Genomic DNA, 51139 nt, shown 5'->3' on the forward strand with positions numbered 1-51139 from the left:
GTTTTTTGATAGACACTACCGCCGCTTTGATGAAGGGTATTTATCACAATAGAGCCGGGAGCTTCTTGTATGACTAGCTGGCTATCGGCTCTGTTTTGGTTGAGTGTTTGGATTGTTAGGGAGCTATTAGCATTTGTAGTAAGGCTTAGGCGATCAGCAGCGTTGTTGATAGTATCAATATTGCTGTTGCCGCCTAGCTTTACTTCAAACATTACATCACCGATGACATCAAGGGTTGTAACATTGAGATTGTTGCTATCAACCAAATTGAGCCAAGGAGAATCCCCCTCGCCAACCTTTTTAAGATTGAACACAAGGTGATCCACTCGTGCGTCGTTTGCAAACCAGAATCGTTTGCCACTAAAGCCTCCGGGACGATAGGCAACAGCTACGCTTGCGTAAGTGTAATGCGATACATCTCCATAGACACTTGCATTACCAAAATTCCAATTACCAAGCATCGAACTATTTGTGGCACCTTGTTTATTAGTAGTCTGCCACATAATGTTATAGCAGTTGTTGTAGTGACCACCTGCGCTATGGCGACAGGTTTGTTGATTGAGGCTTTCAACAAGATTATTTGGATCATTTGCAGGTATGGTAGGCGTGCTTGCCGCTGCCATAGAGCTAAGGGCAAAAAAGCATATTAAACTTAATCGTGTAGCCTTGGACTTAGCTAGTTTTTGAGAATCTGTAGGATTTACAGCATTTAGAGAGAGATTATTCCCCCCCCCCCCCCGTTTTTATGAGTATTTAGAGGGCTATTTGTGTTAAGTGTTTCCATAAAAACTCCTTAAAGCAAGAAATCAAAGCCGCGATTATAGCAAAATCAAAAAAAAAAACGGCTTTTTATAATTAGACTAAATATTTACTCTTTGTTTGCGAAAGTTTGTAAAGGGCGTGTAAAAAATATGTCGTGCTTGTAAATGTATCGTAAAAACAACAAGAGATATTTCGCCTAAAGGCTCAATATGACAAGAAAAAGCGTTTTTCAAAAAGTGGATTCTATGGGGATTGGTAGGATTGTGTGCTAGAATCCACTTTTGAAAAACAAAGAACACAAAATACAAAACGAGGATTCTAAGGGCATAAAATATGGAGTTTCTCGCATATCTCACAGAGGGCAATGTCATTGTGTTTTTGCTGCTTTTGCTGCGGTTTAGCGCGATTTTGACATTTTTCCCATTTTTTGACTCTCAGCTTGTGCCTATCTCGGTGCGTGGGGCTATGGCGGTTTTTTTGACCATTGCATTTCTGCCTTTGGCGCATTCAAGCGCGACTATCGCCACTTTGCCTGATTTGCTGCTAGCGGCGTTTATGGAGGTAGCCCTTGGCTTTATGGCATCGCTTGCGCTGCAAATCGTCTTTAACGCGCTGTTTATCGCAGGCGATAGCATAAGCTTCTCTATGGGTATGACTATGGCAAGTGCCTATGATCCATCAAGCGGCAATACCAAGCCCATTATCGTGCAGGTGATTATGCTAAGTGCGCTTGTGCTAGCCCTAATGCTTAATTTTCATCATCTAATTTTGCGCTTTGTGGCTTTCACGCTAGAGATGCTCCCCATAGGGCAGGTAAGCTTCTCGCCAAATCTTGCAAACTACCTTATCCGCGCGTTTGGGAGTATGTTTGCGCTGGGCTTTGCTATGGCGTTTCCGGTGCTTGGGGTGATCTTGCTTGCGGATATTGTCTTTGGTATGATTATGAAGACCCACTCGCAATTTAATCTCTTCTCCTTTGGATTTCCACTCAAAATTGGCATAGCATTTATCGTTGTTATTTTAATCATACCTGGGATTTTGTATCATTTCAAAACAGATTTATATGAAGCGTTTAAGGCGTTAAGCATTGTCTTTTCACGCCATTAGCCTTTGCCATTTACTTACAAGGAAGCACAATGAAACCAAACATAACACTACTACACTATACGCCACTAGAAGTATGCTCACACGCTATACGCACTTGCTGGAGTAGCTTTGATAAAGGTGATTGTGGTGGGGAGAAAGATAGAGAGCTTATCAATCGCGTGGGGAATATATTCAACCACAAATCTACACTAGAACACTTGCAATACACATTTTTCATACAAGGAATATCTCGTGCGTGCCTCCAAGAGCTAGCCCGCCACCGCATAGCTAGCTACTCTGTAAAGTCTAGTAGATACACACTAGCAGAGCTAAAAAGGGCGGATATATCCACACTAGAGAAAGCAAGCAAGTTTATCAAGCTTACAAGCAATGACAAGGTAAATCAAGCGAGCCACAAGGCATTGCAGAATCTAAAGGAGTTGCTACTAGACTCTAGCACCACAAATGATGTAGCTAAATATGCTATGCCAGAGTGCTACTTGACTGAGCTTACTTGGACTATCAATGCAAGAAGCTTGCAAAACTTCCTAACACTACGCACGAGTAAGCACGCCTTATGGGAGATACAAGAGCTAGCATTGTGTATATATGAAGCATTACCACAAGAGCATAAGTATTTGTTTGAGAAGTGTGTGGAGAGTAGCAAAGGAGATGGCGATGTGTAAAAGCTCTATTATAATCCTAGCGGCAGGGGTTGGCAGCAGGATGAAATCAAATAAGCCCAAAGTGCTGCATAGCATTTGTGGCAAGTCGATGATCGCGCGCATCACTGAAGCGGCATTGCAAGTAAGCGATGATGTGCATATCGTGCTACACCACCAAAAAGAAGCCATAGAGGCGCATTTGCGCGAGTATTTTGGAGAGAATGCTTCTATCACAATCCACACGCAAGATTGCCAAAATTTCCCCGGCACAGGCGGCGCGCTAATGCAAGGGTGCGTGAGTGATGAGAAGCTAGAATCTAGCAAAGCCTCTAGCCACCCTAGCCCCAAAGCCCAGATAGATTCTAGTAAGCAGATGTTTGCTGTCAAATATCCGCGCACCTTAGTGCTAAATGGAGATATGCCACTTATCAGCGCAGAATCTATGCGAGCGATTATCTTGATTGATGCTCCCATTGTCCTTAGTGTCTTGGATCTTGAGAATCCCAGCGGCTATGGGCGCGTGGTGCTAGAATCCACATTTGCACACACGCCAAAGGTGCTAAAAATCATCGAAGAAAAAGATTGCGATGAAGCGCAAAAAGCCATAACACTTGTCAATGCTGGGATCTATGCCTTTGATACAGAGCTGCTAGAGCGTAGCCTGCCTAGACTTAGCAATGATAATGCGCAGAGAGAATATTATCTAACCGACATTATCGCGCTAGCTAGAGAACAATGGGATTCAGCTTTGCGCGATAAATCTTTGATTGCATCGCGCGCGCGGCGGTTACATACGCCAAGTATGCGCCCTTGCGCGCGCTCGCAAAGCAAAGATTTCTCATCGCAAATCCTAGAATCCTGCCCCGAGATGGATAAACAAACAAGCGCAATTCCTAGAATCCTAGAAGAAGACAAACAGGCTGGGCGTGAAAAATCCTGCCGCGAGCAACTTCAACTAGAATCCACTTTTGACACCGCCACACTACACGAGCCAGCAAAGGATTCTAGGAGCTTCGCCCAAAATGCTCAAAATGTAGCCACGCCGCAGGCGGAAGGATTTGAGATGAGAAATTGTGGCTTTCAAGGCGGGGGCGAAGGGATTTACCTAGCGGAGAGCCAAGCCCCCGCCGCAGAATCCACGATTTATCGCTCAAAGCCAACGCCCAACACACTAATCGCGCCCTTTTATGGCAATGCGCGCGAGTTTATGGGCGTCAATTCTAAGAGCGAGCTAGCTCAAGCAGAAGCTATCCGCCTACAAGCTCTTAGGCAAAGGGCTATGGATCAAGGCGTGATTATGCGGCTGCCAGAGAGTATTTATCTAGAAGAGTGGGTGGAGTTTGAAGGAGAGTGCGAGGTAGAAAATAATGTCCGCATTTGTGGCAAAAGTGTCATTAAGCATTCCCATATCAAAGCAGGTAGCGTGATAGAAGATAGTGTGATAGAGCATAGCGACATCGGTCCTATGGCGCATATCCGTCCCAAAAGCCATATCTCTCACACACATATAGGCAATTTTGTAGAGACTAAGTCCGCACAGCTAAATGGCGTGAAAGCAGGGCATTTAAGCTATCTTGGGGATTGCGAGATAGGCTCTGGGAGCAATGTAGGGGCTGGGGTAATCACTTGTAATTATGATGGCAAGAAAAAGCATCGCACCATTATCGGGCAAAATGTCTTCATCGGCAGCGATACCCAGCTAGTCGCCCCTGTGGAGATAGAATCTAGCTCAATCATCGGCGCAGGCTCTACAATCACCACAAATGTCAAAAGTGGCGAGCTAGCTCTCTCACGCACCAAGCAAAGCAACATCGCAGGCTTTTTCCACCGCTTTTTTGCCAAGTCTTAGGCTAGTGCTAAGTCGTAGCTAAGTCAAAATCAGCTATCCTAATCGTGCATAAGGGGATATAAGGAGTGCTGATGTTAAAGACTTTCCGTGCGAAGATGATTTTTACATTGATTGTGTTTTTTGTCGTGGGGGTGCTTGGGCTAATCGCCCTGCTGCAAAGCAACTTCAACAAACTTGCCAAAAAAGAATCCACTCACACAGTAAGTATGCTTAGTAAATCTATCTTCTACACAATCCGCGCGGGTATGAATATCGGCTCAAGAGAAGCCATTGAAGCTAGCGTGCAGGACTCTAAATCTATCCCAGGTATCGAAGATGTCAAGATCTATCAAGCTCCAAGCGTGGTGGAGCTCTTTGCCATACAGGAGCCGCTTATCCCCACAGAAGTCGTGCGCAAGGTCTTTGATGGCAAGGAGTCAGTGCTAGAATCTAGCGGAGAGTTTGCTCTGCTCTATGAGCCGCTTATAGCCCAAGATAGTTGCCTTATGTGCCACGCCAATGCGCAAAAAGATGAAGTCCTAGGCGTTATGGAGCTGAAAATCTCGCTCAAAGAGCTGCACGAAGGGATTGTAGAGAGTATGTATTGGGTCATTGGCACAACGGCTGTGGCGTGTCTAATGGCATTGGGCGGGCTGTGGGTGTTTTTTGAAAGGGAGCTTATCGCTCCACTAGGATTTTTACGCGCTATGGCACAGGATCTCACCAGCACCAAAGAGGGCGATCTCACCAAACGCATAGCCATAAAGAGGCAAGATGAAGTAGGGATCACTTCATCATTTTTCAATCGCTTTATAGAAAAAATCCAAAACACCATAAAAATCGCTAAAAATGTCTCCACGGAAAATCTCCAGACTATAAACAATCTCAATGAAATCTCCCTAGAGCTATCCAAAAACTCCTCCATACAAGTAGCACATATCGATACGGTTGGTGTGTTTGCCAAAGATATAGCCCAGCAGACTCAGCAGACTAAAGATGATATTGCCAAAATGGTAGAAAATGTCTCAAACACGCAAAATGCGCTTGATGAGTTTATACAAGATCTAGAATCTGTCGCAAGCAAAATGCAGCAATCAAGCCAAGATCATCAGCAGATTTTTGAAAGTGCGAAAGTCCTTGTAGAAAATGCCGACCAAACGCGCCAAACACTCTCTTTCATAGCAGATATTGCTGATCAAACCAATCTCCTAGCCTTAAATGCCGCCATTGAAGCCGCTAGAGCAGGGGAGCACGGCAGGGGCTTTGCTGTGGTGGCAGATGAGGTAAGAAAGCTAGCGGAGCGCACGCAAAAATCCTTAAACGAAATCTCTGCGATGACAAATGCGAGTGTGCAGAGCATACAAGAAGTAGGAGAAGAGATCCAATCCACCGCGCAAGAAGCCCAGCAAGTCGCAGACCAAGCCCAAGATCTCATCAATAACGCCCACCGCACCAAAGAGCTTCTAGACCAGAGCTTGCAGGCATCTGGCAATATCGCTAAGAAAAATGAAGAAATCTTTGCCAAGACTCTTAGCCTAAGCCAGCAAATGGAAGAAATCATCAAGCTCTCATCGCGCACCAAAGAGCTAGGCAAGCAGGTAGAATCTATCGTGAAAAGCACCGAGCAAAAGACCAAAGAGCTAGATGGCGGGATCTCTGCGTTTAAGACTTAGTGAGTCCTAAGCCCTCCATTTAAAGCCCTCAAGAAAGCTGGCAAAGATATATGGAACATCTCCATAGCTGGTGGTAAGCCTAGATCCGCGCTTGTCGTTGCGAGCGAGCCAAACACCACAGCCCCACCGCAAAGCGAAGTTTCTTTAGAAAACAAGGGATACCGCTTAGGCTGTGCCGATGTTTCTTTAGAAAACAAGTAAAACGCTCGGCGCAAGCCGATGTTTCTTTAGAAAATCCTTAGAATCCCAAAATGACAATAAAAAGTGGATTCTAGGGGGTTTAGGCTTGTTTCATCACTGCTTTGGGATTCTAGCTGCGCAAGCTGAATCCTTGTCAAAAAGTGGATTCTAGTATAAAGCTTCTGCGGCTATAAGTGTGAGATAAGTTTGTGTGGGTGTGGTGGCTTGTGGGGTTCTAGGATAGGGGCTAGAATCTAGGATCTACAAGCTTATCAATGCCTAGCAGTAGCGATCTGCTAGGCACTCTAGGCGCGATATTTGCGTGGGCTTGTCAAGCTCTGTTATCTGCCAAGCAGTGTTGCAAACTGCTTGATTTCATCTTCTTGAGTGGCGATGATTTCTTTAGCGATTTTTGTAATAGTGGCATTATTTGTAATGCTTAGTATCTGCTTTGCTGCATCAATCGCGCCTTGATGATGGGCGATCATAGCTTTCATATACGCGCGCTCTAGCGTTTCATTGCTATCAAGCTTTACCATCTCTTGCATCATTACTTCCATATCGCTTTTGGCTTGTTTGACAAACTGCTGGTATTGCTCTTGCGGTAGTGTCTGCTTAAGCTGCTTTTCATCGCGCAAAAGCTTAGTAAAGTATAGGATCTCTTTTTCTTGTGCTGTGATGATGTTTTGGGCGAGTTGTTTAAGTGTGGGGTTTAGATCCTTGCTTGCGATGAGCTTCTTTGATGAGAGGATCGCGCCTTGGTGGTGAGGGATCATATTTTTGATGAAATCCACATTTACCTCCCCACTCTCTACAAACTCTGTCTCTAGCATTGGGGCGTGCATCGCATCTAGGACTTCTTGTGTGCTGGATTCTAGGGCTTGGGCTGTATGTGTGTGGCTTGGAGTATGTGTGCTGTGATTGGCAGGGTCTGCCATAGATAGCTGGATAAGCATACTAGCGGCTATGCAGGATATGGCTATTTTCTTCATATAAGCTCCTTGTGGTTAAATGGGAGTTGCATTCTAATATCACTTGGCTAATCAATCGCCACGCACGCCTTGCCCCCTAGTCAAAAGATAGAATCTACACTATATTTATCTTGTTGATATTACTAATATAAATAACTTAATACCATAGTAAGAAATAATAAACTATAATCATACCTTGATCGCACAATCAAACGATAGAGCAAAGGATAGTAATGACACATAAAGCGACCCTAGCCACCGCGCTTGTAGCAAGCATAGCTACGCAAGTTTCAGCCACCGCGCAAGAGCCACAAACCCCCCAAGAGACAAAGAGCTTGCAGCCTGTTACTACAATCGCTGCCAAAATCCCCACACCCATAGAGCAAGCCCCAGGCAATACCAGCATAATCAACAAGCACGATATTGCTATCCGCCCTAATTATCGCTTCACCGATACTTTGCGCGGACACGAGGGCGTGCTTCAGCCTAAGGGCAGAGGTATGGAGACCTTTGATGGCGCGATGATTCGCGGGATCAATAATGGTGCGCTGCTAATGGTAGATGGCGTGGTGCTAAATGACATCAATAACAACACCAAAATGCTAACCACAATGCGCGCGCACGACTTAGAGCGCGTGGAAATCACGCGTGGGGCAAGCTCGGCTCTGTATGGTTCAGGCGCGCTTAGTGGGGCTATCAACTTCATCACCGCTATGCCTGATTCGCTCTCTGTGTATGGTAGCCTAGGCTATGGGAATCCATTTAGCCAAAATGGCGCACCAGAGAATTTAACAAACTGGTATCTAAGCATAGGCGATAGCTTTTTTAACAAATCCTTGCGCGTGAAAGCCACTTATGGTGGAAGCTTCTCTAGCGGCTATGCTGCGGATAATGCGTGGGTCAATGCTAGCGGCGATAATGGCATAAGTGGCTTAAGCGGTAGCGTGCCATCGCACAAAACCGATGGCACACCGATTGTGCTTGTGGGCGATATGGGACGCCAGCGATATGCCACACACGATGCAAAAATCAAAGCCCAAGCAGATATTGGCAGTAGTGGCGTGCTAGATGCGTGGGTGCAATACTCTAACTACAACTATATCCACCACCGCCAGCAAAGCTATTTACGCGATGAAAATGGCAATGTCGCGTGGGGTAATGCCACAAGCCCAAACAGCGCACAAGGCAGCGCACCTTATGCGTTTGTCGGCGGTATGGGCAATGAAATCTACAATCAAGTTATCTCCGCACTAAGCTATACACACTACTTTGGCAGCAATGAGTGGCGCACAAGCCTAAATCACACCTATGGCAATGATATTTGGGCTGGTCCTAGCGGCGGGGCTTCGCCCTTTGGCGGAGCTGGGAGCAAGCAAGATCACCACTACAATACACTCAATGTTGAAAGCACTTTTACCCTGCGTTTGTCCCAAGCCCATAGTCTGCTTTTTGGCGTGCAGGAGCGATATAGCGGCTATAAGCAAAATGCCTATAATCTTAGCGATTGGCGCGATTTTGCCTCTAGCACCGCACTTAGCAAGACAATCACCGGGGCGCATAATTTCCTAGGCGTATTTGTGCATTATCAAGCTGCGTGGAGCAAATATTTTAGCACCGGGCTTAGCGGGCGGTGGGATTTATGGCAGGGCTTTAACTACACAGACACCACCAAGCCCAATGCCCCAAATGCTACGCATAATCAATTCTCCCCAAAGCTTTCGCTAAATTTCACGCCCTTTTCTAGCGACTATGCCACGACAATCATCAAGGCTTCAGGGGGTAGCTCATTTCGCGCCCCTACTTTCAACCAAAAATTCCGCGACTATATCCGCAACGATGGCGTCCAGACTTCGGGCAATCCACACCTAAAGCCAGAAGAGCTCTATAGCTATGATATAGGGCTAGAGCAGTCTTTATATCCAAAATCCACTTTTGCCGCGCAGGTAAAAATCTACTACTTTGATAGCTTTTTCACCAATGCCATAACCACCATAGGCAAAAATTTAGAAAACGCCCAAAAAGCCCGCATAAACGGCATAGAGCTATCATATAGGCAAAAGCTTTTTGGCTATGGGGGGCTGTTTGCTAGCTACACACTCTACAATGCCAAACTTACCCAAGATCTCATATCAGGCAGCCAAGTAATAGCAGCGGGCAATCGCCTAGCCGGAGTCCCGGAGCATTCAGGCTATGTGCAGCTCTACTATGATGATGGCAGGCTCTTTGGATCGCTTTCTTGTGAGATGGCAAGCAAGCGGTATAAAGACTTAGATAATGCAAGCCAAAAGGTGTGGGGCGTGTATTCTAGCAGTGATGCTTACTATTTGCTTGATATGCGGCTAGGGTATAGATTCCAGCACCTTGAGCTAAGTGCTAATTTTACCAACTTGCTTGACTACAAATATTACGCCTACTATCGCGCCCCGGGCAGGGCATTTTACCTAGAAGTAGCAAGTAGATTCTAGTGAGTAGCTAGGTGCAATGAGCTTTATGGGGAGTTTGAGAGAGATGATAATAACTACTTCAAATCCCCATATCACGCTAATGTTATCTCTAAGACCAAATCTCTTGCTAGTCCCTTTGTGCCATAAGGGCTAGAATCCCCTCTCTACACGGCTTGCCATTTAGGATTTGCACCACTTCATTGACAATGGGCGTGTAGATGTCTTTGCGCGTGGCGATTGTGTGGATAGCGCGTGCGGTGCGCACTCCTTCAGCTACCTCGCCTATTTCTTCTAGCACGCTTTGCAGCGACTTACCTTGCGCAAGCCCTAGCCCCACGCGGTAGTTGCGCGAGAGTGTAGAGCCAGCTGTCAAAAACAAATCCCCCGAGCCAGAGAGACCTAAAAATGTCTCCGTCTTTGCCCCAAACACTCGCCCAAATCGCTCCATCTCCACAAGCCCACGAGCGAGCAAGGCGGCTTTAGCATTATTGCCAAGCCCTAAGCCATCGCTTATCCCGCCGGCAATGGCTATGACATTTTTGTATGCTCCTGCGATTTCCGCGCCTACTAAATCATCGCCTACATACATTTTCATAAAGCTAGGAAATGCTGTGCTAAAGCTCTGTGCTATGCGCGGATCTTGCGCGTGGATAGCCACGGCACAGGGCAGGCACTGGCGCACTTCTTTGGCGAAGCTTGGACCACTAAGCGCGCAAATATTCTTAGGATCCATAAATTCCGCCGCGATTTGATGCACAAATGCCCCACTTTGCTCCTCTATGCCCTTTGAGGCAAAGAGATAGCGTGCGCGTGGGTTTTTGGGCATTGTGGCAAGGAACTCACGCAGATACGCCACGCTAATGGCGATCACTATAAGCTCCGCTTCGCACGCTTCTTCTAGGCTCACTTGCCTAATGCCAAAGGGTGTCCCCCACTTATCATCTAGCTTGCGCCGTGAAAAGATCCGCACCTCTTGCTTATGCGCTAGAGCAAATGCCAGCGCGCTGCCCCACGCTCCACCACCACATACACTAATCATCATTCCACCTATGTATTGTTTGCTTATATTATAGACAAATTCTAGCGTTTGTGTGATACCTAGCATAGCCGCCTTTACACTAGAATCCACTTTTGTGCTGCGGATCGCCACGCAAGCACTACCGCACTTGCTCGCGATGACAAATTTGGGCTTTTTCTTAGAATCCACTTTTTTGAAAAAGTGGATTCTAGCTTTTGCTCTGTGTTTGCCTGCCCTCCTAAAACTAAGCAGTATTTTAGTGATTTTCAAGTATATTTAACCCTTTTAGCTGAAGACACAAGCCCCAATAGCATAGGAAGCAAAGCCCATAAGGATAAAAGGATTAGGAAGTATGCGACATTTTCTCACACTCAAAGATTTTAGCAAAGCGGAGTTGTATGAGATCATCACGCTAGCTTTTGTGCATAAGCACGCCAAGTCTCATTATAGAGACTTTGTGCCGCCACATTTGCACACAGCTAGCTTGCGCGATAAAAATGTCGCCTTAATTTTTGAGAAGCCCTCTACTCGCACGCGCGTGAGCTTTGAAGCAGGGATCAATCAGCTAGGGGGCAGGGCGATCGTGCTTATGGGCAAAGATACGCAAATCGGGCGAGGAGAGCCGATCAGCGATACAGCAAGAGTGCTTAGCGGTATGGTAGATATGGTGATGGTGCGGACATTTTGCCAAGAGACTTTAGAAGAGCTAGCGCGCTTTAGCACGATCCCTGTGATCAATGGACTCACAGACTCCTACCACCCAGCCCAAGTGCTAGCAGATGTGCTGACAATGCTAGAATGTGGATTCTACCTTGATGACTTTGCTCCCTATTATGCGGAATTTACAGGACATAATCCCAACGCCCCCAAGCCCCCTGCTCGCGTAGGATCCCCCATAGTCGCCTATATCGGTGATGGCAATAATATGGCGCATTCGTGGCTTAATTGCGCGGCGATTTTGGGGCTAGAGTTTCGGCTTGCCACGCCTAAGGGCTATGAAGCTAAAGAGCATATTTGTGCATCTGCCGTAGAGCTTGCCAAGCACTCACAAGCTACAATCACCTATGCCAACGACCCTATTGCAGCAGTTAGAAATGCGCATATCATCATCACCGATACTTGGGTATCAATGGGGCAAGAGGAGCAAAAGCAGCGTAAATTGCGCGATTTTGCAGGCTTTTGTGTTGATAGCACGCTTATGGGCTATGCGGATTCTAAGGCGATATTCTTGCACTGCTTGCCAGCCTATCGCGGCTATGAGGTGAGTGAAGAAGTCATCGAGAGTGCGCAGAGCAAAGTGTGGCTAGAAGCGCACAATCGACTTTATATCCAACAAGGAATTATGCTATGGCTACTAGCTCAAAGCAACTAAACGCAGCGCAGATTTTCCACTCCAATAATCTTGCTAAAGCAAGCAAAATTTCTAGCACACAGATATTGCTTAATTTAGAAAAAGGTGAGTTTAATCCGCAAGAAGCGTGGTTTATCGAAGATGATGAGGGGCAAGAATATGTCGTAATGCCGCAAAATATCTTAAAGCATATTATCGGCATTATCCGCACCGCCCACGAAGAAAAGCTCTACCTAGAGCTATCCCGCGATATTAGTCAAAATATCCCCATAGATTTTGATGATGTGATGGCAGTAGCCCTAGAAAATATAGAGTCCAAACGCCTGCCCGATGGCTCTCTGCCTAAAATCAACACCAAATCCCTAGTAAAGACGATCAAAAAGCAGTATCCAAATCTTTTCTTAACACTGCCAGAGCGATTTCTCTCAAAAGGTATGCGATGAAAGTGGATTCTAGCACTGCCATAGACTTTGCATTTTTGGCACGCTACTCGACCCAAGCCCCACGCTACACAAGCTACCCAACAGCCGTAGAATTTACCCAAGACTTCAGCTATGAAGATTTAAAGCAAGCCTTTCAGCGCAGCGATCAAAGGGCAAAAGTGGATTCTACTCCGCTCTCACTCTATGTGCATTTGCCATTTTGCCGCAGTGCTTGCTACTTTTGCGGCTGCAATGTCATCTACACAAGCAAAGAAGACAAAAAAGACCGCTACATAGCGTATCTACAAAAGGAGCTAGCGATTATATCAAGCCTGCTAGATACGACAAGAGAGGTGGTGCAGCTGCACTTTGGTGGGGGGACGCCGAGCTTTTTTGATGAGAAGCAATTAGCACGAGTGATAGAGCTTGTGCGCAAAAGCTTCCCCAATTTTGCGAGCAATGCAGAGGTGAGCTGTGAGATTGACCCGCGCTATTTCACGCCTAAGCAAATGCAAGCATTGCGTGCAGGTGGGTTTAATCGCCTAAGCTTTGGCGTGCAAGACTTTGATGAAGCAGTGCAAGAAGCGGTGCATAGATTCCAGAGTGTAGAGCTTGTGCAAAGGGCTGTAACAATCGCTAGAAATGCCGGCATTAGCTCGATCAATTTTGATCTTATCTATGGCTTGCCTAATCAAAGTGTGAAAAGCTTTATGCAAACGCTAGAAAAGGTGGTAAGCCTAGATCCAGATCGCCTAGCGATTTTCAACTACGCCCATATCCCGTGGATGAAAAAAACTATGCGCAAAATCGATGAAAACGCCCTGCCAAGTCCAGAAAGCAAGCTTGAGATACTACAATCCACGATTGATTTTCTCACGCAAAAAGGCTTTATGATGATTGGTATGGATCACTTTGCCAAAAAGAGCGATGAGCTCTACCACGCGCTAGAGTCCCACTCTTTGCGCCGCAATTTTCAAGGCTACACGACTCGTGGATTTTCACAGACGATTGGCATAGGGCTGACTTCTATCGGCGAGGGCTATGACTATTACGCGCAAAATACCAAAGACCTAGCCGAGTATGAAAAAGCCATTGATGAAGGCAGGCTGCCGCTAGAGAGAGGCATTAGCCTAAGCCAAGAAGACATACTGCGCAAAAGTGTCATTATGGAGCTTATGAATAATCTATGCATAGAGTTCGCGCCTTTTGCGCAGCAGTGGGGGCGTGATTTTAGGGCGTATTTTGCCAAAGAGCTAGCGCGCCTACAAGAATACATCGAGCTAGGCATTTTGATCCATAATGAAAAGGGGCTTTACACCACGCCCACGGGAGCTATGCTTATCCGCAATATCGCTATGGTCTTTGATACCTACCTAGAGAAATCCCACAAACGCGCCTTTAGTAAGACAATATGATAGATTTTAAAGCAGTTTCTCAAGCGTGTGTGAAATGCGGCAAATGTATCCCTAGCTGCACGATTTATCAAATCCATAGAGAAGAGGTAACTTCACCTAGGGGGTATTTGGATCTCGTAGGGGCGTATGCTAGGGGGGAGCTGCAGCTTGATAAGCTTGCAAAAGAGTATTTTGAGTCCTGCTTTTTATGCACCACTTGCGTGCAGGCTTGTCCATCAAATCTTGGCGTTGATGTAGCCATTGAGCAAATCCGCATAGACATAGCCAAGCAGTATGGGATCGCGTGGTATAAAAGGGCGTATTTTTTCTTGCTAAAACACCGCAAGCTTATGGATATGGTCTTTCGCATAGTAGCCTTTATCTCGCCCTGTGTGTTTAAGCAAGGCAAGCAGGGCAATACTCTGCCCTTTAGCAAGCGCGTGATCTTTCCCTTTGGCAAAAAAAGCTTCCTTAACACTTATAGCGGGCTTATCCCAGCTAGTGCGCCTAAATCCCAGAATCTAGCGCATAATAAAGTGGCGATTTTTATCGGCTGCTTGGCAAACTATAACTACCAAAATGTCGGCATAAGCTTGCTAAAAATCCTAGATAAGCTAGGGATTGACGCGCTTGTGCCAAGCCAAGAGTGCTGCGGTGCGCCGGCGTTTTTCACCGGCGATATTGCAAGTGTGCTAACGCTCATTAAGCGTAATATCGAGTATTTTGAGAGCTTTATTGATGAGGTAGATGCGATCTTAATCCCAGAGGCGACTTGCGCGGCTATGCTTATGCACGATTGGGAAAACGCCCTAAAGCGCGATGAGCAAGCACACACGCTGATCCCGCGTCTGCGCAAGCTTACAAGCAAAATGGCTATGGCAAGCCAGTGGCTCTACCACCACACTACTCTTGCTACCCTGCTAGAATCCTTGAGGGATTCGGCTTGTGGGCTAGAATCCCGCAGCCCCACCATCACCTACCACGACCCCTGCCACGCCAAAAAGGTGCTAAAAATCCACCGCGAGCCGCGAGCCCTGCTAGCAAAATCGCACCGCATTATCGAGATGAGCGAGCCAGATAGATGCTGTGGCTTTGGCGGGGTGAGTATGCAAAGTGATCGCTACAAGCTCACGCTACAAGCCGGCGCACCAAAGGCACAGATGATAGCTAGCACGCAAGCCCACATTGTCAGCGCAGAGTGCAGCGCGTGTAGAATGCAGCTTACCAACTCCCTAGCCCAAGCGCAAGTAAAAGCAAAGTTTATGCACCCCCTAGAGCTAATCGCTAGCGATTTAGACTCTTGCACTTCAGCCCCCCAGCTCTAGCTCCAAAGAGCCGACCCACACCAAAGGACCCCAATGTATCCCCTAAATCTCCCAGAAGAAGAGCTTAAAAACAAATAGGGCGGATTGATTTTTGTATGAAAGTTTTACCATTCAAAATTGATTTCACTTATAAATTAAGTTTATAATGCCTACAATGATAGAATTTGACATAAGATAAAAAATAAAAAGGATAATTTTGACACAAAAAATCAATCAATGCAATTTATTTATTCCTTATGACTCAACAAAAAGGGATATGTTTCTACATAAACTCAAGGGCAAAAATTTAGCCTATAAACGCTATACAAAAAGCCCCTTGCGTTATGGTGGGGGTAAATCTTTGGCTGTGGGGTTAATTTTAGAACAGATTCCTAGTGATACAAAAAGACTTATTAGCCCATTTATCGGCGGTGGGAGCGTGGAAGTAGCAGCAGCTTTAGAGCTTAATATTGAAGTTTTAGCTTTTGATATATTTGATATTTTGGTGAATTTTTGGCAAATTTTATGTAAAGATTCTAACGCACTTTATAATGAGCTTGTAAAGCTTAAACCCACAAAAGAAAATTACGCAAAAATCAAAAATGAGCTAGGTTTATTTTGGAATGAAAGACATAAAAACCCTAACAATAAACCTAAGATAGAGCTAGATTCTCTAACCCTTGCAAGAGATTATTATTTTAATTTTAATCTAAGTTATGGACCCGGATTTTTAGGTTGGATGAGCAAAATCTATGAAGACAAAAATCGCTATTTAAAAGCCTTAGAAAAAATTAGAGATTTTAAAACGCATAATCTTAAAGTAGAAATGGCGAGTTTTGAAGCGGTGTTTGAAAAATATCCTACTGATTTTTTCTATTGCGACCCACCATATTTTTTAGAGGGAGATTCTAAAATGTTTAAAGGAATCTATCCTATGCGAAATTTCCCTATTCATCACAATAGCTTTAATCACGAGCTTTTGGCAAAATGTCTTAAAAACCATAAAGGCAAGTTTGTTTTAAGTTATAATGATTGTGAGTTTGTGCGAGAAGCTTATAAGGATTTTAAAATCTTAAAACCAAAATGGCAATATACAATGGGACAAGGCGAAACAAGAATAGGTAAAAATCGCATTGAAAGGGGCGATATAGACAACACCAAGCAAAGCCACGAGCTTTTGATTATAAAGGAGTGAAATGAAAATAGAACAAGTAAAAACTGCATTTAAAATCGCTGATGTGGAATTTGTAAGTGATAGCACAAAGCTTAATTTTAATTACTTAAAAGATTTAAAAGATGAAAATGGCAAGGTGCTATCACAAAAAATTTTAAGAGAAAATGTAGCTAGAGTGTATCTCATTGTGGTAGATGGTGAGATTAAAAAAATCGGTGGAAGCCAAGCAACAGGTGGAATCAAAAGCACTTTAGAAATTTACAGAGACGGTGGAGTAAATGGGCGACCAAGTATTAGAAGTTTTGGTGTTTGGTATTTTCTCTATCATACGATTTTACAGGGCAAGAAAATAGAATTTTATATGATTTACCAAGAGAATTTTGAAAAAGAAGTGAAAGGATTATTTGGCTTAAAAAAGGTCAAAAATGTTTCCATTTCTTATAAATTTATAGAGCAGTGTTGCGTGGAAGATTATTTAAGTGTGGAAAGCGAACACCCAGAGTGGAATGTGCAAGAGCAAGGAGCAGACTGGCCGCTTGAAATAAAAAACCAACACGCAGAACTTCAAGCCAACGCACAGAGTAGAGAAAAGAAAATTAAACGCAAGGAAGTGAGATTGGAAAGTTAATTTTATCGCTCCAGCCTACACCTTTGATAATGTCAAGGGAAACTTCCCCATAGGCTTTTTAGTATGGGATTTAAGTGGGGCGGAATAAGGCTTAAAAAATTTTTGCTAAAATTCAAGCAAAAAAAGGAGTAGCAAATGACTTTAATACTAGAAAATGTAGATTCTAAACTTTTGCAAGTGATTGAAAGCCTAAAGGGCTTAAAAAGTGATTTAAAGATTATCAAAGAGCTAGAATCTAAAAGCGATTTTGAAAGTGTAAGAGAGCAGTTACAAAGCAAACTACAAGACCCAGAGATTCGCTCAGTATTTGAAAGGCTAAAAGATAAATGAGATATTTAAGCTTACAAGAAGTGCAAAAAATCCACGATGATATGCTAGATGAAATAGGCGGACTAAAAGGGGCAAACCCTAAGCAAATCGCCCTTTTAGATTCTGCTTTAACACAAATCCAAAATGATGACTACTACCCAAGCTTTATAGACAAGCTTACGCATATAATGTTTGCCTGTGTGAAGTTCCACCCCTTTGCAGATGGCAACAAACGCACCGCATTACTTATAGGCGATGCGTTTATAATGCTAAATCACAAAGCCACACCAAAGGACTTTTACCAAAAGCTAGAAGATGTAATTGTAAGCGTAGCAAGTGATGAGATAAGCAAAGATGAGTTAAAACAGATTCTAAGCGATATGCTAAAAGGCGTTGAATGAAAAGCAGCATAACCCTAGATATTTTTGATGAAAATGGGGCGAGTTTAGGGAAAAAGAGATTTTATACAACGCTAGATAAACACAAATCCTTGAATCAATGGTGGGTTAATTTTAAAGATTCTGCAAATGAAATGCTAGGGTTAATTTCAAATTATCCAAGTGATTTTCAAAATCAGCAAAAAGTTTGTTTGCTATTAAAACCCCTAGCAAGATATTGTCTTAATATCACGCAAAATAATCTTATCCCATTTTCTGTCTATTTCTCTGTCCGTCATTGTATCAAAGCCACTTGGATAAATGATAGAGACCAGTTTCTAGCTCCAAATAACAAATGGGAAAAGGACACAGAGTTTCAAAATGACTGCCTTATTTTTATGCTTTTTCACGGACAAAATAGAATCACAAGCAAAGAGGGTATAAACCACTCTTTATCCCTTTTAGCGAAAAAGAGCTTGGTGCAGCCGAAGTCTTTGAATCTCACTTTATGCAAGACTTTTTGCAAGGCAAAATCAAGCAAGAGCAGTCATTGCGAGGCAGTGGCAACGCCACAACGAAGCAATCCAAAAATACAAGCATAGATTGCCACGCCGACAAGTCGGCTCGCAATGACAAAGTAAAATCTAAGCCCCTGCAAACAAGATTATTTAACGATGAGCTAGAATCCTCGTTTATCCCCACAAAGCCACTAGGGTTTAGCGATGAAGCAAAAGAAGTGCTACAAGCAGGAAAAGAACTTTTCAAACACTACCACAAACAAGCAAAAGATGAGAAAAGCTACAATCCAAACGCCGCACTCTATGACATCAAAGCCCACTTTCAAGGCTTTAATGATAAAGGCAAAATGAATCCATCACAAAAAGCTCAAGATGAAGCCTACAAAGAAAGATTAGGCACACTCAACTATGCCCTAAAAAATCTAGCCAAAAAGATAGAAATAAAGGTGTATGAATATGAATTTTTACTGCCATAAACACAAATAGCATTACACCACCACAAAGCGCATATTTGTTTCATACTCTAAAGAATATTCATTTGCTAGTCCTTCTTCTGCGCTAAGATGAAAAGTCCTGCCTTGATAGAAATCTGCTTGACTTTGATGTGTCCATAGCTCTATGCCATTGCCGCTTCTAGCGATACACACATCATTGCTACCAAGTGTAAAATCCTTTTTCGCATAGCATAAGGGCACGGAGCCATCGCAGCAGCCAAAACTTTGATAAAACAAAACCGCTCCGTGCAAGGATTCTAGCTTATCAATGAGAGCTTGTGCTTTGTCATCGATCAACATTTCCATCATATCTCCTTTGATAAAAGCTTGTGATAGGGCTTGTGGTAATTGATAGGGTGGGGTAAGGCTAGGGGGTGTCCCCTAGCTTATGCGTGCAGGGCTTTTAATGCAGCATCATAATCTGGCTCATCGGCGATCTCTTTACAAATTTCTTGATACACCACCTTGCCTTCAGCATTTACGATAAGCACAGCGCGAGTAAGTAAGCCCTCAAACATTCCATCTGTCAGCAATAGCCCATACACCTTACCAAATAGATTATCTTTATAATCACTTAGCATAGAGATATTGCTAATGCCATCAGCTACGCAAAATCGATCTAGTGCAAAAGGTATATCCACCGATACGCACACTATCTCTACATTCGCAAGTGAAGATATCTTTTGATAAAAGGTGCGTGTTTGTGTTTGGCACACGCCTCCATCAATGCTTGGGATAACGCTAATAAGCTGATACTTACCAGTTGCTCCGCCAATTTTATGTGGCGCGAAATCTTTGCCTGTGAGATACACAATAGGAGCAAACTGCCCTACTTCAATAGGCTTGCCATAGAGACTTACCGCTTTTCCTTGTAGTGTTACCATACTAGCTCCTTTAGATAGCTTTGTGCCTGCGCGTCAAGCGCGCAAGCAGTCTTAGGCTCCCATATCAAGGACCATACGCCCTTCAATCTGCCCTTTTCTCATTTTGTCAAAGACTTCATTGACTTGCTCAAGCTTCACAGCTGCACTTACATGCGCTTTTACACGCCCTGTTTGTGCAAACTCAATCGCCTCTTGCAGATCAAGCCTTGTGCCGACAATCGAGCCACGCACGGTTACACCATTAAGGATCATTCCAAAAATTTCAAGAGGGAATTCTCCCGGTGGCAAGCCGTTCATCGCGACAGTTCCGCCTCTTCTAGCGATTTTCACCGCTTGTTCAAATGCTTTAGGCGATACCGCGGTAACTAAAACGCCGTGTGTCCCGCCTTTAGTCTCTTTTCTAATTTTTTCGACAACATCTTCTGTCTTTGCATTTGCTACGACTTCAGCACCATAGCGTTTTGCAAGCTCGAGCTTATCATCAGCGACATCAACTGCGGCAATTCTTAGCCCCATAGCCTTTGCATACTGCACGGCTAGGTGTCCAAGTCCGCCAATACCAGAGATTGTTACCCATTCACCGGGCTTTGCTTCTGTCATCTTAAGCCCCTTATACACTGTAACACCAGCACACAAAATAGGAGCTAGGTCAATGAGCTCTTTATGGCTAAGCTTGGGATCACACACGCCTACATAGTTCGCATCAGCGACTGCATATTCTGCAAAGCCACCATTGACAGAGTATCCACCATTTTTTTGACTCTCACAAAGTGTCTCCCAACCGCCAAAGCAATGCTCGCAATGCCCACAAGCACTATATAGCCAAGGGATCCCAACAATATCGCCAATTTTTAAATGCGTAACGCCATCGCCTAGCTCGACGATTTTGCCAATGCCCTCGTGTCCGGGGATAAGATTTGACTTGGGTTTGATGGGCCAGTCGCCATCGACTGCGTGCAAATCTGTATGGCACACACCACACGCTTCAATTTTGACAAGAACTTCCCCTGCTTTTGGGCGTGGGACTTCAACTTCTTCTATCACTAAAGGCTTGCCAAATTCTTTAGAAACCGCTGCTTTCATTGTTTTTGGAATACTCATAATATATCCTTTCATTTAAGTGTATGGATTAAAAAAATCCAAGTTTGTTGATAGAGTAGCTCACTAGCACATTTTTTGTTTGCTGATAATGCTCTAGCATCATCTTGTGTGTTTCTCTACCGATTCCAGACTGCTTATATCCACCAAAGGCTGCGTGTGCGGGGTATGCGTGGTAGCAATTTGTCCATACACGCCCTGCTTGTATGCCTCTGCCAAAGCGATAGGCTCTGTTAATATCCCTTGTCCAAACCGCACTGCCCAAGCCATAAATCGTGTCATTAGCGATTTCTAGGGCTTCGCGATCGTCTTTAAAGGTTGTTACCGCTAGCACAGGACCAAAGATTTCTTCTTGGAAGATTTTCATCTTATTGTGCCCTTTAAAGATAGTGGGCTTAATGTAGCAGCCATTTGCTAGCTCGCCTCCTAGGTTATTCCTCTCCCCGCCGATGAGGCATTGCGCACCTTCTTGCTTCCCTGCTTCAATGTAGCTAAGGATTGTTTTGACTTGATTTTCATCAACTTGTGCGCCCATCATCGTATCAGCGTGCAAAGGATTGCCTATTTTTATGGCTTCCACGCGTTTTAAGACCTTTTCCATAAATTTGTCATAAATCTTTTCGTGGATTAAGGCGCGACTTGGGCAGGTGCAAACTTCTCCTTGATTAAAGGCAAATAGCACCAAGCCTTCAACGGCTTTATCCAAATACTCATCTTCGTGTTCAAACACATCTTCAAAGAAAATATTTGGCGATTTGCCGCCAAGCTCTAGTGTGCAGGGGATAATGTTTTCTGTGGCAAACTGCATAATTTGTCGCCCAACACCAGTAGAGCCTGTAAATGCAACTTTGGCGATGCGTGGATTAGTCGCAAGAGCTTTTCCAATCTTGCCTCCACTTCCATTGACGATATTTACAACTCCTTCAGGCAGCAAGTCCGCAATCACATCAAAAAGCACCAAAATGCTCGCTGGTGTGGGGCTTGCTGGCTTTAGCACGACACAATTTCCTGCTACTAAGGCTGGAGCTAGCTTCCACGCTGCCATTAGGATAGGAAAATTCCAAGGGATAATCTGCCCTACAACGCCCAAAGGCTCGTGAAAATGATATGCCACTGTGTCATTATCAATCTCACAAATGCTACCTTCTTGCGCTCTAATGCACCCTGCAAAATAGCGGAAATGATCCACTGCTAAGGGAATATCGGCATTTAGCGTTTCTCGAATAGCCTTGCCGTTATCCCAAGTTTCTGCATAGGCGATTTTCTCTAAATTTGCCTCAATCCTATCAGCGATTTTTAGCAAGATATTAGATCGCTCCGCCGGACTTGTCTCGCCCCATTTTTGCCTAGCCTTATGTGCGGCATCTAACGCTAGCTCTATATCCTCCTCGCTTGATAGCGGGACTTTACAAAGTGTCTTGCCATTGATAGGGCTTTTGTTGTCGCTATACGCGCCTTTCACAGGAGCAACCCATTTGCCGCCAATGAAGTTTTCATACTGCGGTTTAAACACATTGCTGATGTTTTCGTATTGACTCATTGTGCACCTCTCTGTTCAAAATTTCACCCTAGGGCTTAGTAACAGAGTAGTCTAAATAGGATATATATATAATAATAAATCAAAAAATATGGCAAAAAAGTAGATAAAAGTTACATTATTTGGCGATGACCAAAATCACAAACTATTGCAGCTGCACCCAAAATCCACAAGTGTGGTGCTTAGATTCTAATGCTGCCATTGCCGTGGATAAGGTATTTTGTCGTGGTTAAATGCACGGCTCCCATAGGTCCGCGTGCGTGGAGCTTTTGCGTGGAGATCCCCATTTCAGCACCTAGTCCTAGCTCGCCACCATCATTAAAACGACTAGAGGCATTCACAAACACAGCACTTGCATCAACGCGCCCGCAAAATAGCTCCGCAGCCTCTAAATCCTGCGTGATGATGATTTCACTATGTTTAGAGCCGTATTTATCGATATGCTCTAAAGCTTGCTCTATGGATTCTATGATTTTTAGCGCGATGATTTTGTCTCCAAACTCTGTGCCAAAGTCATTTGCACTAGCAAGCTCTAGCCCATCTTTGTCTCCAAGCAGTGTTAGCACTTCTTGCTGCGCTCGCACACACACGCCATTTGCTAGCAGTGTCGCTACCAAATCTGGCAAGATCTCCCCCACACAATCGCGGTGGATTAGAATGCACTCAATAGCATTGCAAGCACTTGGGCGTGAAGCTTTGGCATTTAGGCATATATCTAGTGTGTGCTGCTTTTTAGCAGAGCGATCAATATAGGCGTGGCATACGCCTTTGTCGTGGAAAATTACAGGGATTTTGCTATGGGTAGTTACAAACTCGATTAGCCCAGCTCCACCGCGCGGGATCACCACATCGATAAACTCGCGCTGCTGCAAGAGTGTAGCTAAGTCTTCTCTAGCAATAAGCCCAAGGGATTGCACGCATTCTTTTGGGATGGAGCTAGAATCTAGTGCGCGGTGGATACAAGCAAGCAAGGCGGTGTTTGAGTGGTGAGCTTCTTTACCGCCTTTTAGCAAGATCGCATTGCCTGATTTGATACATAAAGCCGCGGTATCAATCGTTACATTTGGGCGGGATTCATAGATGATACATACTACGCCTAGCGGGATTCTAACTTGCGCGATACTAATCCCACTAGGGCGCACGCCACCGCTGATAATCTCGCCTAGCACTTCTGGCTGGGATCTAATCTCTTTGACGGCTTGGATCATACTTGTAATCGCGCTATCATCAAGCCTTAAGCGATCAATCATCGCTGGTGAAAGTCCGTTTGCACGCGCATTTGCGAGATCTTTGGCATTCTCTTCTTGCAAAATAGCGCGGCTCTTTTCTAGCTCATTTGCTAGGGCTTCTAGCGCGTGGTTGCGCATTTTGGCACTGCTTTGGGCTAGAGTCTTACTTGCTTGCTGTAATGTTTGTAGCGTGTTTGCATACTCCATAAAAATCCTTTACTCCAAGATCGCCATATCATCGCGGTGGATTAGGCAGTCGCCATAGCTCTGCCCTAGAATTGTCGCAATATCTTTAGAATCTCTGCCGATGATCTGCGCACAATCATAGCTGCTATATCGTATTTTGCCTCGAGCAAACTCCGTGCCTGTCCTATCGCACACACTTACTACCCATCCTATCTCAAAGCTCCCTATCACTTCTAGCACACCTTTTGGCAAAAGTGATTTCCCCTCCTGCAAAGCAGCCTTTGCTCCAGAATCCACAATAAGCCTGCCCCTAGGGATCGCCACATAGCCGATATAAAATCGCCGCTTTTTTATCGCATTAGTCGGCAAGTGAAAGTAAGTGCCGACATCTTCGCCATTGAAAAACTTAGCGATATTATCCGCTTCTGTGCCTTTGATGATAGCGACATTGCAGCCTGCTTGCATAGCTGTTTTAGCAGCCTTTAGCTTGCTTGCCATACCGCCTGTGCCGACACTATTTTCTGCGCTTTGTTCTGCTAGGCTTGTGATTTGCTCGCTTATTTCTACCACTTCGCTAATGCGCGTGGCATTTGGATTGGTGGCGGGATTTGCGTTATAAAGCCCATCGACATCAGAGAGTATTAGCAGCAAATCCGCGCCAATCATACTTGCTACAAGCGCGGCTAGATTGTCATTATCCCCAAAGGTCTCGATATATTTTAGCTCATCAACTAGCACAGGATCATTTTCATTGATGATAGGGATAGTCCCTAGCTCTAGCAGGCGCGTGAGAGTCGCGCTTGCATAGAGATAGTGCTTGGGGTGTGAGAGATCATCTTTAGTGAGTAGAATCTGGGCGATATGCAAAGAGTGCTTGCTAAAGGCTTGCTCATAGTGCCACAGCAAGTGTGCTTGCCCCACTGCCGCGCAGGCTTGCTTGTCGATCATATCTTTGGGGCGGCTGGGGAAGCCTAGCAGGCTAAAGCCGCTTGCCACCGCCCCTGAAGAGACGATGAGTATGTCGCTAATGTCTTGCTTAAGGCGTGCGATTTGCGCACAAAGGGCATTAAGCCGCTCCACTTGCACGCAGGCTTTGTGCGATTCTCTCGCGCTAGAATCTAGAGGGTTTGTTAGGATAGAGCTGCCGATTTTTATCACAAGGCGTTTGCACTCTATGGATCGTGGGCTAGAGTGCGTGTGCTTACTCATTTAAACAGCCCTTTAAGCGCATCAATCGCCTTATCTTTATGCTTATCAATGTGCTTATCAAGCTCTTTTTGGATCGCTTGAGTAGCCTTCTTGCGTGCTAGCTCACTAAAATCCACTTCCACTCTAGGCGAGCCTATCGCACCTTGTAGAAGCACATCGACAGAGTCTTGCTTTATCGCGGTTTTTAGCTTGGCATTGATGGTGGATCGCTCTAGATCTATTAGGATATTATCCCCTTGCATAGAGAAATCCCCGCTTTTTGCCCCAAATTTTGCATTAAGCTTGGTGGAGTTATCGATTTGTGATTCAAATCCCACGCCATTAAAGAGCAAGCCTGTAATGTCTAAGCTTGTGTATTGCTGCAAGGATCTTGTGAAGTCATTTTTGGTGAAGTGTCCATTAGATAGCACAAGGCGCATAGTGCCATTTGCGCCATTTTCGCCCGAGATGACAGAGAGATCGCCATTTGCCTTGGCACTAAAGATCTGGGGATATTGGAGCATTTTTAGCAGTGAAATCGTATCCACATCGTGGAGCTTGGCACTAAGCTCCTTGCCTTTAAGCTTGGCATCAAGCTGCCCACCTAAGCTTTGTGTGTGGAAATCTGCTTGGATAGATTCTGCGATTTTTATCTTGCCATCGGCTTCAAGCTTGCCAGCAAGCTCGATCCCTGTTAGGAATTTTAGGGCTTTTAGGCTTGGGATTGTGATGGTGTAAGGCGTGGCGATTGTGGTGGAGCTAAGGTCAATGGCAATGGGATTTAGCGCGAGATTAGCCAAAGTGGATTCTAGGGTGAAGTCTGCCTCGCCTACGCCTTTTAGCAGCCGCACATTGCTCTTGTAGCTAAAGGGCGTATTTGGCATAGCTAGGTCAAACTCGCGCTTTATCACATCGCCCATTATCACACCCTTTAGGCTAGAGATCACTTGCGCACTTATGCCTTTATCTAAATCCCACACCTCTCCGCTTGCATCTTCTAGTCCGGTGGCGTATTTGGGGAGATAGAGCATAGAGAATAGCTGCTCGATTTTTAGGTGCTTTATATCAAAGCTGATTTTCTTAGGCGCAAAGGATTCTAGCAGGGCAGTATAAGTGGTGCTAGAGCCTGCTACATCACTTTTGCCAGAAATTTTCATCTGTGAAGAGCCGCCGATCATCTCGCCATTGGTGCGCAAAGCCCCGCGCACTTTTGTCCCCACAAGGGGCGTGAAAGCACTAATATCGCTAAGATCGATAGTATAAGTGCTTTTTGTAAGCAAGGGCGAGAGCTGCGTAATGCCACTTGAGATGATTTTGCCTACATTGGCATTAAAGGCGAGATTGTGCTTAATGCTATCCATATCAAAGATCGCGCTAAGGTTGGCATTCCAGCTTGTGCGGGGGATTGCTATATCAAAGTCTTTTTGTATCAGCTCTTGTGAGAATCCACCTTGTGTGATAGCTAGCGTGGCTTGTCCGCTGAAGTTTGGCTCTTTATCTTGTGTGCCGCTAATATCAGCTTGTAGCCCCAAAACTCCGCTGATATAGGGCTTTTGCCCAAGCATTGCTAAAAGCTCATTGATCCTTAGAGCAGTAATATCAGCAGTGATTTGTGTGGGCTTAAGGTCATAGAGGGTGGCACTAAGGCTGCTTTTTGAGCGTGCGATGTCGCTAGTGGCGTTGATGGCTAGGGTGTCAAATATCTTGCCTTGCGCCTTAGCACGCACTTCAAACGCTCCTGCTAGCTCTATGCCTGCAAGCTCCCCAAAAAGCGAAATATCATTAGCATCAACAAGCAGATCAAAATCCACTCCTAGTGTGAAGAGATTATAATCTCCGTGTAGATCGATAATGAGCTTTTGCCCATTTGTTAGCACGATTTGCGCACCTGTAAGCCCTAGGGAGAATCTCTCTAGCACAAGCGGCAGGGGCGAGTGCTTGTTGATTTGGGATTGGATAATGGGCTTAATGATCATATTGCCAATAGGACTAAAGACAAAGATATACACAAGCAGCACAAGTGCTGCTAGAATCCCACATAGCCAAAGCAAAAACTTTTTCACAAAAACTCCTTATAGTAAATTACAAATCACTAGGCAAAAGACTAGGCTGCGCATACGCGTGCAAGATCTTTAGCATATCGCTATGCTCTTTATAATGATGAGCGCGGATAATATCTGCGCCATTTTGCAAAGCTAGCAAATGCAGGCTCAAAGTCCCACTTAAGCGGTCGTGTGGATTTGGCGCATCGATGATCTCGCCTATGGTGCTTTTTTGACTAGCTCCTACAAGCAGCCTTTTGCCAAAGTGCTTGAAATGCGCTAAGTGCTGGATTAGGGCGAGATTTTGCGCGCTATTTTTGGCAAAGCCAAAGCCGATGTCTAAAATCACCTCGCCCACATTGTTGGATTCTAGTAGCTCAAGCTTACGGGCGAAAAACTCATCTACTTCGTTAATAAGGTGCGTATAGTGGGCTAGGCTTGCCATAGTCTCTGGCGTGCCTTTTGTGTGCATTAGGATAAAATCCGCGCCAAAGTCCCTTACCACTGCTGGCATATCGCTATCGCTTAGTGCGCGGACATCATTGACTATGGTAAATCCGGATTCTAGCGCGTAGGCGGCGGTTTTGGCATTGTAAGTATCGATAGAGAAGCGTGCTTTGCTGTTTAGATTTTCTCTTTTGATATAGGCGCATACTTCTTTAAGGCGTGCGATTTCTTCTTGTGCGGAGATGAGCGGGGAGCCCGGGCGAGAGCTTGCTGCGCCGATGTCAATGAGCCTAGCACCTTGTGCGAGTAGCTCTTGTATGGATTCTATGGCGCGTGTGGCTGTGTGGCGTGAGGGGGCGTAGAAGCTGTCGGGGGTTAGGTTGATAATCGCCATAATGGCTTTGTGTGATTTGGGCGATTCAGCTTTTAGACTAGAATCGGGGATTTCATCGCCGCTCGATAGACACCCAAGTCTTATCTCCTTGCGCGGCTTGCAAAGCCCCGATTTACTAAAGAAACTGCGGCTGTGCCCCGATTTCTCATCTACAATCCTAGAATCCTTTGTGGAGTCGCTTAGAGTTGAGGCGTTTTGGGCAGAAAAACTAGAATCCACTTGCGCGCCTTTATGGATCGCCACGACTTCCTTGCGGAAGTCTCGCGATGACGATAAAAAATATTCATTCCTAGAATCCTCGTTTTTACTTGCGGTGCTTTTTTCTGTCATTGCGAGCGGTGTTTGCACCGCGTGGCAATCCATAGTTTTTGTGGTAGCAAAAATGGGAGTATCACTAGAATCCGCTTTTTGCAATGTTTGTATTTCTTGTGCTGTTTTTTCAAAAGTGGATTCTAGGGGGTTGGTATATTTTTGTATGGATTGCCACGCTTTGCGGAGCAAAGCTCGCAATGACAGAAAATAAGCATTGCTGCTAGAATCCACTTTTTTATTTTCAGTCCGTTTTTCTTCTTCAAGGATTCTAGGAATTGCGGTGGGGCTGTGGGAGCTTTGGCGTTTTTTCGGAATGTTAGCGGACGCCCAGTCCGTGCCTTCCGCAAAAACGCCAACACTGCCGCATTGCCTACCCAAATCCGAATCCCCGTGCCCAGAATCCAAGTGAGCTTGTAAAGTGTGGCTTAAAATCTTCAACCCAAATGGCTGGACTCTACACTTAGCGATCACGCGCTCAAGCTGGGATCTTGTGGCGATAAGTAGGGCATTGTAGGGGGGATTTTGGCTAAGGATCGCATCTCTTGGCGTGGCGAGATCACCGCCTACACTTAGCAGCTCTTGCTTTAGGATATGGAGCTGTGGCACGGATAAATCGTGCAGAAAAAAGAGAAAAATCTCCCCCTTTTTGCGCATAATCTTCGCCCCAGCGCGATCAGCTCCTATGGATTCTAGTGTGCTTCTTAAAAACTCTGGCGCGATCCTAGTGCAGTGCATTAGCTACTCTCTTTTTGTGAGATGTGGCATAAATCATTAGCAAGAGATTTAGGCATACAAGGTGCTTGGGGCGGTAGTTTTCTAGCTGGGCTAATGCGCTATCAAACATCGCTAGCTCTTTTTCATCAAGCGTAATGCCCTCTGTGGCGACAGAGTGCAGCAGCGATGCGACAAGCTGCCTGCCGTGGATCTTGCTATCTTGCGTGTCTTTTGCCAGCGCGGTTGTGTAGGTGTAGATGGATTCTAGGCTTAGGGTGGAGAGTGTGAGAGAAAATGGCTTGCTTGGCTCTTTGACTCGCTTATCAGTAAGCAAGCAGCGCGAGCGGATCGTGGGGATAAAGGCGGTTTTGTTGCGCGAGATTAGGATAAATTGTATATGAGCTGGTGGCTCTTCTAGGATTTTTAGCAGAGCATTTTGGGCTTCTATGCGGAAAGAATGCCCCGCGATGATAAAGGTCGTTTTAGTATCGGTGGCTATGTGGGCTTGGGCTATGATGTCGTGGATATGCTTGATCTGGATTTCGCTCTCTTCATACACGCGCACATCGCTAGGATTTAGTGTCGAGGTGTAATGCTCTACTTCTTCTTCTATGGTATTGACCAAGATAATCTCTGCTATCAATTATAATCCCCTGCTATTCAATATCTAAGCGGTTTAAAATGCTTTCATACAAAGCCTTTTCAAATAAGCGCAGCATATCCATAAGCTTATAGTCCAAAAACTCATCATTAGCACGCAAGGGAAACGACCCCCTAATGCCCTGATCCATCACCCAAAACAGCCCATAGTCCTTGCTCCTGCACAAATCAGCGATAGGGTTATTGATCCTCCCGACATACCAAAACATATAATTTTCATACGCAATATCAAGCATATTGATGATGTTTTCTCGGCTAGAATCCTGCTGCAGTGAGACATCTGCGCCAAGCAGGCGATTAAGCGAAAAGATCGGTAGCAGCGGTCTGTTGATGGTGTTGTAGTAGAATCGAGAAAGCGCGTAGGTGCTAAACCACTCTCTATGCTCATCAGTAGCAAGCAGCAGTGTCCCACCGCTTACAATATGCTTAAGCGCACCTAGCATTGTATCAGCAAATAATGCGCGATCAATCTCTAGCCACTCTCGATCGCTCGCCCACTTATCATACTCAAGCCGCATAGTCTCCAAAAGCCACGAGCGAAAATCTGTATTTTTCATTTATCTAGCTCGTATGCATTATGTAGGGCGCGCACTGCAGTTTCTGCGCTTTTTAGGTTGATGACCATAGAAACTTTGATCTCACTTGTGCTAATCATCATAATATTGATATTTTCATTTGCCAATGCCTTAAACGCCACGCTTGCCACGCCAGAGTGAGATTTCATACCCACGCCCACGATAGAGACTTTGGCTATATCACAATCATAATCAATAGATTCTACATCAACTAAAAATGGCTCTAAAACGACTTTAGTTTGCTCGACATCAGTTTGCGGGATCGTGAAGTCTATGTCAGTTTTGCCATCGCGACCGATTGTTTGGACGATCATATCGACATTGATATTCCCGCTAGCTAATGCGCCAAAAATCTCCGCAGCAATGCCCGGGCGGTCGCGCACATCGGCTATGCTTACACGCGCTTGGTTTTTGTCTAATGCGATTCCACTTACAATAGGCTGCTCCATAATATCCTCCTCTGCTGTGATAAGTGTGCCTTCTTTTTGGGTAAAAGAGCTGCGCGTTACAAGCGTTACGCCCCATTTTTTTGCTAGCTCGACAGAGCGATTGAGCAGGACTTTTGCCCCCATTGATGCAAGCTCTAGCATTTCATCATAGCTGATTTTGTCGATTTTCTTAGCATTTTTCTCTATGCGTGGATCGGTTGTATAAACGCCATCGACATCGGTGTAAATCTCGCATAAATCCGCTTTCATAGCCCCAGCTAGAGCCACAGCGGAGAGATCGCTGCCACCTCGCCCTAAAGTAGTGATCTCGCCCCTAGAATCCACCCCTTGGAATCCAGCTACTACTACGATATAGCCTTGATCAAGCAGGGATTTTGTATAAGTGGAGTCAATGGAGAGAATCCGCGCTTTTGTGTGGGTAGAATCTGTGAGTATCCCAGCCATCTGCCCACTTAGTGAGATAGCCTTGTAGCCTTTAGATTCTAGGGCTATGGCAAGCAGAGCTGCGCTCACGCGCTCTCCTGCACTTAGAGCCATATCTACTTCGCGCAATTTTGGCAAGGGCGTGAAGTATTTGGTGTAGTTGATTAGCATATCTGTCTGCCCGCTCATCGCACTCACCACGACGACTAGCTGCGGATTGTTGTAGGAGTGTAGCGCGTCAATCACGCGGTTTGCGACATTTTCAATCCGCTCGCAATCCCCCATACTCGTGCCGCCATATTTTTGGACAATTAGCATAGATCTGTGCCTCCTTGTGATCGCGGTGATCGCGTGATTGGTGCTTGTGTGATTATGGGGAGGAAAAATTCAAAGACCTTGTGATACACGCCGCGCTTAAAGTGTGTAACGCGCTTAAATATCTCATCATACTCCACAAACTCATAGCGTGAAAACTCTGGCGTGTGGGCTGCTAGATTGATTGTAGCTTCTAGCAAGAGCTTAGCTAAGAAATATCGCTGCCTTTGCCCGATATATGGGCGCATTTTGGTGATGACAAATTCTGGGAAGTCATAGCTTATCCACTCTGGATACTCTGCTAGGATCTCTATTTTGCTTGTGCCTATTTCTTCTTCAAGCTCGCGCATAAGGGTGGATTCTGGGCTTTCATCAGCATCAATGCCACCTTGCGGGAATTGCCACACGCCTTGCATATCAATGCGCTCCGCTAGGAAAAATAAGTGCGTGCTAGGCTGCTCGGGGCAGTAGTCTGGGTGGAGCAAAATCGCAGCGACATTGGGGCGATACAGAGTAGAATCCATAACAACACTTTGTGAAAAAATAAGCGTGATTGTAGCTTAGAATGCTTAAATGCTAGCTTTAAGGCACGATGAGTTAGCTCATCGGCTCTTTGATCTAGCTTTTTGGTGTGTTGTCTTGCTCGTCCTCTTGCTTTAGTAGGAGATTTTCGTATTTGACAATGCAGTTTGCCGCTGTTACGATCTCTTTCAACGCTTCGGTGCTAAAGGCTATGTCATTAAGCAGCGAGGTGGCTTGGGCGGAGGTGATCGTGCGGTCTTTGATCAAATCTTGGATTGTGTTTATGGATTTGGCGTTAGTTTTTTTGAGATTTTTCTTGATCGTTTTTATGCCCTCTTGGATATTATCGCTTGCTTGCGTGCGCTCTTGTGGTGTTTGGGCTTTGGGGGAGTTTTGATCTTGGAGATGCTTTAGGTCATAGAGCGTATTTGCTAGTAGAATCCGTATTTGCGTGTATTGGTCTTTTAGCGCGGCATTGCTGCTATTGGCGTTTTTGATTAGGCTAGATTGGATTATTTTGAGATTTTTGGTAGCTTCGACAAGATTGCGCGAGGCTTTTTGGAGATTGCCTATTTCGGCGCAAAAGGCTTGGTCTTGGTGGTGGGCTGCGCGTAAATGTGTAGAAAAGTCAATGATAGAGTTAAAGATGTTTTTAATGGTTTTTTCATAGATATTTTCAAGCTTGTCTGCATCTATGCGTGTTTTGGAGTGCGTGAAGTAGTCCATATCTAGTCGCTGTGTGAAAAATCGCTGCTTGCTTGTGCCAATAACTGCGCTTAGGATTGTGATCGTATTGCCAAAGAGATGTAGCACTTCTTTTTGTAGGCATTCTTTGGCGGTGTTGGGGTAGGGGATTAGATCAAAGTCTATGTAGCGTGCGCGATCGGAATCATCTTTTGAAGTGGTGATAAACTTGCACAAAAAGGCTTCAAACATTGGGATAAAGGGCGTCATCAAAAGCACGGCGATGACATTATAGATCGTGTGGAAAAGCGCGATTTTGAGCGCGTAGTCATCGCTTTTAAAGCCAAAAAGACTGCTTGCTAGCTCGACAATCTCCTTAAACACGGGCAAAAACACCATACACACAATGGCTATAACGACATTAAAAAGCGTGTTGCCAATGGCGAGCCTGCGCCCATCGACACTAGAAGAGATAGAAGCGATGAGAGCTGTTACCACGCCGCCGACATTTGTGCCTATCACAAGGGCTAGGGCGTCATTGTAGGAGATACTCCCAGAGCTTAGAGCTAGGATAATGATCGTAAGCGTGGCGAAGCTTGATTGCACGATAGAAGTGATCAGCACCCCCATACCAAAAAATATCAAAAACGCCCAGAATCCACCAAATCTAGCCGCGACATTTAGGTCAAAGTTTTGGTAGCTTTCAAAGCCTGTTTTGATATACGCAATCCCTAGGAAGAAAAAGCCAATGCCAGCAAGGATATAGCCTAGGGATTTGAGATTTTTGCTTTTCATAAGTAGCAAAAGCACGCCAAGTGTGATAAGCGGCAGCCCAAGAGCGGAGACATTCATCTTCACCCCAATGCCTGCGATGATCCAGCCGCTTGTGGTAGAGCCGATGTTTGCCCCAAAGACGATGCCAAGAGCCTGCCCTAGACCTACTAATGATGCAGAGAGGAATGATAGGGTAAGGATTGTTACAAGTGTGGAGCTTTGCATAATGGCAGTGGCACTAAGCCCAAAGAGTATGGCTTTAAGCCGTATGTTGGAGAAGTTTTTTAGGATTTTTTCTAATGCCCCACCGCTAAAGCCTTTAAAGCCATCTTCTAAAAAGAGCATTCCTAGCAGGAAAATCGCTAGCCCGGAGAAGAGATTTTGCGCGACTTCGCTGCGCCCCATAAGCACGATCCCAGCGATAGAGATGAGAGCTAGGATAAACATTTTGTAGTAGGTGTAAATCTCTGTTTTAAAGCGTTTGAGCATAGGAATCCTTTGGCTAGATAAATGATCTTTTGTAATGGGATTGTAAAATTTGCGAAAGCAAAGTGTAGCAAAATTTAGCAGTTGTAGGGCAAGATTTGTGATGTGGATTGTGGCGCAAGCTTGTAGGCATAAGCGGTGCATAAGCGGTGATAGAGGGGGCGGCTCCTAGGGGGCTGTCATCGTGGCATAAGCTTAGATTGATATAATGCGTGGGTTACTTTGGCTTGCAAGAGGCTAGGTGATGAAAAAGTGGATTCTAGGGATTGGGCTTTGCGCGCGTGTGTGGTGCTTATCGGTGCAAAGGACTATACCCAAGCCTTTAAGCTTTATACCAAAGCGTGCAAAACTGGAATAGAATCTAGCTGTGCAGATGTAGGGAAAATGTATGATCTTAGTCTGGCGGGGGTGGTGATAGATCACACAAAAGCAAGGAGTTATTATACGAAAGCCTGTGATTTAGGCTATCAAGAGGGCTGTAAAGATATAAAGCTTTGAAAAACGCAGGGTATTAGAATCTAATCAAAAAGGAGCAAAAATGGTAGAGCGATACGCAAGAGAAGAGATGAAAAAGCTATGGGATATGAATGCAAAGTATTCTGCGTGGCTAGAAGTAGAAAAGGCGTTGGTTAGAGGCTGGAATAAGCTTGGGCTAATCCCTGATAGCGATTGTGAAAAGATCTGTAAAAATGCAAAATTTGACATCGCTAGGATTGATGAGATTGAGGCAGTTACCAAACACGATCTAATCGCCTTTACCACTTCTGTGGCGGAAAGCCTAGGCGAAGAATCTCGCTGGGTGCATTATGGGATCACTTCTAGTGATTGCATAGATACCGCAGTGGCGTTGCAAATGCGTGATAGCTTAAAGATTATTTTAGATGATATTAAGCAAGTAAGAGAGGCGATAAAGGCGCGTGCATATCAGCATAAAGACACGCTAATGGTGGGGCGAAGCCACGGAATCCACGGAGAGCCTATCACCTTTGGGTTAGTTTTAGCGATTTGGTATGATGAGCTAGGGCGGCATTTGAAGGCGTTAGAATCCACTTTAGAAGTCATCTCTGTGGGGCAACTAAGCGGGGCTATGGGCAATCTCGCCCATACGCCTATGGAGTTAGAAGAGCTAGTTTGCAAAGAGCTTGGACTTAAACCCGCCCCTGTGAGCAATCAAGTGATACAGAGAGATAGATACGCTAGGCTTATGAGTGATTTAGCCCTTTTGGCTAGTAGCTGTGAGAAAATCGCCGTAGAAGTGCGACACCTGCAACGCACAGAAGTCTATGAAGCAGAAGAGTATTTTGAAAGCGGGCAAAAGGGAAGCTCTGCTATGCCGCACAAGCGAAACCCGGTTTTGAGTGAAAACATCACAGGGCTTTGCAGGATTATCCGCTCTTATGCAATGCCCGCAATGGAGAATGTTGCGTTGTGGCACGAGCGAGACATTAGCCATAGTAGCGTGGAGCGATTTATTTTGCCAGATAGCTTTATCACCACAGATTTTATGCTAATGCGTTTAAAGGGGCTGCTTGAAAAGCTAGTGGTGTATCCAAAAAATATGATGAAAAATCTCAATCTCACCGGTGGGCTTGTCTTTTCACAGCGAATCTTACTTGAGCTGCCTAAAAAAGGCGTATCACGCGAAGATGCCTATAAAATCGTGCAAAGAAATGCGATGAAAGTGTGGCAAGACTTACAAAATGGTGTTATGCAGGAAGGCAAAGCGGCGGTAAATGACAAGGGTGAGAGCTTATATTTGCAATATCTTTTAGCAGATAACGAACTCGTGGGACTTATCGGCGAAGCAGCAATCCGCGAATGCTTTGAGTTTAGCTACTACACAAAAAATGTGGATTCTATTTTCAAAAGGGTGTTTGGGGATCAATGACAAAACCAACGCATTTAAGCACACAAGAAAAAGTCAATCTCGGCAGTTTTTATACTGCTGATTTTTTGGTCAATGCAGTCTATACAATGCTTAAAAAATATGTAGATTCTAAAGATTATGTGCTGCTTGATAGCTCGTGCGGAAGTGGGAATTTCTTGCAATCACAAGCTATGATTAAAAGCGGATTTGCTAAAGATAGCTTTAGCAAAATTATTGGAGCTGATATTGATAAAATGGCTTTGCATATCGCAAAACGCTCGCTGGATTCTAAGGTTATCTTGCTTCATAAAAACGCATTGCATAATGTTGCTAGGGAGCATTTTAATCTCACGCAAGCTGATAGGCTTATCATCGTGGGTAATCCGCCTTATAATGACAGGACTTCTATCGTGCAAAATCATCTTAAAAATAAAGACTCTATACAAATAGATTCTGCTTTGCAACACAGAGATATAGGCATAAGCTTTTTACGCTCTTATGAGAGATTAAAGGCGGATTTTATCTGTGTTTTGCACCCACTTTCTTATTTGATTAAAAGGGCTAATTTTAATGCATTAAAAGATTTTACAAAAGCTTATAGGCTTATAGATTCTACAATTATTAGCTCTCAAATTTTTTGCAAGGATTCTAAGGGGTATTTTCCTATTATTATCGCTCTGTATAAAAGGGATAATAAGGGAATGGATTATGAATATATTTGTAATTTTAAATTTAAGACAATAGATGAAAAAGAATTTAGCCTAAAGGGGTTTGATTATATTGGTAATTACATTGATAAATACCCCAATAAAAAGCGCGTGGAAAAATCGCAAGTCAAAGCGATGTTTTACACAATGCGCGATATAAATGCCCTGCGCCGTTCTAAAACTTTTATAAACAAAGAAAATAACAATACAATTTTTATAACAAAAGAAAAATATAGCCTGTATTGCTATGTTGATGTGTTTAAATCATTTTTACCGCATATTCCTTATTATTTTGGAAATTGTGAAGTAATGATTGATTTTCAACAATTTAAAGCCTTAGAATCTCATTTTATACAAGCAAGTGAAAGCAGGATTCTAAGCCCTGAAATTTCGCAGTATTTTAGAGATTTACTAGGAGTGCATTATGAAAATACACAAATGTGAAAATAAACAAATCTTTGTAGAAATCCCACTTACCACGCAAAGCGGCAAAACGAGAGTAAAAACACGCAATAGCTTTTATGAATATGGACTGCCTACTGCAACAAGACAGATTCCATTTTCACAAAAGCATTATATTGAGTGGCAAATCGGCTATGATGTAGATAAGAGTGATAAAGAAAAATTAGCTCTAAGCACTTTACAGGACACAGAATTTGTAGGAGCAAATGGCAAGACAAAAGCCCTATATGAGCTTAGTGAATATCTTTGCCACTTCACGCAATGGGGGATTATCACAGAGAGTGAAATAACAAATTTATTAACATTTTTGCAAAATATTAACGATGATGAATTTTTGGATTCTAGGAGCGATTTGCAGATTTTACGAAGCCACCCTATAAGCAAAAATATTTTAGGCGTGGAGTTTTATGAATCTCAAGTTAAATATCCGCTTTTGGTGCATAAATTTAATCATTTTGATGTGCTAGTAGAAATCATCATTAAAGAAAAACAAAGAGCAATTGGTGTGCAGCCTATGCTTTATGTCTGCTTTCCTATCACAGAGCTACATTGTAGCCCTACGCTTTTAGGCAGAGTGGCAGAATCTAAAGAATGCGGCTTGCTTATTTTAGATTCTAAGGATAAAGACTTTTTGCTAGAGACTTTTACAATCTTTGGACTGCTAAGTAAAAGCCATAACTATGATGTGTGCGAGATTATAAAGATTATTTTAAACGCATAAACAAGGATTGTCAGCATTTTAAATGGGTTAAATCTAACCCATTTCACACATCTTTTGGCGGATTATCATCGTGGATTTTTTCTGGCTTGCTAGGCACTATACTCGCATCATCGCCTAGCTCTTTTGGCTCTGGCATTCTGCCATTATCAAGGTGGCTTAATAACGCCCTTTTAAACGCTAAAGTAGAATCCACTTTATAGTATTTTCCACCACTATCCCTGCTTAATTCCTGTAAAAACCCCACTTCTTCGCCCAAGGCAAAGCTATGAAACACCACTTGATTGATAGCAAGTTCTGGCTTTCCTTGCGTGATGTTGCGATTGAGACTTTTCATCGTGCTAAGAAGTGTTTGCGCGCGGAAGCTATCTGGGGGCGTGGGATTGCTCGCAAAGATATATAGCTCTTTTACTAGCCCATTATCCTTAGTGAAATACTTCATACTCTCAATCATAGCGACATTAAGAAGATAGAGATATTGGGGATTTAGGCTAATTTCTTGCACCGCTTTGTCAAATGATTTTGGCTCATAAAATGGTCCAAGTAGGTTTGCAAGCATACTTTTATAGTCATTCACCACTGCCTTTGTGAAGAAATCAGGCTTATAAATTCGCTTTGCAATATAGGGGGCGATTTCCTTAAATGCCTTGATATAGGGGTGCACATTAAAAGTGTTGCAATACACAAAGCCCATTTCCTTATAAGGCTTTTCACGCAAATAGATTCCAAAATCGCCATTTTTTTGCGAGAAATTTACTAGGGTAAAGCTTGTCTTTTTACACACAGAAGTGATACGCAAAAGCCCAGCCCCGCTAACATCAAGGCTATATACAAACTGCTTATCATCACTCATATAGCTCCCATCGTTTTGTAAGATTCCACCATTTAGGATTCTATCTGCAAAGCAAATCCTTTTATCCGTGCTAGAAGATTGGATACTCTGCCCATCTTTAGCATAAATCACGCCTTGTTGCTCTTTATGCTGCTCTAAACTCTGCTTAGAGCAATCCATACCATTGATAAGATTACTAAGCTTTTCAAAAACGACTTTTTCATCAATTGGGTCAAACTCTGTCATTTTCGCTTCCTTTATGTGAGATTTACTTGTCTTTAATCATTGCGTATTTTTCACTAATCAAAGGCAAATATGTAAGATAAATGCAGATTTATGCCATTGTTATGGAGAATCTAAGCAGGGCTATGATGGCAAAGATTACATAAACAATGTAGCAGGGGCTAGCTTGTGGCTATTTGGTTTGGTGGATTTTTTCCAGCCATTCATTAAGCGTTTTTTCAAAGCCCTTTTGCGTGGGATTGACAAACTTCAAAGGCTTTAGCAAATACTGCTGCTCTACATAGCCGCCGAAATTATGTGGGTATTTGTAGGTTTTAGAATGCGGCAGGATATGGGGGCTTATGGGGAGGATCTCGCCTTGGTTTATGGCTTCTAGCGCGGAGTTTATGGCGGTGTAGGCGGTGTTGCTCTTAGGGCAGGAGGCTAGGTAGATCACGCATTGGGCTAGTATTATGCGCGCTTCTGGGTAGCCGATCTTGCTTACAGATAGCATTGTAGAAGTGGCGAGATTTAGGGCGTTTGGATTGGCATTGCCGATGTCCTCACTTGCTAAAATCACAAGTCTTCTAGCGATGAATTCTGGGTTTTCTCCGCCGGCAATCAGCCTTGCTAGGTAGTAGATACTTGCATTAGCATCACTACCGCGGATAGATTTAATGAGCGCGGAGGCGAGATTGTAGTGCGTGCTAGCTTCACTTGTGCCATCATTTAGGCTCACAGGGCGTAAGGACTTGACATCTTCTAGGGTGATATGATCGCTTAGGGCTAGGACTTCTAGGAGATTTAGCATAGCGCGCCCATCGCCGCCGCTGCTTGAGATTAAGTAGGAGCAGGCTTCTTGGGTGATGGTTTTTTTGCTGTGGGGCGATGGCTTTTTGCTGGTGGATTCAGCTTTGTCTGATTCTGGCGTTGCATTTCTAAAGAAACCTGCTGCGGCTTCGCCTTGCACCGCTATCGCTGGTTTTGAGCGATAAATCGTGGATTCTACGGCGTGGGCTTGCTCATTATCGCCTAGATAAATCCCTTCGCCCACGCCTTGAAAGCCACGATTTTCTAAAGAAACCTGCTGCGGCTTCGCCTTGCACCGCTTCGCTTGTTTTCTCATCTCAACTGCTTCCGCCTGTGGTGTTTTATCAAACACGGCTTCAGTTTTTTCGTTTTGCGGCGTGTTTAAACTTGCGGCGTTTTCCCTAGAATCCACTTTTTGTGTATCAGCGGCAGAATTTTCAAAAGTGGATTCTAGGTTTTGGGTCTTTGTTTGTGTGGATCGCCACGCCGACAAGTCGGCTCGCAATGACGATGAAGCGGATTTTTCACACTTAGCCCCTTTTTCTTCTTCAAGGATTCTAGGAATTGCGGTCCCAAAATTTGCTAAATCTGCGGAATGCTTACCCAAAGCTAAATCCCCTTCAAGCAAAGCCAAATCCCCATTAGAATCCACCTTTTGTATGCCCAGCTTCTCCAACGCCCTTTTCAGCAGCTCCTCTAGCTCTTGCACATTTAGGGGCTTAAACTCACAGAGCAAAGAGCGCGAGCGGATCGCATTTGTGAGCGTGTAGAAAGGATTTTCCGTGCTAGCCCCAAGCACGATAGCAACTCTATCTTCCATAATGGGCAGCAAGGCTTCTTGCTGGGGCTTAGTGAGCCTATGGACTTCATCGATAAACACAAGCGGCGTGATGAGTGATTGCTGATAGGGCTTAAGCGCGGAGTGCAGGGACTCTAGCTTGAATTTTGTGGCATTAAAGGGGAGAAAGACATCGCCTAGGTTTTTGGCAATAAGCCTTGCTAAAGTCGTCTTCCCAGTGCCCGGAGGTCCGTAGAAAAAGCAATGCGGCATTTGCTTGGCGGCTATGGCGCGATATAGAGGGGCGTTTTTGTGTAGCAGGTGGCTTTGCCCTAGGAAGTCATCTAAGGTCTGTGGGCGCAAGAGTGTGGCTAGGTGCGTCATAGCTTGGCTTTGTGTTTGGGGCTAAGGGCTTTAGCCATAGCAAGCATAGTGGTCGCTAGCCTGTATTTATGGCTTTTACATAAAGCGCGATCCCTAGAATCCACTTTTGAAGCTTTGCTAGGGTTGATAGCACCCTCACATTGCCCACGCCCAAGCCACGCCCCAAAGCCCCAAGGATCCTTGCACATCACTTGCCTTTAAAGATCATTAGTTCATAGGAGCTTTGCTTGATTGTTACGCTATTGTCCTTGCTTGTGCTGGCGCGGAGCTGCTCGATAATCCCATCTAGCTCATCAAGTCGCTCCTTTAAGCGTAGGATAATATCCACGCCAGCAAGATTTACGCCCAAATCACGCGTGAGCCGCAAAATCGTCTTGATTTTATCAATATCGCGCTGGGAGTATAGGCGCATTTTGCCCTCTGTCCTGCCGGGCTCAATTAAGCCCTCTTTTTCATATTGGCGTAGGGTTTGGGGGTGGATTTCTAGGATTTTTGCCACGACACTGATTAGATAGACAGGCTCATCATAGCTATACATTTGCACTCCTTATGCTTCTAGCTCTTTATGCAAGAGATCTTGCAGGGGCTGTGAGAGCGATTCTAGCTTGGGTAGGGTGATGTTTGCACGCAAGTAGAGATCGCCTAGGGCTTGGGTTTTTAGGTTTTTCGCGCCGAGCTCTTTGACGCGGAATTTTTGGGCGTTTTTGGTGTTGGGCGGGATTTTTAGGGTAACTTCTTTGTGCAAGGTGGGGATTGTTATTTTCCCACCAAAAAGCGCGGTCTTTAGCGGGAGATCAAAATCTTGGATAATATCATCGCCACTTCGCTCATATAGCGCACTAGAATCCACCTGCACCTTTAGGATCAAATCCCCCCGCCCACTGCGCCCGGATCGACCTTTGCCGCGTAGGCGGATACTCTTGCCATCACTTATGCCAGCGGGGATTTTCATATCGATTTTTTCTCCCTCAAGCATTATGCTATGCTTGCCACCGGTGATAGATAGCTCAAAGGGTATGCGTATGCTTGCGTGTATATCTAAATCCTGCTCAAACCCCCCAAAATCCGCCCTACCAAAGCCAAAGCCCGAGCCAAAATTAAAGCCCCCGCGCGCGCCAAAAATCTGGCTCAAAATCTCATCAAGCCCAGCGGCTCCGCCCTGTGCGCGGGCAAAATCACTGAAATTCTGCCCACCAAACATACTATCGCCAAATTGATCATATTGCTTGCGCTTTTGCTCATCGCTTAAAATCTCATAAGCAGCGTTGATTTCTTTGAATTTCTCTTCTGCGGACTTGTCTTTATTGACATCGGGGTGGTATTTGCGCGCTAACTTGCGATAAGCCTTTTTGATCTCATCTTGGCTGGCATTTTCGCTGACTTCTAGTGTTTGATAGAGACTTCTGCTCATTGATTATCCTTTGTGGTGTTTCTTGAGTATGATTGTATCATAAAACTTTAGTGTTATTCTATCAATTTGCATTCAAGGACGGCAGAGTTCTTGCACATAGCCACTGACAAAAAACCCACTTTTATCCAAGCTACATAAAAAATTTTTAATATCTTTGTGGCTTACAATAACGGGCGAAATAGCATTGCTAGGGAGAGTTGCCATACCAAGTAGCTGTCCATCTTTGCTAAAAAATGGTCGCCCGAAGATGACTTTTTGCTCATTTTTAATGGGGAGCTTATTGGTATTTTTGCGTGTGATTAGGCTGATATTTGGGGCATTGAAAGTTGTGGTAACTGTGTAGTAGTCATTCGTGCGCACAGGCTTTGACTTGGCGATGTCATAGGCATTTTTGGTCAAGATTTTATTGTGGTAGTAGCTTTGGGAGCGGAGATTGCAGTAGTCATCAGTGTAGCCAGAGACTTCAAAGAGACTAAGCCCTTGCACTTTATCTATGGCTTTTAGCCGCAACTCTGCTAGGCAGATGAGATTGCCTGCGCTCTCATCGCGCATTTTTAGCAAGATATTTTTAGGATAGGCACTAGCATTATGCCCAAGCTCTGCTGAGGTCAAAAAGAGATTTTGCGGCAGTAGTAGCCCAAATCCACTGCGGAAGCTCCCATCATCAAAAGAGACCATCACAAGCCCCACAGAGCGGATCCACGGGAAGTTTTTTTGCACGGCGACAAAGTCGTCCATATTACCCACTTCCATAATCACTCTATCCATTTCTTTGGTGGATTCTGGCTTAGGCTTAGAGTCTTTAGCTATGTTTTTATCTTTATTTGGGAGATTTTGTGTGGTGGGCGTGGGCTTTGGGGCGGAATCTAGCGGGTCGTTAAGATCGGATTCTGAAGCATTGGTGATGAGGCAAGCCCCCATACAAGCACATAGCACAAAACTTGTGTATTTTTTATAGCATTGCTTGAGTATAAATCCCACAGAATGTCCCAAGATAATCACCTCTAATCTATGTTGCTTATATGTATCGGTCTTTTGCTCAACTCTCATCGTAATTTTAGAGAGAATCCCCAAGGATCTATGGGCTTTTTAGATTCTAGTAAGGACAAACTCGCTAGAATCCCCACTCGCTAAAGCCCACAAAAAAGTGGATTCTAGCATATTTAGGCTAAAGGATTTACTATGGAAGAGTTAAAAACTTTCACCCCCACACAAGAAGAGCTAGAATCTAGCGCGTTTGCCACGATAGAGACCAATAAGGGCGCGATTGTTGTGCGACTCTTTGGAGAGAGTGCGCCACAAGCAGTGAGCAATTTTGCCTCTCTTGCCAAAAGTGGATTCTACAATGGGCTTACATTCCACCGCGTGATCGCAGGCTTTGTCGCTCAAGGTGGCTGTCCTAGAGGTGATGGCACAGGCGGACCGGGGTATAGGATCGCTTGTGAGCTAAAGGGCAATCCACACCGCCACAAAAGAGGTGCGCTCTCTATGGCACACGCAGGGCGCGATACAGGTGGGAGTCAATTTTTCCTATGTTTTGTGGATTTGCCACATTTAGATGGTGAGCACACGGTATTTGGGCAGATTGAAGATGCCCAAAGCCTAGCGGTGCTTGATAGCCTTAGACAAGATGATACGATCACAACTATCTGTATTTCTTCTAGCATAGGATAGGCACAAAGCATAGATGAATTGGAGACGCCGACTCATAGAAATGAGTGTCCCGCGCATAGGGTGGGCTTTGGTGTGGATTTTGTATGCTACAAATCGCAAGGCATTTTTCATCGATAAAAGTGTCTATGATGACAATACGATTCTAGCATTTTGGCACGGCGAGATTCTTATGCTTCCTATGCTCTACCGCAAGCTTCGCCAACACCCCAATATCTATATCTTATCAAGCAATCACTTTGATGGAGGGCTTATCGCTAAAATGTGCGAGTGCTTTGGCTTTGAGAGTGTGCGAGGCAGCACGGGATCTGGGCATAAGGGTGGAGTGCGCGCACTTATGCAGCTCATTTCTGGACTTAAGGCTGGCAAAGATGTGGGGATCGCCGTAGATGGACCAAAGGGTCCTTATCATCATATCGCTGATGGTGTCATTATGATGGCGCAAAAAACAGGGAAAAGAATCAGCGTATGCCGCGTGGTGCCAAGTTTGCGCTATGAATTTGGCACTTGGGATAGATTCTCCCTACCGCTACCTTTTGGCAAAATATGCTATTATATGGGTGCTAGCTTCGCGCTAGATCCAAGTCTTAGCCTAGAAGAAGCCAGAGAAGTGGTAAAAAAACAAATGCAGTGCATACAAGGGCAAGAGTAAGGGCAAGAGTTAAGGGTAGATATGGGATTTTTCACCTCGATGATGTCGCCATTGTTTAGCAAGGTGTTTATCGCGATCAATATCGATGCGATCACTTGCACGATCAAAGTTATAAGAATCAAGCACGACAAGCAGGTAGAATCACTCACAAAAGAGTTTAAAACCACAGAAAATCAAATCCCTATGGAAGCTGTGAAGCTCATCAGGCGATATAAACACAACTATCCTTTCACTTATGTTAGTGCGATGATTAAGACTCTCTCACAAGGCGTGGTGTTACAGAAGGATTCTAAGGACTTTTTTTCGGGGAATCTTAAAGCAAGTGAATGCCAAATCAGCAGCAGCGAGACGATACGCGTTTTTGCAAAACGCTCGATGATTAAGGATTATTTACGCCGTTTTAATGTGATCTCTGGGGTGGATTTTGTGTTTTCGCCATTTTTGATCATTGATCAAAATGCCCACGATCTGCCCACGCTAGGGAATAATGTCTATGTGCTTTTGCAAAGGAGCAATATCGCCCTTATGGTTGTGTATAGAGGGGTGGCGACTTTTAGCGGGTTTTTCATCGCTGAAGGTGAGGTGCCTATGCTCAATAAAGAAGAGCAAAGATCAGATATTGAGCTAAAGAATTTTGATGAACTCTCTTTAGATGATGATTTTGATGAGTTTGCCAAAATCGCCCTAGATCCAAGCATAGAGCATTTGCAGACAGATATGTTTATCCCAAATCTTGATGAGACAAAGATCGTTTATGATGATATGCCAAAGGCAAAAATCATTAGCAAGATTCTTGTTGATGCTATTAAAGAATACTACCAGAATCCATTATATAAAGGCGAGTTTATCGATAAGGTCATTTTGCTTGATGCGTGTAAAATCAGCGATCAAGCCTATGAATTTATCGCTAAAGAGCTTATGCTAGAAACGGTGAAAAGAGATGTAAATCTCCCAGATGTATTGATACAATTTGCGCAAAGAGAGCTTAAAGGAAAATAATGGCACTAAGTTTTATCCGCCCAAAGACCAAGCATATCTTCGCTAAAGTTACTAAGATTTGGTGGCTGTATTTTGCATTAACGATAGTGATTTTGCTTGGATTTTATGGGTTTGTTACGCGAGAGATTTCTGCCTCTGCAGAGCGCGCTCAAGAATATCGCTTCAATCAAGCAATCCTGCAGCAAAATATCATTGATCTTGATGAGCATTTCGAGCGGCTTGTGTTTGAATCAACACTCGTGCATCAGCGCAGCGACAAAAACGACATTCGCCGTGATAAGCTGCGCGATCTTTTAGAGCTTGTGCCAGATAAAATCACCTTGCGCTTCATAGAAATTAGCGATACTACGCTTGTGTTAAAGGGTATTACACCATCAAAGGAGTTTTTCTACTTCGCATTGCAAGATCCGCTTAAGGCAAATTTTGGACGCTCAAATGTGAATTTTTACGCGCTATCAAATGGCTGGTATGAGTTCATCTCCATTAGCCACGCACATACCCAAGCCACCAAAAAGGCAGAGACTCAAGCTGCCATAGCAGATGACAATAAATAGGAGCTGTGATGAAAACGCCTATTACGCGCTCATTTAACAAAGTCGATACAGATTTATTTGTCCGTAATTTGATTTTTTCTATTTTGTATATTAGTGTGATTCTAGGGTTTTTTAACTACCTACTTTGGCCCACGATCATTGCCTTTAAATCCCAATATATCCTAGAGCGCAAGGAAAAAATCATCTACAATGAAATTAAAAAGGGCTATGATAATTCCGCGCAGCGACTGCAGGATTTCATCACAAACAATCGCCCAATTTTTGCCAAGCTTAGCAATCAAAATGCCCTTGAAGAAGTAAAAAGCCTTATTGCCTCCTACCTTACTATCAAGTCTATCAAGCAAGTCCAAAGCAGCACGCAAGAAGACAACCAAACCATAAACACCACTTATGCTTTCACCACACAGACAAAAAATGTCGCAAATATGTGGCAGCTTATGGAAAAGCTATCCACCCTAAATGCAAGCGTAGTGATCAACCCACCCGTGCAGATCAACCGCGCCAGCTTGCAAGCAGATGTTTATGACATAAGCTTTAGCCTAGAAATCGTGTATAACACCTATCAAGTCCCCACTCACACCCAAAAGCTCCTTGAACACCTGCCAAACTAATATTGTGCTATGAAGATTTTAGCCATTATCGCAGTGATTTTTAGCTTTTTGCTAGGGAGCAAGCTCTATATCTATTGGCGGTTATCGCGCTCTTCGTGGGTGTTTTCTAGGTATAAAAAATCTCTTGCAGCCACACTTTTGCTAGTGTTTATCTGTGAGGTTGGATTCTGGATTTTGGCAAAGGATCTGCGCTTTTATGATGTGGGCTACAATGTTTTAGGACTTTGTGTAGCGATCACTTATTGCTTGTTTGTGGCGTGCTTGTGTGTGGATATATTGTGGCTTTGTGGCAAGGCATTATCTAAGATGCTAAAAAAAGTGGATTCTAGAAATACACAAAATCTACACAAGCAAGCTGACTCCACCTTTTTGTCATCACGAGACTTCCGCAAGGAAATCGTGGCGATCCACAGCACAAACCTAGAATCCGCTTTTTCAAAAGTGGATTCTAGGGATTCTAAGGGGTTTGGGGACCCTAGGCATTCTAAGGATTCTAGTGGCACTCACGCCATAGCCCAATCCCTAGAATCTCACGCGCCAATGCCACTCTCTCGGCGCAAGTCTCTAAAGATCCTGCACGATTTGGGCGTGTTTGGGCTGTTTTTTCTCTTTTTCTTCACAAGTCGTAATAATGCCCTGCACACGCCACCGGTGCGCAATGTGGCAATCCCACTTCCTAAGCTAAAACAGCAAAAACGCATAGCAATGATTAGCGATGTGCATATCGGGCATATCCTTAAAGCCGAGTTTTTAGAGCGTATTGTCGCTAGGATCAATACCCTAAATGCCGATATTGTGGTGATTGTGGGGGATTTGATTGATGATGATATAAGGAAAATTAGCAAGGAGTTTGGCGCATTGCAGGCAATTGCTAGCAAAGAAGGCGTGTTTTATGTCAATGGCAATCACGAATACTACCACGGCATCGCACCTATAATGGAATTTATGCGAAAAAGCGGGGTGCGCGTGCTAGATAATGAGTCCATCGAGCTAAGCGGCTTTAATCTCGCTGGGGTGAATGACCTAGCGGGCTTGCGCTTTAAAGAGTATGAGCCTAATTTAGAGCGTGCTAAGCAAGATCTTAACCCCAGCAAGCCTAGTATCTTGCTAGCCCATCAGCCTAAATTTGCTAGGCTCTATGATGTGAGTGAGTTTGACTTAGTGCTAAGTGGGCATACGCACGCGGGGCAGGTTTTCCCGATGTCGATTTTTGTCTGGCTAGATCAGCACTATATCCACGGACTCTATAACCACACAAAAGACACCAAGCTCTATGTCAGCTCGGGGGCGGGATTTTGGGGACCAAGCTTCCGCTTTTTAGCCCCTAGTGAGATTGTTTGTATTGATTTGTTGCCTAGTGAGAGTGCGCAAAATACACAAATATCATAAATTATTGAACTATTGAAAATGTAGTAGTTAGCAGTATGGCAGAGAGGAAGGGATTCGAACCCTCGAAGGCTTGCACCTTACACGCGTTCCAGGCGTGCTCCTTCAACCACTCGGACACCTCTCTAAATAAAGTGCGCATTATAGCATATTTTATGTGATCTACCCACACTTCACAAAACACAGCAAAGCTAGATCAAATGACAAAACTTTTATCAATTACTAGGCAAATATATATTAGTATTTCATCTATTTTGTGATCCCAAGGCTTATGATGTTCCCCACTTTAGAGACGATACCTGCTGCTGCCTTACTCCAGCAAGGCTACACGCATTTGCCGGTGGCAAAGGAGCTTTACGCAGATTTTATCACGCCCATAGAAGCCTTACGCGCTTTGAAGGCACATTCCCCAGAGAGCTTTTTACTAGAATCTATGCAGGACCCAAACAATCGCGGGCGATATAGCTTCCTAGGCTTTGAGCCGCTTGCGCAAGTGCGCTCTTGCAAGGGGGAGATCACGCTCATAACCACAGAGCCTGCCCTGCTCTCCCTAGCCCAAAATCCTAGCACCAAAAGCGGTGATTCTCTCACTTTCACCGCCAAGCCCAACGCCTTTTTGCGCGAGATTCTGCGCTTATACAAATCCCCAAAGCTTAGAGATATGCCGCCTTTTACCGGTGGGCTTGTGGGGTATTTTGCCTATGAGTTTATCCGCTATGCAGAAAGCGCACTTGATTTCCCCACGCCCAAACCTCCGCTAGAATCCAGCGCGTGGGAGTTGGATTCTAGCGATGATATGCATCTTATGCTGTTTTTGCATATTGTGGTGTTTGACCACTTGCGCCAAAAGCTCTTGCTAATCACCAATGTCAATCTAGCGCAGCTAGAATCTAGCTACACACAAGCCACACACAAGCTAGATTCTATCGCGCAGATCTTGTATCGTGCTAGAAGCTCTAGGCGCGTATTTGCGCCCTTTAGGCTAGAATCCTCGTTTTCACGCTACTTTACCAAGGAGCAATTTAGCCAGAGAGTCCAAGCCGCTAAACACTACATCAAGCAAGGCGATATTTTTCAAGTCGTGCTATCAAACCCTATGCAAGCCAAAGCTAGCGGCTCGCTTTTTGATGTGTATCGTGTGCTTCGCACAAGCAACCCTTCGCCCTATATGTTTTATCTCTCAAGTGATGAGCTAGAGATCGCTGGGGCATCGCCTGAGACGCTTGTGCAGCTAGAATCTGGTGCGATCACGACTTATCCGCTAGCAGGCTCACGCCCACGCGGAGCAAATGAGCAAGAAGATATGCAGCTAGAGCTAGAGCTTTTGCACGATGAAAAGGAGCTAAGCGAGCATAATATGCTAGTAGATCTCTCGCGCAATGATATGGGGCGTGTGGCGCAAATTGGCAGTGTCAAGGTTACACACTATAAGCAGATTGTCAAATATTCCCACATTATGCACTTGTCTTCTAGTGTTGTTGCAAAGCTGGATTCTAGGAATGATGCGCTAGATGCGCTTGGGGCGATCTTGCCTGCTGGCACACTCTCTGGTGCGCCCAAAATCCGCGCGTGTGAGATTATCTATGAGCTAGAAGATATGCTGCATTCTGGAGGTCGTGGGATTTATGGTGGGGCGATAGGGTATCTGGATTTTACCGGCAATATGGACACTTGTATCGCTATCCGCCTAGTGTATAAGAGAGGTGATAGAATCTTTGTGCGATCTGGGGCTGGGATTGTGTATGAGAGCGATGAAAATGCCGAGTGGCAAGAGCTAGATAACAAGGCTAGGGCTATTATCCACGCCTTAGAGCTAGCAAGTGCCGGGCTTGATAGGGGGCTAGATGATACTCTTGCTTGATAACTACGATAGCTTCTCTTACAATCTCTACCAGCTGCTATGTGAAAATGGTGCAGATATAGAAGTCTATCGCAATGACAAAATCTCCCTGCAAGACATCAAGGCTATGTCCCCACAAGCCATCATCATCTCCCCGGGTCCCAAAGCCCCTAAAGACGCTGGGATTTGTATTGATGCTATCCGCACATTTGCGCCAACTATCCCTATATTTGGCGTATGTCTAGGACATCAGGCGATTTGCGAAGCCTTTGGCGGCAGGGTAGGCAGTGCGCCAGAGCTTATGCACGGCAAGCAAGATACCATAGAGCTTGACACTACAAGCCCACTTTTTGCCAATCTCCCTAGACACATTGAAGTGGCGCGTTACCACTCTTTGTGCGCTTTGGAGCTAGGCAGCCAGCTAGTCCCTATCGCCCACACGCTTAAAGGAGCGATGATTATGGCACTGCGCCATAAGAGCTATCACACCTATGGTGTGCAGTTTCACCCAGAATCCATTTTGACGCCAAAAGGCGCGGTGATTATCCGTAATTTTCTCTCACTCATACACAAAGGCAGACAATGATCAAAGACGCCATAATCGCCCTAACAAAAGGGCAGACCCTAAGCTACAAGCAAGCCAAAGAAGCGATGGATGCCATTATGAGCCAAGAAGCTAGCGATATACAAATCGCTGCTTTTCTCACCGCCCTAGCTCTAAAGGGCGAGAGTATCGATGAGATCACCGCGTGTGCGGAGTCTTTGCGCGAGCATTGCGTGCGATTGCTGCATAATATGGAGGTGCTAGAGATTGTAGGCACCGGGGGCGATGGCTCAAACTCCTTTAATATCTCTACTGCAAGTGCCATTGTAAGCGCAGCAGGAGGGGCGAAAGTCGCCAAGCACGGCAACCGCTCGGCTTCCTCACAATGTGGCTCTGCTGATGTGCTAGAAGAGCTTGGGGTGAATATTATGCTTGATAAAGAGCGATCCCAAAGGCTTTTAGAGGAAATTGGGATATGCTTTTTGTTTGCACAAAATTATCATATCGCTATGCGCTATGTCGCCCCTGTGCGCAAGCAGCTAGGAATCCGCACGATTTTCAATATCCTAGGACCTTTGAGCAATCCTGCTGGGGCGAGCCTGCAGCTTATGGGCGTGTATGATGAGAGCTTGTGCGAGCCGCTAGCACAGGTGATGAAAAATCTCGGCGTGAAGCGCGGAATGGTCGTCTATGGGCAAGATAGCCTTGATGAAATCTCCCTAAGCGCGCCTACGACAATCTGCGAGATTAAGGAAGGTGCGATTAGCTCTTATGTGTTTTCACCTAGGGATTTTGGGCTAGAGCTTTGCGATAAAAGCGCATTGCAAGGTGGGGATAAAGCCCATAATGCGCGCATTATCCAAGAGATTTTTAGCGGGCGGGATAAGGGCGCGAAATACCACGCCACCTGTCTTAATGCCGGCGCAGCCCTGTATATCGCCAGCAAGGCACAGAGCTTTAAAGATGGATTCTACCTAGCCCAAAGCTTGATTAACTCTAAGCAAGCCCACAATAAGCTAGAAGAATTTATCTCTAAGAGCAACAATTAAGGACCTCCTATGCTCTTTAACTCCTATCTTTTTATCTTTTGCTTTTTACCCATAGTGTGGGCTATCTTTCATCTCCTTAAAGCCCTTAGTATCACACAAAACTCTAGCGTGTATATGACCCTTGC

At 44.7% G+C, this 51139-nt stretch carries 49 protein-coding genes, 1 tRNA gene and 4 pseudogenes; 30 read left to right on the top strand and 24 right to left on the bottom strand.

Annotated features, from left to right (window positions below):
- Positions 1 to 623 (bottom strand): hypothetical protein (locus NYG90_RS09260; RefSeq protein WP_285264973.1); only part of this gene is annotated, 623 nt, incomplete at its 3' end.
- A 472-nt stretch (positions 624 to 1095) separates the two neighbouring features.
- On the opposite strand from NYG90_RS09260, the gene fliR reads away from it, so the two are divergent.
- From fliR to NYG90_RS09285, 5 genes and pseudogenes are all read left to right on the top strand, one after another.
- Positions 1096 to 1869, top strand: coding sequence for a flagellar biosynthetic protein FliR (gene fliR / locus NYG90_RS09265; RefSeq protein WP_115011210.1), 774 nt, complete (start codon positions 1096 to 1098; stop codon positions 1867 to 1869).
- Between the two features lie 29 nt (positions 1870 to 1898).
- Positions 1899 to 2534 carry an FAD-dependent thymidylate synthase gene (gene thyX / locus NYG90_RS09270; protein ID WP_285264974.1) on the top strand — a complete coding sequence of 212 codons (636 nt, stop codon included), beginning with the start codon at positions 1899 to 1901 and terminating at the stop codon, positions 2532 to 2534.
- Positions 2527 to 2955: pseudogene (locus NYG90_RS09275) on the top strand (NTP transferase domain-containing protein); the annotation flags it as partial. The gene thyX and the pseudogene NYG90_RS09275, both read left to right, overlap by 8 nt.
- Before the next feature lie 756 nt (positions 2956 to 3711).
- Positions 3712 to 4362: pseudogene (gene glmU, locus NYG90_RS09280) on the top strand (bifunctional UDP-N-acetylglucosamine diphosphorylase/glucosamine-1-phosphate N-acetyltransferase GlmU); the annotation flags it as partial.
- Between the two features lie 71 nt (positions 4363 to 4433).
- Complete coding sequence (locus NYG90_RS09285; protein WP_285257657.1) at positions 4434 to 6014, top strand: methyl-accepting chemotaxis protein; 1581 nt, start codon at positions 4434 to 4436, stop codon at positions 6012 to 6014.
- Positions 6015 to 6535: 521 nt separating this feature from the next.
- Here NYG90_RS09285 and NYG90_RS09290 read toward each other — a convergent pair.
- Complete coding sequence (locus NYG90_RS09290; RefSeq protein WP_285257656.1) at positions 6536 to 7186, bottom strand: DUF305 domain-containing protein; 651 nt, start codon at positions 7184 to 7186, stop codon at positions 6536 to 6538.
- A 212-nt stretch (positions 7187 to 7398) separates the two neighbouring features.
- Between NYG90_RS09290 and NYG90_RS09295 the strand changes: the two genes are divergently transcribed.
- Positions 7399 to 9630 (top strand): TonB-dependent receptor, encoded by a 2232-nt coding sequence (locus tag NYG90_RS09295; RefSeq protein WP_285264975.1) that lies wholly within the window; start codon positions 7399 to 7401, stop codon positions 9628 to 9630.
- A 106-nt stretch (positions 9631 to 9736) separates the two neighbouring features.
- Here NYG90_RS09295 and NYG90_RS09300 read toward each other — a convergent pair whose 3' ends face one another.
- Positions 9737 to 10651, bottom strand: coding sequence for an NAD(P)H-dependent glycerol-3-phosphate dehydrogenase (locus NYG90_RS09300; protein ID WP_285257661.1), 915 nt, complete (start codon positions 10649 to 10651; stop codon positions 9737 to 9739).
- A 328-nt stretch (positions 10652 to 10979) separates the two neighbouring features.
- Here NYG90_RS09300 and argF point away from each other — a divergent pair, with 328 nt between their 5' ends.
- The 10 genes from argF to NYG90_RS09350 all read left to right on the top strand — a co-directional run bounded on the left by argF (position 10980) and on the right by NYG90_RS09350 (position 18580).
- On the top strand, positions 10980 to 11999 hold the full coding sequence (argF, locus tag NYG90_RS09305; RefSeq protein ID WP_285257654.1) for an ornithine carbamoyltransferase: 1020 nt from the start codon (positions 10980 to 10982) through the stop codon (positions 11997 to 11999).
- Positions 11975 to 12421, top strand: coding sequence for a DUF2603 domain-containing protein (locus NYG90_RS09310; protein ID WP_115011218.1), 447 nt, complete (start codon positions 11975 to 11977; stop codon positions 12419 to 12421). Before argF ends, NYG90_RS09310 begins: the two co-directional genes overlap by 25 nt.
- Positions 12418 to 13815 (top strand): oxygen-independent coproporphyrinogen III oxidase, encoded by a 1398-nt coding sequence (gene hemN, locus NYG90_RS09315; protein WP_285257653.1) that lies wholly within the window; start codon positions 12418 to 12420, stop codon positions 13813 to 13815. The genes NYG90_RS09310 and hemN overlap by 4 nt, the downstream gene beginning before the upstream one ends.
- Positions 13812 to 15119 (top strand): (Fe-S)-binding protein, encoded by a 1308-nt coding sequence (locus NYG90_RS09320; RefSeq protein WP_285264976.1) that lies wholly within the window; start codon positions 13812 to 13814, stop codon positions 15117 to 15119. Before hemN ends, NYG90_RS09320 begins: the two co-directional genes overlap by 4 nt.
- 256 nt (positions 15120 to 15375) lie before the next feature.
- Positions 15376 to 16293, top strand: coding sequence for a DNA adenine methylase (locus tag NYG90_RS09325; protein ID WP_150336999.1), 918 nt, complete (start codon positions 15376 to 15378; stop codon positions 16291 to 16293).
- 1 nt (position 16294) lies between these two features.
- On the top strand, positions 16295 to 16900 hold the full coding sequence (locus NYG90_RS09330; RefSeq protein ID WP_150336969.1) for a GIY-YIG nuclease family protein: 606 nt from the start codon (positions 16295 to 16297) through the stop codon (positions 16898 to 16900).
- Between the two features lie 135 nt (positions 16901 to 17035).
- Entirely contained in the window at positions 17036 to 17230 is a 195-nt protein-coding gene (locus tag NYG90_RS09335; RefSeq protein ID WP_115011222.1) for a hypothetical protein, read from the top strand.
- Positions 17227 to 17610 (top strand): type II toxin-antitoxin system death-on-curing family toxin, encoded by a 384-nt coding sequence (locus tag NYG90_RS09340; RefSeq protein ID WP_285264977.1) that lies wholly within the window; start codon positions 17227 to 17229, stop codon positions 17608 to 17610. Before NYG90_RS09335 ends, NYG90_RS09340 begins: the two co-directional genes overlap by 4 nt.
- Positions 17607 to 18188, top strand: a complete 582-nt coding sequence (locus tag NYG90_RS09345) for a hypothetical protein (RefSeq protein ID WP_285264978.1) — start codon at positions 17607 to 17609, stop codon at positions 18186 to 18188. The genes NYG90_RS09340 and NYG90_RS09345 overlap by 4 nt, the downstream gene beginning before the upstream one ends.
- Complete coding sequence (locus NYG90_RS09350; protein ID WP_285257649.1) at positions 18137 to 18580, top strand: hypothetical protein; 444 nt, start codon at positions 18137 to 18139, stop codon at positions 18578 to 18580. The genes NYG90_RS09345 and NYG90_RS09350 overlap by 52 nt, the downstream gene beginning before the upstream one ends.
- Before the next feature lie 12 nt (positions 18581 to 18592).
- On the opposite strand, the gene NYG90_RS09355 is transcribed toward NYG90_RS09350, so the two are convergent.
- From NYG90_RS09355 to NYG90_RS09415, 13 genes are all read right to left on the bottom strand, one after another.
- A complete protein-coding gene (locus NYG90_RS09355; protein ID WP_181814173.1) occupies positions 18593 to 18904 on the bottom strand; it encodes a DUF779 domain-containing protein in 312 nt (103 codons plus the stop codon).
- An 80-nt stretch (positions 18905 to 18984) separates the two neighbouring features.
- Entirely contained in the window at positions 18985 to 19482 is a 498-nt protein-coding gene (gene tpx, locus NYG90_RS09360) for a thiol peroxidase (RefSeq protein ID WP_285257648.1), read from the bottom strand.
- Positions 19483 to 19533: 51 nt separating this feature from the next.
- A complete protein-coding gene (gene adhP / locus NYG90_RS09365) occupies positions 19534 to 20583 on the bottom strand; it encodes an alcohol dehydrogenase AdhP (protein ID WP_220176688.1) in 1050 nt (349 codons plus the stop codon).
- Between the two features lie 28 nt (positions 20584 to 20611).
- Positions 20612 to 22120: an acetaldehyde dehydrogenase ExaC gene (gene exaC, locus NYG90_RS09370; RefSeq protein ID WP_285257647.1), complete on the bottom strand. Its 1509-nt coding sequence runs from the start codon at positions 22118 to 22120 to the stop codon at positions 20612 to 20614.
- A gap of 179 nt (positions 22121 to 22299) precedes the next feature.
- Entirely contained in the window at positions 22300 to 23553 is a 1254-nt protein-coding gene (locus tag NYG90_RS09375) for a glutamate-5-semialdehyde dehydrogenase (protein ID WP_285257646.1), read from the bottom strand.
- A gap of 9 nt (positions 23554 to 23562) precedes the next feature.
- A complete protein-coding gene (proB, locus tag NYG90_RS09380) occupies positions 23563 to 24741 on the bottom strand; it encodes a glutamate 5-kinase (protein ID WP_285257645.1) in 1179 nt (392 codons plus the stop codon).
- The gene (locus NYG90_RS09385; RefSeq protein WP_285257644.1) at positions 24738 to 26783 is read right to left on the bottom strand and encodes a hypothetical protein; all 2046 of its coding nucleotides are present in this window, start codon (positions 26781 to 26783) and stop codon (positions 24738 to 24740) included. Before NYG90_RS09385 ends, proB begins: the two co-directional genes overlap by 4 nt.
- A 19-nt stretch (positions 26784 to 26802) precedes the next feature.
- On the bottom strand, positions 26803 to 28650 hold the full coding sequence (folP, locus tag NYG90_RS09390) for a dihydropteroate synthase (protein ID WP_285264979.1): 1848 nt from the start codon (positions 28648 to 28650) through the stop codon (positions 26803 to 26805).
- The gene (locus tag NYG90_RS09395; RefSeq protein WP_285257642.1) at positions 28637 to 29272 is read right to left on the bottom strand and encodes a DNA polymerase III subunit delta'; all 636 of its coding nucleotides are present in this window, start codon (positions 29270 to 29272) and stop codon (positions 28637 to 28639) included. Before NYG90_RS09395 ends, folP begins: the two co-directional genes overlap by 14 nt.
- 13 nt (positions 29273 to 29285) lie before the next feature.
- Complete coding sequence (locus NYG90_RS09400; protein ID WP_115011233.1) at positions 29286 to 29846, bottom strand: HobA family DNA replication regulator; 561 nt, start codon at positions 29844 to 29846, stop codon at positions 29286 to 29288.
- Positions 29843 to 31054, bottom strand: coding sequence for an aspartate kinase (locus NYG90_RS09405; RefSeq protein WP_285257641.1), 1212 nt, complete (start codon positions 31052 to 31054; stop codon positions 29843 to 29845). The genes NYG90_RS09400 and NYG90_RS09405 overlap by 4 nt, the downstream gene beginning before the upstream one ends.
- The gene (locus tag NYG90_RS09410) at positions 31048 to 31575 is read right to left on the bottom strand and encodes an RNA pyrophosphohydrolase (RefSeq protein ID WP_285257640.1); all 528 of its coding nucleotides are present in this window, start codon (positions 31573 to 31575) and stop codon (positions 31048 to 31050) included. Before NYG90_RS09410 ends, NYG90_RS09405 begins: the two co-directional genes overlap by 7 nt.
- 94 nt (positions 31576 to 31669) lie before the next feature.
- Positions 31670 to 33520 carry a Na/Pi cotransporter family protein gene (locus NYG90_RS09415; RefSeq protein WP_285257639.1) on the bottom strand — a complete coding sequence of 617 codons (1851 nt, stop codon included), beginning with the start codon at positions 33518 to 33520 and terminating at the stop codon, positions 31670 to 31672.
- Between the two features lie 219 nt (positions 33521 to 33739).
- Here NYG90_RS09415 and NYG90_RS09420 point away from each other — a divergent pair, with 219 nt between their 5' ends.
- From NYG90_RS09420 to NYG90_RS09435, 4 genes are read left to right on the top strand one after another with little or no spacing between them, the layout of a single operon-like run.
- The gene (locus NYG90_RS09420) at positions 33740 to 34015 is read left to right on the top strand and encodes an SEL1-like repeat protein (protein ID WP_285264980.1); all 276 of its coding nucleotides are present in this window, start codon (positions 33740 to 33742) and stop codon (positions 34013 to 34015) included.
- 40 nt (positions 34016 to 34055) lie between these two features.
- The gene (gene purB / locus NYG90_RS09425) at positions 34056 to 35405 is read left to right on the top strand and encodes an adenylosuccinate lyase (RefSeq protein ID WP_285257637.1); all 1350 of its coding nucleotides are present in this window, start codon (positions 34056 to 34058) and stop codon (positions 35403 to 35405) included.
- Positions 35402 to 36535 (top strand): TRM11 family methyltransferase, encoded by a 1134-nt coding sequence (locus tag NYG90_RS09430; protein WP_285257636.1) that lies wholly within the window; start codon positions 35402 to 35404, stop codon positions 36533 to 36535. Before purB ends, NYG90_RS09430 begins: the two co-directional genes overlap by 4 nt.
- Positions 36516 to 37274, top strand: a complete 759-nt coding sequence (locus tag NYG90_RS09435; RefSeq protein ID WP_285257635.1) for a R.Pab1 family restriction endonuclease — start codon at positions 36516 to 36518, stop codon at positions 37272 to 37274. Before NYG90_RS09430 ends, NYG90_RS09435 begins: the two co-directional genes overlap by 20 nt.
- Positions 37275 to 37317: 43 nt before the next feature.
- Here the strand turns inward: NYG90_RS09435 and NYG90_RS09440 are convergent, their stop codons facing one another.
- The 7 genes and pseudogenes from NYG90_RS09440 to NYG90_RS09470 form a co-directional block, all read right to left on the bottom strand.
- A complete protein-coding gene (locus tag NYG90_RS09440) occupies positions 37318 to 38349 on the bottom strand; it encodes a hypothetical protein (RefSeq protein ID WP_285264981.1) in 1032 nt (343 codons plus the stop codon).
- 169 nt (positions 38350 to 38518) lie between these two features.
- Positions 38519 to 39202, bottom strand: a pseudogene (locus tag NYG90_RS09445) (AAA family ATPase); the annotation flags it as partial.
- A gap of 642 nt (positions 39203 to 39844) precedes the next feature.
- Positions 39845 to 40297: pseudogene (locus NYG90_RS09450) on the bottom strand (AAA family ATPase); the annotation flags it as partial.
- On the bottom strand, positions 40294 to 40485 hold the full coding sequence (locus tag NYG90_RS09455) for a hypothetical protein (protein ID WP_285257633.1): 192 nt from the start codon (positions 40483 to 40485) through the stop codon (positions 40294 to 40296). The pseudogene NYG90_RS09450 and the gene NYG90_RS09455, both read right to left, overlap by 4 nt.
- The gene (locus NYG90_RS09460) at positions 40485 to 40835 is read right to left on the bottom strand and encodes a heat shock protein transcriptional repressor HspR (RefSeq protein WP_115011241.1); all 351 of its coding nucleotides are present in this window, start codon (positions 40833 to 40835) and stop codon (positions 40485 to 40487) included. The genes NYG90_RS09455 and NYG90_RS09460 overlap by 1 nt, the downstream gene beginning before the upstream one ends.
- Positions 40836 to 40844: 9 nt before the next feature.
- Positions 40845 to 41708: a DnaJ C-terminal domain-containing protein gene (locus NYG90_RS09465; RefSeq protein WP_285257632.1), complete on the bottom strand. Its 864-nt coding sequence runs from the start codon at positions 41706 to 41708 to the stop codon at positions 40845 to 40847.
- Between the two features lie 72 nt (positions 41709 to 41780).
- Positions 41781 to 42689, bottom strand: a complete 909-nt coding sequence (locus tag NYG90_RS09470) for a hypothetical protein (protein ID WP_285257631.1) — start codon at positions 42687 to 42689, stop codon at positions 41781 to 41783.
- A 30-nt stretch (positions 42690 to 42719) separates the two neighbouring features.
- On the opposite strand from NYG90_RS09470, the gene NYG90_RS09475 reads away from it, so the two are divergent.
- From NYG90_RS09475 to NYG90_RS09505, 7 genes are read left to right on the top strand one after another with little or no spacing between them, the layout of a single operon-like run.
- Entirely contained in the window at positions 42720 to 42842 is a 123-nt protein-coding gene (locus NYG90_RS09475; protein ID WP_285257630.1) for a hypothetical protein, read from the top strand.
- A gap of 48 nt (positions 42843 to 42890) precedes the next feature.
- On the top strand, positions 42891 to 43382 hold the full coding sequence (locus tag NYG90_RS09480) for a peptidylprolyl isomerase (RefSeq protein WP_285257629.1): 492 nt from the start codon (positions 42891 to 42893) through the stop codon (positions 43380 to 43382).
- Between the two features lie 13 nt (positions 43383 to 43395).
- On the top strand, positions 43396 to 44031 hold the full coding sequence (locus tag NYG90_RS09485; RefSeq protein ID WP_285257628.1) for a lysophospholipid acyltransferase family protein: 636 nt from the start codon (positions 43396 to 43398) through the stop codon (positions 44029 to 44031).
- Positions 44032 to 44052: 21 nt separating this feature from the next.
- Complete coding sequence (locus NYG90_RS09490; protein ID WP_115011246.1) at positions 44053 to 45030, top strand: DUF8569 domain-containing protein; 978 nt, start codon at positions 44053 to 44055, stop codon at positions 45028 to 45030.
- Entirely contained in the window at positions 45030 to 45584 is a 555-nt protein-coding gene (locus NYG90_RS09495; protein ID WP_285264982.1) for a hypothetical protein, read from the top strand. Before NYG90_RS09490 ends, NYG90_RS09495 begins: the two co-directional genes overlap by 1 nt.
- An 8-nt stretch (positions 45585 to 45592) precedes the next feature.
- Positions 45593 to 46195, top strand: coding sequence for a hypothetical protein (locus NYG90_RS09500; protein ID WP_285264983.1), 603 nt, complete (start codon positions 45593 to 45595; stop codon positions 46193 to 46195).
- Positions 46196 to 46204: 9 nt separating this feature from the next.
- Positions 46205 to 47584, top strand: a complete 1380-nt coding sequence (locus tag NYG90_RS09505; RefSeq protein WP_285264984.1) for a metallophosphoesterase — start codon at positions 46205 to 46207, stop codon at positions 47582 to 47584.
- A 36-nt stretch (positions 47585 to 47620) separates the two neighbouring features.
- On the opposite strand, the gene NYG90_RS09510 is transcribed toward NYG90_RS09505, so the two are convergent.
- A tRNA-Ser gene (locus tag NYG90_RS09510) sits at positions 47621 to 47708 on the bottom strand.
- A 144-nt stretch (positions 47709 to 47852) separates the two neighbouring features.
- On the opposite strand from NYG90_RS09510, the gene NYG90_RS09515 reads away from it, so the two are divergent.
- From NYG90_RS09515 to trpD, 3 genes are read left to right on the top strand one after another with little or no spacing between them, the layout of a single operon-like run.
- Complete coding sequence (locus tag NYG90_RS09515; RefSeq protein ID WP_285264985.1) at positions 47853 to 49442, top strand: anthranilate synthase component I family protein; 1590 nt, start codon at positions 47853 to 47855, stop codon at positions 49440 to 49442.
- The gene (locus NYG90_RS09520) at positions 49426 to 50007 is read left to right on the top strand and encodes an anthranilate synthase component II (protein WP_285257622.1); all 582 of its coding nucleotides are present in this window, start codon (positions 49426 to 49428) and stop codon (positions 50005 to 50007) included. The genes NYG90_RS09515 and NYG90_RS09520 overlap by 17 nt, the downstream gene beginning before the upstream one ends.
- Positions 50004 to 51014, top strand: coding sequence for an anthranilate phosphoribosyltransferase (gene trpD, locus NYG90_RS09525; protein ID WP_285257621.1), 1011 nt, complete (start codon positions 50004 to 50006; stop codon positions 51012 to 51014). Before NYG90_RS09520 ends, trpD begins: the two co-directional genes overlap by 4 nt.
- The last annotated feature ends 125 nt before the right edge of the window (positions 51015 to 51139 follow it).

The organism is Helicobacter zhangjianzhongii (assembly GCF_030249855.1).
Lineage (GTDB): Bacteria > Campylobacterota > Campylobacteria > Campylobacterales > Helicobacteraceae > Helicobacter_B > Helicobacter_B zhangjianzhongii.

What these genes read in the sequence shown, in the direction of transcription:
- NYG90_RS09355 (WP_181814173.1), bottom strand. Translation starts at nt 18,904, where the DNA reads ATGGAAATGTTGATCGATGACAAAGCACAAGCTCTCATTGATAAGCTA.
- NYG90_RS09490 (WP_115011246.1), top strand. Translation starts at nt 44,053, where the DNA reads ATGGGATTTTTCACCTCGATGATGTCGCCATTGTTTAGCAAGGTGTTT.
- NYG90_RS09330 (WP_150336969.1), top strand. Translation starts at nt 16,295, where the DNA reads ATGAAAATAGAACAAGTAAAAACTGCATTTAAAATCGCTGATGTGGAA.
- NYG90_RS09290 (WP_285257656.1), bottom strand. Translation starts at nt 7,186, where the DNA reads ATGAAGAAAATAGCCATATCCTGCATAGCCGCTAGTATGCTTATCCAG.
- proB (WP_285257645.1), bottom strand. Translation starts at nt 24,741, where the DNA reads ATGAGTAAGCACACGCACTCTAGCCCACGATCCATAGAGTGCAAACGC.
- NYG90_RS09345 (WP_285264978.1), top strand. Translation starts at nt 17,607, where the DNA reads ATGAAAAGCAGCATAACCCTAGATATTTTTGATGAAAATGGGGCGAGT.
- folP (WP_285264979.1), bottom strand. Translation starts at nt 28,650, where the DNA reads ATGCACTGCACTAGGATCGCGCCAGAGTTTTTAAGAAGCACACTAGAA.
- NYG90_RS09495 (WP_285264982.1), top strand. Translation starts at nt 45,030, where the DNA reads ATGGCACTAAGTTTTATCCGCCCAAAGACCAAGCATATCTTCGCTAAA.
- NYG90_RS09285 (WP_285257657.1), top strand. Translation starts at nt 4,434, where the DNA reads ATGTTAAAGACTTTCCGTGCGAAGATGATTTTTACATTGATTGTGTTT.
- tpx (WP_285257648.1), bottom strand. Translation starts at nt 19,482, where the DNA reads ATGGTAACACTACAAGGAAAAGCGGTAAGTCTCTATGGCAAGCCTATT.
- hemN (WP_285257653.1), top strand. Translation starts at nt 12,418, where the DNA reads ATGAAAGTGGATTCTAGCACTGCCATAGACTTTGCATTTTTGGCACGC.
- NYG90_RS09410 (WP_285257640.1), bottom strand. Translation starts at nt 31,575, where the DNA reads ATGGATTCTACTCTGTATCGCCCCAATGTCGCTGCGATTTTGCTCCAC.
- NYG90_RS09505 (WP_285264984.1), top strand. Translation starts at nt 46,205, where the DNA reads ATGAAGATTTTAGCCATTATCGCAGTGATTTTTAGCTTTTTGCTAGGG.
- NYG90_RS09480 (WP_285257629.1), top strand. Translation starts at nt 42,891, where the DNA reads ATGGAAGAGTTAAAAACTTTCACCCCCACACAAGAAGAGCTAGAATCT.
- NYG90_RS09405 (WP_285257641.1), bottom strand. Translation starts at nt 31,054, where the DNA reads ATGCTAATTGTCCAAAAATATGGCGGCACGAGTATGGGGGATTGCGAG.
- purB (WP_285257637.1), top strand. Translation starts at nt 34,056, where the DNA reads ATGGTAGAGCGATACGCAAGAGAAGAGATGAAAAAGCTATGGGATATG.
- trpD (WP_285257621.1), top strand. Translation starts at nt 50,004, where the DNA reads ATGATCAAAGACGCCATAATCGCCCTAACAAAAGGGCAGACCCTAAGC.
- argF (WP_285257654.1), top strand. Translation starts at nt 10,980, where the DNA reads ATGCGACATTTTCTCACACTCAAAGATTTTAGCAAAGCGGAGTTGTAT.
- NYG90_RS09475 (WP_285257630.1), top strand. Translation starts at nt 42,720, where the DNA reads ATGTTGCTTATATGTATCGGTCTTTTGCTCAACTCTCATCGTAATTTT.
- thyX (WP_285264974.1), top strand. Translation starts at nt 1,899, where the DNA reads ATGAAACCAAACATAACACTACTACACTATACGCCACTAGAAGTATGC.
- NYG90_RS09430 (WP_285257636.1), top strand. Translation starts at nt 35,402, where the DNA reads ATGACAAAACCAACGCATTTAAGCACACAAGAAAAAGTCAATCTCGGC.
- NYG90_RS09300 (WP_285257661.1), bottom strand. Translation starts at nt 10,651, where the DNA reads ATGATGATTAGTGTATGTGGTGGTGGAGCGTGGGGCAGCGCGCTGGCA.
- NYG90_RS09440 (WP_285264981.1), bottom strand. Translation starts at nt 38,349, where the DNA reads ATGACAGAGTTTGACCCAATTGATGAAAAAGTCGTTTTTGAAAAGCTT.
- NYG90_RS09320 (WP_285264976.1), top strand. Translation starts at nt 13,812, where the DNA reads ATGATAGATTTTAAAGCAGTTTCTCAAGCGTGTGTGAAATGCGGCAAA.
- NYG90_RS09435 (WP_285257635.1), top strand. Translation starts at nt 36,516, where the DNA reads ATGAAAATACACAAATGTGAAAATAAACAAATCTTTGTAGAAATCCCA.
- NYG90_RS09515 (WP_285264985.1), top strand. Translation starts at nt 47,853, where the DNA reads ATGATGTTCCCCACTTTAGAGACGATACCTGCTGCTGCCTTACTCCAG.
- NYG90_RS09500 (WP_285264983.1), top strand. Translation starts at nt 45,593, where the DNA reads ATGAAAACGCCTATTACGCGCTCATTTAACAAAGTCGATACAGATTTA.
- NYG90_RS09465 (WP_285257632.1), bottom strand. Translation starts at nt 41,708, where the DNA reads ATGAGCAGAAGTCTCTATCAAACACTAGAAGTCAGCGAAAATGCCAGC.
- fliR (WP_115011210.1), top strand. Translation starts at nt 1,096, where the DNA reads ATGGAGTTTCTCGCATATCTCACAGAGGGCAATGTCATTGTGTTTTTG.
- NYG90_RS09520 (WP_285257622.1), top strand. Translation starts at nt 49,426, where the DNA reads ATGATACTCTTGCTTGATAACTACGATAGCTTCTCTTACAATCTCTAC.
- exaC (WP_285257647.1), bottom strand. Translation starts at nt 22,120, where the DNA reads ATGAGTCAATACGAAAACATCAGCAATGTGTTTAAACCGCAGTATGAA.
- NYG90_RS09485 (WP_285257628.1), top strand. Translation starts at nt 43,396, where the DNA reads ATGAATTGGAGACGCCGACTCATAGAAATGAGTGTCCCGCGCATAGGG.
- NYG90_RS09335 (WP_115011222.1), top strand. Translation starts at nt 17,036, where the DNA reads ATGACTTTAATACTAGAAAATGTAGATTCTAAACTTTTGCAAGTGATT.
- NYG90_RS09325 (WP_150336999.1), top strand. Translation starts at nt 15,376, where the DNA reads ATGTTTCTACATAAACTCAAGGGCAAAAATTTAGCCTATAAACGCTAT.
- NYG90_RS09400 (WP_115011233.1), bottom strand. Translation starts at nt 29,846, where the DNA reads ATGAAAAATACAGATTTTCGCTCGTGGCTTTTGGAGACTATGCGGCTT.
- NYG90_RS09295 (WP_285264975.1), top strand. Translation starts at nt 7,399, where the DNA reads ATGACACATAAAGCGACCCTAGCCACCGCGCTTGTAGCAAGCATAGCT.
- NYG90_RS09340 (WP_285264977.1), top strand. Translation starts at nt 17,227, where the DNA reads ATGAGATATTTAAGCTTACAAGAAGTGCAAAAAATCCACGATGATATG.
- NYG90_RS09310 (WP_115011218.1), top strand. Translation starts at nt 11,975, where the DNA reads ATGGCTACTAGCTCAAAGCAACTAAACGCAGCGCAGATTTTCCACTCC.
- NYG90_RS09460 (WP_115011241.1), bottom strand. Translation starts at nt 40,835, where the DNA reads ATGTATAGCTATGATGAGCCTGTCTATCTAATCAGTGTCGTGGCAAAA.
- NYG90_RS09375 (WP_285257646.1), bottom strand. Translation starts at nt 23,553, where the DNA reads ATGGAGTATGCAAACACGCTACAAACATTACAGCAAGCAAGTAAGACT.
- NYG90_RS09455 (WP_285257633.1), bottom strand. Translation starts at nt 40,485, where the DNA reads ATGTGCAAGGATCCTTGGGGCTTTGGGGCGTGGCTTGGGCGTGGGCAA.
- NYG90_RS09415 (WP_285257639.1), bottom strand. Translation starts at nt 33,520, where the DNA reads ATGCTCAAACGCTTTAAAACAGAGATTTACACCTACTACAAAATGTTT.
- adhP (WP_220176688.1), bottom strand. Translation starts at nt 20,583, where the DNA reads ATGAGTATTCCAAAAACAATGAAAGCAGCGGTTTCTAAAGAATTTGGC.